This is a genomic window from Herbidospora yilanensis, from assembly GCF_001570565.1.
Taxonomy (GTDB): Bacteria; Actinomycetota; Actinomycetes; order Streptosporangiales; family Streptosporangiaceae; genus Herbidospora; species Herbidospora yilanensis.
The window spans coordinates 177,949-233,755 of the sequence record NZ_BBXE01000024.1 but is presented as its reverse complement, the minus strand read 5'-3'; the positions used below and the strand labels follow the sequence as shown (position 1 = coordinate 233,755).

The following is a 55,807-nucleotide window of genomic DNA, read 5'->3' as shown; positions in this document are numbered from 1 at the left end:
GGCCAGGGAGAAGGCCGCGGCGGCGGGAGTGGCGGTACGGCTGCTGCACGGAGACGCCACCCGCCTCGACGAGTTGGACGTGCCGGGCCCCTTCGACCTGTTCTTCGACCTGAGCTGCTACTGCGGGGTCCCGCTGCACCGCCGCGACGCCTACGCCGCCGGGCTCACCCAGCGCGCCGCTCCCGGAGCACGGTTGCTGATGTTCGGGTACGGCCCCGAGCCGATCGGCAATCCGATCCCCGAGGTCACGTCGTGGGCGGCGGGCGTCACGGCCGACGAGCTCCGCGCCAGGTTCCCCGGCTGGGAACTGGTCGACGTCACACCGGGCACCAACTCGGTGCCGACCTTCTGGTTCACGCTGCGCCGCGACGTCTAGAACGTGGAGATCGCCATGACGACCGACACCGTGACCCTGCGACCAGTCGGCCGGGTGGTGGGCGGTCGCAGCGCCGACCTGGACGCGCTGTCAGGCGCCCCCGTCCTGGATGTCAAGCCGTACCTGATCGAGTTCGCCCCCCGGCATCCGGTCACCCAACCGGCCTGGGCGAGCGAGCTCATGAGCTCCTACTACTGAGGTTGCGGCCGGCGGGCCCCCGCCGGCCGTCCCAAGACGGCAGAGGCCTGGCACAGGGTGGCGAAACGCCTCTTGAGATACTGGGAGGGCTTTCGGCAACGAAGGGGATGACCATGTCTTCCAGGACTTCTGCCGCCTCCCCACTCGGTGGCTGGGTGGGAACTGACTACGAGGTCGTCGCCGAATTCGACGACCTGATGCCGACCGGCGTGACCGTGACCGACGATGGGCGGCTGTTCGTCTCCTTCCCGAGGTGGGGCGACGACGTGCCCTTCACCGTCGCGGAGGTCGTCAAGGGGGAACCGGTCCCCTACCCCGACCGCGAGTTCAACGCGTGGAGCCCGGCGGCCACCGCGGAGACCCTGGTGTCGGTGCAGAGCGTCATCACCGACCCGGCCGGGCACGTGTGGCTGCTCGACACGGGGAGCCTGGCCTTCGAGCCGTGGCTGGAGAACGGGCCGAAGCTGGTCGAGGTCGATCCGGCCACCGACCGGGTGGTCCGGGTCATCCGGCTCGACCCGGCCGCGGCGATCCCGGCGACCTATCTCAACGACGTGCGCTTCGACTTCTCGCGGGGGCCGGGAGGGTACGCGTACGTGACCGACTGCGCGCCCGAAGGGGCGCTGATCGTGGTCGACCTCGACTCCGGGGAGAACCGGGCCCGGCTCCGGGGGCACGAGAGCACGTCGGCCGTGCCCGGGTTCCGCGCGATCGTGCAGGGAGTCGTCCGGGAGAACTACCGGGTCGGCGTCGACGGCATCGCGCTGAGCGCCGACGGCTCCCGCCTCTACTACTGCCCGCTGTCCGGCAGGCGCCTCTACAGCGTGGCGACCGACGCCCTGCTCGACCGGTCGCTCGACGACGCGCAGGTGGCGGCCACGGTCGTCGACCTGGGCGACAAGGGCGCGTCCGACGGCCTGGAATCCGACGCCGAAGGCGCCGTCTACGCCACCGCCTACGAGCACAGCGCCGTCGTCCGGCGCGACCCCGACGGCCACTGGTCGACGATCCTGCACGCCCCCGGCCTGCTCTGGCCCGACACTCTGGCGCTGGCGGCCGACGGCTTCCTGTACGTCAGCGTCAACCAGCTCCCACGAAGCCCGCTGTTCAACGACGGGACCGACACCCGGGTGCCGCCCTACCAGGTCATCCGGGTGCGGACCGGCGCCCGCCCGATCCGCCTGACGGAGGAACGATGATCGTCGCCGGAGTCGACGGATCCCCGGCCGCGCTGGCCGCCGTGGAGTACGCGGCGGCCGACGCCGCCCGCAGGGGCACGGCACTGCGGCTCGTGCACGTGCGCGAACCGTGGACGGGCGTCCGGATCAGCCAGTTGGCCGACGTCGAGAACACCTACGGCGCGGAGGTCCTCGCCACCGCCGAGCGCCGGGCCCGCGCCTGCGCGCCGGAGATCACGGTGACCACCGGCCTGGCGACGGGTGACGTGGTCGCCCGGCTGAGGGAGGAGGCGGCCAAGGCCGACGCGGTCGTGATCGGCAGCCGCGGCGCCGGCGGGTTCGCGGGCATGATCCTCGGCTCGGTCGGCCTCGGGCTGGCCGGGCACACCCGCGGCCCGGTGATCGTGGTGCGCGGGCCGTCGTCGCCGACGCACGGGCGGCTGCTGGCGGGCTACGACGGCACCGAGGAGGCCGACGTCGCGCTGGAGTTCGCCTTCGCCGAGGCGCGGCGGCGCGGTGCGGGGATCAAGGCGGTCTTCTCCTGGCAGCCGCCGCCGTTCTCGTCGGTGGGCACCATGTACGACAACCTGATCCACTGCGTGTACGAGGAGCGCACCACCTTCGTCGAGGAGCGGTTCGCCGCCTGGCGCGACCGGCACCCGGGCGTGCCGGTGGAATACGCGAGCGTCTACGGCCACCCGGTGAACGTGCTGGCCGAGGAGTCCCGCGCGGCCGACCTGGTGATCGCCGGATCGCGGGGGCTCGGCGCCTTCGGCGCGGCCGTGCTGGGCTCGGTGGGCCACGGCCTGCTCCACCACGCCCACTGCCCGGTCGCGATCGTCGGCTCGGGCGAGGGGCCGGCCTGACCCTATCTGGTGACCTTGTCGCGGCCTCTGACCAGCCGGGAGACGACGAACCAGGCGACGGCCGCGACGACCAGCACGATCACCACGTTGGACAACACGCCCGCGTAGTCTTCGACGACGGCCCAGTTCTCGCCCAGGTAGTAGCCCGCGAGCACGAACACCGTGTTCCAGATGGCGCTGCCCAGCGTCGTGAACAGCAGGAACGTCGCCATCGGCATGCGGGTGACCCCGGCCGGGATCGAGATCAGGCTCCGGAAGATCGGGATCATCCGGCCGAAGAACACGGTCTTGCGGCCGTGGCGGGCGAACCACGCCTGGGTCTTCTCGATGTCCGACAACTTGATCAGCGGCAGCTTCGCCGCCAGCCGCATCATCCGCTCCTCGCCGAGCAGCGCGCCGATGCCGTAGAGGGCGACCGCGCCCACGACCGACCCGATCGTCGTCCAGATCAGGACCGCCGTCAGCGACAGGTCGCCCCGCGCGGCGGTGAACCCGGCGAGGGGCAGGATCGCCTCGCTGGGCAGCGGCGGGAAGAGGTTCTCCAGGGCGATCGCGAGCCCGGCCCCGGGCGCCCCGAGCGTCTCCATCAGTCCGATGACCCACCCGGCGATGCCGCCGAGGTCGCTGCTCAATTGGTTCCCCCTGGAATTCGGCTCCGTCCACGCTAGGGCCGCGAAGATCAGCGCCGGATGAGCGAGGCGTTAACCCCGCGCTAACCAAGAGGCGGGGGCGACCACGCCGTGACGGGTCTGCCGCACGATCTCGGCGAGCACCTTCTCGGCCGCCACGGACGCGTCCAGCCCCGGCCCGACGTGGCCGACGAGCCGCCCGTCGACGGCCTCGATCTGGGCCACCCCTTCGCCGAGCGCGAGGTCGGCGACGCGCTGGACGCCCGGGACGTCGACCCAGCGCCCCCCGGCCCGCACCCAGCCCGGCCCCCGCTCCACCTGCGGGATCCCGAAGTCGCCCAGGGCGACGTCACCGTCGGCGGCCGCGACGACGAGTCGTTCGACCCCGCCGAGCAGCGCGGCGGCCTCGTCGGCGGTGGCCAGCCGGGCGTCGAGGCCGAGCCCGCAGCCGAGCTTCCCGTCGAGCCGGTAGACGTCGAACTCGACGGGCGCGTCGAAGCTCCGGTCACCCGCGCCCGGCTCCAGCCCCGCCGCCGGCAGGATCACGCGCGAGTGCCCGGTCGTGTTGTTGACCACGACGTCACGGTGACAGGGCATGCCCCGGGCCCGTTCGGCCGCCCGCATGGCGGCGTTGAGCCGGGCCGAGTCGTACCGGCCGTATTTGTACGCGGCCAGCGCCGCCGCGTTCATCCGCGCGACCGCCTCGGGGAACCACGGAGTGGCGGTGAACGGGATCCAGGTCTCCTGGGAGATCGTGCCGACGTAGTCGCGCAGCTCCGGCGAGAACCGGTTGCTGCACAGGCAGTTGAGCAGGCACCCGGGCTCCCCGGTCCAGCGGGTCAGCAGCGCCGCGAACGCCGCCATCACGACCGCCAGCGGCCGCACCCCCGACGCCCCCGCGATGGCCGCCACCGCCTCGGCCCCCGCCCGCGACCCGAGGAGCACCTGGTGGTGCCCCCTCTGGCCGGGAAACCGGTAGGGCAGCCCGAGCGAGCACAACGGCCGTTCCTCCAGGTGCCGCCCCCAGTACCGGATCGAGCCGTCCAGTTGCCGCCGCCCCGCCGGACTGCGCTCGTAGGCGGCCCGGTCGGCCGGATGGTGCTCGGCGGGCGGCAGCTCCCGCCCCGCCAGCAGCGCGGCCAGCTCGGCCCGCAACACGGTGATCGCCGACAGATCGGCCGCGACGTGCGAGACGTGCAGCACGACCAGGAACGGCATCCCGCCCCGGGTGACGACCCGCGCCCTGACCGGCAGATCGGCGGCCGGATCGAAGACCCGCCCCCCGGACACCATCCAGTCACGCTCGGTCCCCGTCGCCTCGACGACCTCGGCGACCAGCGTCCCCTCGGCCTGGACGACCTGCTCCCCGTCCCGCAGCAGCGTGCGCAGCGCCTCGTGGCGGCCGACCAGCTCACCCAGCGCCGCGCCCACCACGTCGAGCGCACCCGCCCGCGGCACCCGCACCACCGCCGACAGGATGTCGGACGGGCCGGGGAAGTCGGTCCTGATCCACTCCAGGACGTTCTTCTGCCCGACCGTGAGGGGCCACCGGCCGGAACGCGGGCCCGAGAACCGGATCTTGAGGTCGTTCATGGACGACCCCCGCTAGAGGTGACGGATCGGAAGATGCTGCCCTGATCGGCACTGCGCACTGTGACCGGACGGCTGGTTCAAGCCCACTCCTTCGCACCCGCCGAGAAATCCCCTCGGCATCGGTGGGAGAAGGCTAAATAGCGCTTTTGGGGGCGTCAAGACGGCATGTAACTTTCATAATGTTTCGACTGGCGGCGAATTCTTGACATGTCGCTGTAGCGAATTGTTACAGAACTCTTCACTATGGGCGCATTCCGATATTCGTCGCCCGAACGAGAAACGCCTTTTCGGACGGTCACGGTTCGCAATACGACGTTTCTGTACGCGGGCGACTCCAGCGCCACCCAGGCCTTCTAGGGCGAGAGACTCGGCCGGACCTGGACGGCGTCGAAGCTCAACGGGCGGAGACCAGGGCCGGGGGCGGGGGAAGGGCAGACCGCAGCGGCCGGGCGCGACCCGTCACTCAACGCGGGTGATCGGTCCACGCGGTCGCATCGTGACGCCTTGCCGACCCCACGGATATGCGGTGGAAACCGGCCTTTGCGCACGTCGGTGATCAGCGGGCGGGCAGGCGGAAATACAGACGGATTCGGACCGAAGCACGGGCCGCATCCCATCGGAGAGCCGGCAGGTTTTCACCAGATCCGTCGACCGGAGAATCCGCCGCCCGCAGCCGGGAGCCGCCACCATCACCCCGGAAACCGGCCACTCACCCTGCAAACCCAACGTCACCCACCGAAACCGATCGTCACCTCGGAACCCAGCCATCAACCCGCAGACCATCACCCCGGAAGCCCGCCACCACCTCCGAAGCCCGCCACCACTCCGGAAACCCACCACCACTACTCCGGAAACCACGCCACGCGGGGCGCTGCCGCCCCGCTGTCACCCAAGAGAACGCTTCGCGGTTTGCCCGTTCCACCCGATCACGCCAGGAGGCCTCACCCGCATCCCGGCGCCTGCTTCACGACACGCTCGGTGGGGGTACGGGGGACGATCTCAGGCCTCACCCGCATCCCGGCGCCTGCTTCCCCAGCGGGTAGGTCTCCACGGCCTCGTACCGCAACGGCGGCCCGGGGTGGCTCACGAACAGTTGCGTGTGGCCGGCCGTCCAGAAGGCCGACTCGAAGGTGCTCAAGGCAGTGGCCAGCGGCCCCAGGTCGGCCCCTTTGCGGCTTCTGGCGAGGGTGAAGTGCCCCTGATAGGGCCGTCCGTCAGGCTTTCCCACCCCCGCCCGCCGAGCCCCCGCCGCGATCGACGCCGCCAGCCGCGCCAACCGGCCGGGTTCCCGCACCTCCAGCCACAGGATGCCCACGCCGCCCCGTCCGGTGAACGTGACCGCCTCGCCGAGTGCGAGCGGCAGCGGCTCGTGGCGGCGTGCCGCCCGTGCCAGGCGGGCGCTCAGGTCGGGGCGGGCCCGGTCGGGCACCTCGCCGAGGAAGGCCAGGGTGATGTGCCAGTTGGCGGGCTCGACCCACGTCAGGTCGGGCCAGGCGGCCCGGAGCGGCGCCACGGCGCGGGTCACCTCTGCCAGCACGCCGGAAGGCGGGACCAGCGCGACGAACATCCTGCTCATTTCCGCAGTATCCACCGGCCGGTCCCGGCGCTCTCCCGAGGCTCTCTGAGGTCCCCGATTTCCCCTCCAAGACAGCGCGCCACGAAAGTTCTGCTTTTGGTCATTTTGAACAGCACCCCGACGACTACCGGTTCACCTCATTGGGCTATCCTCGCCACTGCCTTTATGTCGTCCTAAATGCGGACATTGCCCCCTTGGCGGTCCGTTGACGACGTATTCCGGCATTCCCTCCGTCCGAAAGGCGACTGGTGCGTTACCGTCTTGCGCCGCTTGCGGCTGCCGCTGTTCTCTCCCTGCCCTTAACCGCCGTCTCGGTCCCCGCCCAGGCCCAGGTCAAGCCGTGCGTCGGCCACGGCACCGACGCCGCGGTGCAGAGCCCGATCGAGATCGACCGGTCGAAGTCGTGCCCGGGGCACGGCCCGGCGATCACGATCCACTACCCGAACTCCGTCGACGGCACGATCCTCTTCCAGGACAAGGCTCCCCTGGGTGAGGTCAGCGAGCACGACGACGTCCGGTTCGTCATCGGCACCGGTGGCACCCAGCCGTACATCACCTACGGCGGCGAGCGCTACAACCTGAACAACGTGCACTTCCACGGCCACGCCGAGCACAAGTTCGCCGGCCAGGCGACCGCGCCGCTGGAGGCGCACTTCGTGCACACCAAGGCGACCGGCACCGGCTACGTGGTCTTCGGCGTGATGATCGACGCCAGGACCTTCCTCGGCCAGACCCAGCACGACCGCCTGATCAAGTCGCCGCCCGCCCTCGGCGCGTCGAAGCCCATCACGGGCGTGCACCTCAACGACATGCTCCCGGCGGACCGCGCGACCTATCGCTACACCGGCTCCCTCACGACGCCCGACGAGGTGGGCAACTACTTCCAGCCGGTGAACTGGGTCGTCTTCGACAAGCACTCGAAGGCCCACCGCCTGAACGTCCTCGGCTACCGCGCCCTGTGGGGCGAGGAGGGCAACTTCCGCGAGCTGCAGGAGAACCACCCGGCGGCGAACATCTACTCGTACCACTGACCCCAGCGGTCCGAACCCACGCCGGCCAGGGGTCACCCTTGGCCGGCGTGGCCTTTCCCGTCCCCGCCGGGAGGGCGGGCCGGCCTGATCGAGATCACCGCCAGGGGGACGCGCGGCGGCAGGTGGTCAAGAGAGCCTCCTGGCCAGCGGCGCCCGGGCTCTGGTGATCAGGGCCATCGCGCTCGCCAGCAGCGGCAGTCCCACCACGAGGGCGGCCAGGAACGCCCACGGAAGCGCGATCGTGGCCGGGTCGCCGGCGCCCCTCGACGTCATCGGCCGGCTCAGCGCCACCCCGGTCACCGTGCCGGCGGCCAGGCCGACCACGGCGCCCAGGCCCGCGATGAAGAGCGCCTGGCCCGCGACGGCCCACCGCAACGTCCACGGCGGGGCGCCGATGGCCTGCATGGTCGCCCGGTCGGGGCGCATGTCGGCCGCCGCCAGCCGGGTGGCCGCGAGGGTGCCGCCGACGACGAGGATCACGGCCGCGCCGAGCCAGACCCACAACCACACGGGGCCGCCCGGGTTCTGCGGGCCGGATTCGACGGCGATCGAGACGCGTGGGGTCACCTTGGTGAGGTCGCTCCACAGGGAGGAGCCGGTCGGGAGGTCGTGCGTCGCGTAGAGCTGGCGCGGGGTGGTGGTGAATCCGGCCTGCTCCACCAAGGCGCGGGGCAGCAGCGCGCCGCCCTGGAACTCGTCGGCGGGGGTGGCGACGACCGCGGGCACCTCGATCCGGCGGTCGGGGTGGGAGGCGACGCTCGCCCGCAACGTGATCTTCCCGTCGCGGACGTTGGCCGCGTCGAAGACCACCGCCTTCCCGCTCGCCAGCGCGGCGGCGGCCACCGGGTCGTCGCGGCCCTGGAGGAGGCGGAGCAGGTCGCGGTCGCCGACGGCGGCGGTGCGCGGAACGCGGACCCCGTTCCAGCGGGTGGTGTAGCGCATGGCGTAGCGGCGGCCCTCGGCGTCGTGGACGTGGTAGCCGACGGCCAGCGGCACGCCCGGCAGCAGGCGGGCCGCCTCGGCGCGCAGCTTCGCCCAGGTCGTGTCGCGCATCGTGCCGGCCCAGACGGCCAGCGAGCCCGCCGGCCGGGCCGAGGTGTAGGAGTCGTGGTAGTCGCGGCGCTGGCTCTCGGTCGAGATGCCGACCGCGACGGCCGCGGCGGTGACGGCCATGACGGCGGCCACGGCGCTGACCGTGCGCGACCGGTTGCGGACGGCGTCGCGGACCGCGACCCGCAGCGGCAGCCGCAGACGGGGCGCGAGCCGCCCGGTGAACCAGACCAGGAACGGCGTGAGGGCCACCAGGCCGAGCATGATCGGAAGGGCGGCGACGAACGGCCACACCAGGTCGTGCTGCCGCCGGGCCGCCACACTGGCGACCAGGCCGCCGAGCACCAGCGCCGCGCCGGTCACGGTCCAGGCCAGGGGCCAGCCGCGCCACGGCGTGGCGGGGGCACGCCCGGCCAGCACGGTCGCGGTGTGCTGGCGGCCGGCCTGGAGGGCCGGGACGAGCGCGGCCACCAGCCCGGTGACGAGCCCGATCGCCGCGACGTAGAGGACCTCCGTCCACGGGATCTCGGGAGGGCCGATCCGGCCGCCGAGCCGGGCGACGACCGGTGCGCCCAGCAGCCCCGCGCCGATGCCCAGCCCGGTGGCCACGAGGGTGGCGAGACCGCCGAGGATCAGGCCGTCGGCCAGCACGATCAGCCGCAGGTGCCCGGCCGAGCCGCCCTGCGCGGCGATCTGGGCCAGTTCGCGGCGGCGTCTGCGCAGGCCGACCGCGAAGGCGGGGCCGGCGAGCAGCACGGGCACCAGCACCACCATGATCACGAAGGCGGCGACCCCGATGGAGGCGGGGGTGTGCCAGAGCGCGGCCGGGCGGTCGACCCGGCCGGGGAGCAGGTCGCGGGCGACGACGAAGAGGCCGAGCCGGTTGAGCGCGGGCACGTCGTCCCAGGTGACGGGTCTCGGGGTGGTGGCGAGCCAGCCGGGGCCCGAATCGGACGGCGGACCGAGGTCGCGCGACCGGATCAGCGGCAGGTCGGGGCCCGCCACCTGCCGGATCGTCGGCTCGTGGGGGTGGTCGACGATGCCCGTCACCGTCAGCGGCGGCGCGTCGGCCGGGCGCAGCAGGTCGCCGGGCCGCAGGCCGAGGGCGGGGGTCACCACGACCTCGCCGGCGCGGGGCAGCCTGCCCTCGGCGAGGGTCAGGACGCCCTTGGTGAGGGGGTCGCCGAGGTCGGTCTCGACGGCGGTGACCGGGCCGGAGGGCAGCCGGACGGTGCCGACGCCGAAGGGGATCAGGCGGGTGCCCGGCCCGAGGACCTCGGTGATCTCGGAGACGCCGGCCGCGGGGCGCTCGTCGCCCGCGCGGGTCGACCAGGATCCCCCGGTCTGGTCCTGCCGGATCACCGTGCCCGGCGGGGTCTGGACCAGCCCGGCGTCGGCGGCGCCGATCCGGGAGGCGATCCCCTCGTCGAGATCGACGGTGGTGGTGGCGTAGAGGACGAGCAGGCCGGTGATCAGCAGCACGGGCAGGCCGACCATCACCATGATGAGCACGCTGCGCCCCCGCGCCCGCCACGCGCTCCGCCGCGAGATCCGCAGCGCCGCGACCAGGGCGCTCAGCGGGCCGCGACTCCGGGCCCGCCGCCCGTCCGGCGGCCGGGCCGCGCGGGCGTTCATCGGGCGCTCGCCATCGGCGCGTCGGTGGCGTCGGCGACCAGGCCGTCGCGGAGGAACACGACCCGGTCGGCCCAGGCGGCGTATCGGGGTTCGTGGGTGACGAGCAGCACCGACGCGCCCGCCGCGCAGCGGGCGGCCAGCAGGCGGAGGATCTCGTCGCCCGCGAGGGTGTCGAGGGCGCCGGTCGGCTCGTCGGCCAGCAGCAGGCGGCGTTCGCCCACCAGGGCGCGGGCGATGGCGACCTGCTGGCGCTGGCCGCCGGACAGTTCGTCGGGGAAACGGCCGGCGAGGGCTGCGGCGCCGATCTCGGTCAGCACGGCCATGGCCTCGTCGCGGGCCCGCCGGGACCGTACGCCGTCGAGTTCGCGGGGCAGCATCACGTTCTCGACGGCGGTCAGGGAGGTGATCAGGTTGAGGTCCTGGAAGACGAAGCCGACGCTGCGGCGGCGTAAGGCCGCCAGGTCGCGCACGGTGGCCAGGTCGCGGCCGTCGACGTGGACGGTGCCCGACGTCGGCCGGTCGAGGCCGCCCGCGATGTTGAGCAGGGTCGACTTGCCCGACCCCGACGGGCCCATGACCGCGACGAGTTCTCCTTCGCCGACCTGGAGGCTCACCCCTTTCAGGGCGTGGACGGCCGCCTCGCCGTCTCCGTGCACCCTGGTCACCCCGGCGAGCGCTACGACGGTCATCGTGCCTCCTTGAGAACGGCCTCGCAGTGGTCGAGCCACCGTTGTTCGGCCTCGGCCTGAAAGATCATGGAATCGAGCACGAGCAGCCGGGCCCGCCCCTGGGTGCTGTCGCGTTTGGCCCGGGTCAGTTGCTGGAGCGTGCGCATCGTGGCCGTGCGCTGGCGGCGGATGACCTCGGCGACGTCGACCTCTTCGGCCGCGACGGCCATGGCGAGCTTGATGACCAGCTCGTCGCGAGGCCGGTCGGACGGCACGACCGGCGTGGTGAACCATCGCTCCATCTCGGCCCGACCGGCCTCGGTGAGGGCGTAGACGACCCGGCCCTGGTCGTCGGACTCCCCCGGCTCGACCAGGCCGTCACGCTCCATGCGGGCCAGCGTCGTGTAGACCTGGCCGACGTTCAGCGGCCAGGTCGCCCCGGTCGACGCCTCGAAGTCGACGCGCAACTGGTAGCCGTGGCGAGGCCCTCTGCTGAGGAGGGCGAGCAGCCCGTGCCTGATCGACATGGTTACTCAGTATGCATACCGAGTATGCACCCGGCAAGTCGTCAGAGCAGCGAACGGCCGAACGCGGCGACGCCGTTGCGGAGGTCCCTGATCCCGGCCCGCCCGCGCGAGGGGTGCACGTTGTTGGTCAGCACCACCACGGTCAGCCCGCGTTCGACGTCGACGACGAGCGACGTCCCCGTGAACCCCGAATGCCCGTACGCGTCGGCGAGCGGCCCGACGATCGCCGGATCGCCGATCCGGAACCCCAGCGCCTGCCGGAACGACGCCCCCGCGACCTCGTGATCACGCGTCATCTCGGCGACCGATCCGGCCGACAGGACGCCGGCCCCACCTGTCCGCACGATCTCGGCGAACCGCATCAGATCAGCCGCGGTCGAGAAGAGCCCGGCATGCCCGGCCACTCCGCCGAGCGCATGGGCGGTCTCGTCGTGCACCTCACCCCGCACCACGATTCCGGCGCTCGCGGGTGATCCCCCGCCCGCCGCCGTGCGTTCAGGTCTGCACTCGGTCGCCGCGATCCTCGGCAGCAGGGACGCCCCCGGACGGTACGTCGTGTCCGCCAGCCCCAGCGGCCCCGCGATGATCCCGTCCACGAGCCGGTCGAGCGGCGCCCCGGAGGCGACCTCGCACACCCGCCCCGCGGTGATCATCCCGACGTCCGAGTACACGTAGGGGCCGGGCGGCCCCGTCACCTCCGCCGACAACACGAAGTTCCAGCGCGACCCCGCCGCGACCCCGTCGGGCCGCCGCCCCGGCGGCAGCCCGGAGGTGTGGGTCAGCAGATGCCGCAGAGTGATCGTCGGCCGGTCGCCGTAGTAGGCGGGCAGCCACGTGGCCACCGGCTCGTCCAGATCCACCGCCCCGGTCTCGGCCAGCGACACCGCCACCACCGTCGTGAACAGCTTCGTGAGCGACGCCAGGTCGAAGATGGAGTCGGCCGCCGCGGGAGGCCGTTCCAGGGCCAGGGTCCCGGCCGTGTCCGCGTACCGGACCAGCTCCCCCTCGGCCGCGACGGCCACCGGCTCGCCGTCGACCGCCACCAGGGCCACCGCCGCCGAGGCCACCTCCGGGACGGCCGAGGCCAGGAGGCGGTCAAGCATGGTGCAGGGCGGTGTCCAGGCGGTTCCCCGAGTCGGCGAGGATGGCGCGGGCCCGGTCGGCCGGGACGGCGCGTTCGATCATGACGACCGCCGTCTTGAGCTCCAGATCGGCGGCCTCCAGCACGGTGCGGGCCTCGTGGAGGCCGGTGCCGGTGATGTCGCTGACGATGCGGGCGGCGCGGTCGGCGAGCTTGGAGTTGGTCGGCGACATCTCGACCATGTGGTTCCCGTACGTCCGGCCGCTCCGGATCATCGTGATGGTCGACATCATGTTGAGCACCAGCTTCTGCGCCGTCCCGGCCTTGAGCCGGGTCGAACCGGTGATCACCTCGGGGCCGACGACGACCTCGATGGCGTGGTCGGCCGCGGCCGACAGCGGGCCGCCGGTGTTGCACGACAACCCCACGGTCAGCGCGCCGCGCCGGGCCGCCTCGGTCACCGCGCCGACCACGTAGGGCGCCCGGCCGCTGGCCGAGATGCCCACGACGGAGTCGAGCGGGCCCACGCCGGCGACCGCGAGCGCGCCCGCCTCGGCGTCGTCCTCGGCGCCCTCCACCGACCTGACCAGCGCCTCGTCGCCTCCGGCGATGATGCCGCGCACCTGGTCGGGCGAGGTGCCGAAGGTGGGCGGGCACTCCGAGGCGTCCAGCACGGCCAGGCGGCCGGAGGTGCCGGCGCCGACGTAGACCAGCCGTCCGCCGCGGGACATCCGCGCCGCGATCGCGTCGACGGCGGCGGAGATCCGCGGGATCACCAGGGCCACCGCGCCGGGCACGGTCGCGTCGGCCGCGTTCATGCGGCGGGCGATCTCCTCGGTGGGGAGCTCGTCGATGCGGCGGTGCCGGGGGTCGCTCTGTTCGGTGACCAGACCGCCCAGTGACTGTGTCATGAGAACTCCTTCCGATAGAGCCAGAAGACGCGCTCGACGCGGGCGCCGACGGCCTTGGCGTAGAAACCGATGGGCCCGACCCAGGCGATCTCCGCGACCGGCAGCCCGGCGGCGGCCATGTCGGCCAGGCAGCGCCGCAGCAGCGCCGTCCCGACGCCGAGGCCGCGGGCCGACGGGGTGGTGCCCATGGGGCCGAACCAGGCGGGACGCGCCCCCCAGGCGGCGAAGCCGACGATCTCGCCGCCGACCTCGGCGTGGTAGCAGCGCTCGGCCTCGACGGCCTCCCAGGCCCAGGCCTCGTTCCAGTTCTCCCGGACGAACTCGGCGACCCCCGCCCGGTCGTCGGAGATCGTGAAATCGCCGGGCAGGTCGCGCAGATCACCCACCAGGTCGACCGTCATGTTGCAGGCGGCCCGGTAGCGCTCGTACCCGAGGCTGTCGGCCAGGCACAACGCCGGCGTGTAGCGGACGTCGATGCCGGGCCAGGCGTAGCAGGGCGGGTTGCCGGCGAACCGCATCTCCCTGGCCCCGTGGGACCGGGCCCACTCCTCGGCCGCGAGCACCAGGGCACGCCCGGTGCCGCGCCGCCGGGCGGCCGGATCGACGGCCAGCAGGTCGACATGCCCGATATCTCCCCCCTGGGACATCGAGGCGAACACGACGCCGTCCTGCTTGGCGAAGGACGTCCAGACACGGCCGTCCGGCGGCGTGACCAGGCGGTCCACGAGCGCCTCGGCGGTGTCGGCGTCCCAGGTCAGAGCGTCTCGGAGCTTCACGCGACCGCTTCCACGGGGATCACGTCGCGCCGCTTCGGGTGGTAACAGGCGTGCGACTGCTCGCCGTCGGAGACCAGCGGGGGCGCCTCGGCCTCGCACTGGTCGGTGCGGAACGGGCAGCGGCGGGCGAACAGGCAGCCGGTGTCGGGGTGGGCCTCGTTCAGCGCCTCGGTCGGGACGACCCGCTCGGGGCCGGGCCGCTCCACGCCGTGCAGGACGGGGATGGCCGACAGCAGCGACTGCGTGTAGGGGTGGACCGGGCCCGAGATCACCCTCTCGGTCGGGCCGCTCTCCACGACCTGGCCCCGGTAGATCACGTAGAGCTCGCCGTCGCCGCCGATGTAGCGGGCGGTGGCGATGTCGTGGGTGATGAACAGGACGCTCACGTTCAGCCGTTCCCGCAGGTCCTTCAGCAGGGCCAGGACGCCGAGCCGCAGCGACACGTCGATCATGGAGACCGACTCGTCGGCGACCAGCACCTCGGGGTCGACCGTGAGCGCCCGCGCGATCACGACCCGCTGGCGCATGCCGCCGGAGAGCTGGTGCGGGTAGCGCGGCAGCACGTAGCCGGGGTCGATGCCGACGAGGGCCAGCAGCTCACGGGCCCGCTCCTCCATCCACGCCTTGCCCCGGCCGGTCTGCTTGGCGCGCAGGGCCAGCGGCGCGGCGAGGGTCTGGTGGATGGTCCGGGTCGGGTTCAGCGCAGAATAGGGGTCCTGGTGGATGAGCTGGATCCGGCGGAAGAACGGCTCGCGGTGCCGGGGCTTCAGCGACGACATCGGGGTGCCGTCGATGACGATGTCACCGGAGTCGTAGGTCTCCAGCCCGGCGACGATCCGGCCGAGGGTGGTCTTGCCGCAGCCCGACTCGCCGATGAAGGTGACCGCGCCGCCCCTCTCGATGGCGAAGTCGACCCCGCGCAGGGCGGGCACCGCGCGGGCGCCGAGCAGGTTCCCGCGCTGCTTGTACGTCTTGGTGATGCCGCTCGCGGTGATCACACATACTCCTTCGGGACGACCGGGGTGGCGGGCCGCCCGACCGCGTGGCAGGCCACGGTGCGGGCGTCACGGGTGACCGGCTCGGGGTCGACGGTGTCGCAGACGGCGATGCGCATCGGGCAGCGCTCCCGGAACACGCACCCCTGCTTGGGGATGGTGCCCAGCGTGGGCGGCCGTCCGGGCAGCGCCCGCGCCTCGTCGATGTCGCCCGACAACCGGGGGATCGCCCGGATCAGGCCCTTCGTGTACGGATGCCGGGGCGACCCCAGCACCTCGGTGGTCGGGCCGTGCTCGACGACGCGGCCGCCGTACATGACCGCGAGGCTGTCGGTGACCTCGGCCGCGACCCCCATGTCGTGGGTGATGATCAGCGTGGTCAGGCCGCGCTCGTGGTGGACGTCACGGACGATCTTCAGGATCGCCGCCTGAGTGATCATGTCGAGGGCGGTCGTGGGCTCGTCCAGGACCACCAGATGGGCGTTGAGGACCAGCGCGAACATGATCCCGACCCGCTGCCGCATGCCGCCGGACAGTTCGTGCTGGTAGGAGTCGAGCACCCGGCCGCCGTCGAGCCCCATCCGGCCGAGCAGCGCCCGCGCGTCCTTCAGCAGGGCGGGCAGGTCGTCGAAGTCGTGGGAGCGGCCCAGGTCGAGGAGCTGCTTGCCGACGGTCTTCAACGGGTTCAGGGAGTTCTGGGCCGCCTGGAAGACGTACCCGACCTGGCGGCCGCGGGCCCGCCGCAGCTCCTCGCCGGTCAGTTCGACCACGTTGCCGAGGCCGTCGATGTCGACGACGCCCTCTTTGATGCGGCCGGGCGGCTGCACCGCGTTGAGCAGCGACAACGCCAGGGTCGACTTGCCGGAGCCCGATTCGCCGACGATCCCGGTGATGGTGCCGGGCGCGAGCGACAGGGACACGCCCCCGAGCGCGGGGAGCTCCCCGGCGGGGGTCTTGTAGACGACGGTGAGGTCCTTGACGCGCACGCCGGGCGCGGAAGTCCTGGTCATGATCGGCCTACTCCTCACGCAGACGTGGGTTGAAGATCTCGTCCATCGCGTCGACGACCAGCACGATGCCGAGCGTCAGCAGCAGGATCGCCAGCAGGGGCGCCAGCAGGTAGGGCAGCGCGGCCGTGCTCGACAACGCGCCGCCGCCGAACACCGACAGGTTGAGCATCACGCCCCAGTTGTTGGCGTCGAACGGCAGCACGCCCAGGAAGAACAGGCCGACCTGCGCGTAGATCGCGCCGGTGACCGCGATCAGCATGTTCATCGCGATGTACGGCGCCATCGAGGGCAGCAGCTCGCGCACCACGATGTGGCGGGTCGGCAGGCCCAGGCCCTTGGCCGCCTCGATGAAGCCGCGTTCCCGCAGGGAGAGCGACTGCGACCGGACCGCGCGGGCGATGCCGCCCCAGCCGAGCAGGCCGAGCACGACGCCCATCTCGATCGGGCTGGTGAACTTCCACACCGTCGACAACACCAGCAGCAGCGGCAGGCCCGGGATGGTGAGCTGGAGGTCGGTGAGCCGCATGAGCACGGTGTCCCAGCGACCCCGGTGGAACCCCGCCAGCAGTCCGATGAGAGTGCCCAGGGCGACCGTGATCACGGCCGTGGCCAGGCCCGCGAGCAGCACGTAGCGGGTGCCGGTGACGACCAGAGCGAGCACGTCGGTGCCCTCGAAGTCGGTGCCGAACGGGTGGGCCCAGCTCGGCGAGGCGTAGAGCGCGTTGTCGTCGCGCGGCAGCGGGTTCGGGTAGAGCAACGGGCCGAACACGCCCATGAACACGAACAGGACGACGATGGCGACGCCGGCCATGCGGCTCGGCTTGCGCCGCAGCACCCGCCCGACGCCGCGCCAGAAGTTGCGGCGCATCGAGAGGGGCGCGGGCGCCACCGGTGACGTGACGGTCATGCCTCGGCTCCCTTGCGGACTCGGGGGTCGATGACGGCGTACAGGAGGTCGGCCGCGATGTTGGCGACGACGATGGCGACGGTGAGCACCAGGAAGGTGCCGCCCATCAGCGCGTAGTCGCGGGCGCCGATGCTGTTGACGAGCAGCAGGCCCAGACCCGGGTAGTTGAAGATCGACTCGATGAAGATCGCGCCGCCGAAGAGCAGGCCCAGCGACAGGGCCAGGATCGTGAACAGCGGCAGGATCGCGTTGCGGGCGATGTAGCGGAACAGGATGCCCCGGCTCATGCCGCGCAGTTCGGCGGCCATGATGAAGTCGTCGCCGAGCACGGTCGCCACGCTCGACTTCATCGCCAGGATCCACCCGCCGTAGCTGGCCAGCGCATAGGTGAGCACGGGCAGTGTGGCGTGCTGGATCAGCGAGGCGATGTAGGGCCCGTTGAAGCCCGGGGTGAACTCGATGTCGACCGGGCCGCCCGCGGGCAGGATCGGCCACAGCGTGGAGAAGACGGCCACGACCAGCAGGCCGATGACGTACTGCGGGATGCCGTGCAGCAGCGAGCCCGAGATCGCCAGGGCGTCGCCGAGCTTGCCCGACCGCTTGATCGCCGCGTAGACGCCCAGCGTCACGCCGAGCAGGAAGCTCAGCAGCGTGCCGCCGAGCACCGGCAGGATCGTCCACTTCGCGGCCGACCCGATCAGCGTCGCCACCCCCGTGCCGGGGGTGCTGAGCGACTGGCCGAGGTCGCCGTGGAGCAGGCCGTTCAGATAGTCGGTGTACTGGTCCCACAGGCTCCCCGTCGGCAGGAAGCCGTAGAGGGCCGCGGTGGAACGTTCCGCCTGGTCGGGTGACATGCCCTGTTCGATGAGCTTCTCGTACTGGCCCCTGACGGGGTCACCCGGGATGTTGCGGATGATCACGAAGCTGAGCGTGGTGACCACCCAGATCATGGCCAGGCCGCGGGCCAGGTGGCCGGAGAGCCGCCGGACGACGGTTTTCATCGGGTCCCCTGTTCCTTGATCAGGCCGAGCTGCATCCACACGCCGGCCGACAGGCGCAGCACGTCGCTGTCGTTGGGCGGCCAGCCGGTGAAGCGGGTGGTGTTGACGAACTGGGTGTTGACGTAGTCGTAGAGCTGGATCATCGGCAGGTTCTGGTTGGTCAGCCGGGCCAGGGTGCCGACGATCTGCTTCTGCTGCGCGGGCGTGGCGGCGTTGAGCTGGTTGGTGAGCGCGCCCGGGTCGATCCCGTCGAGGGTCTCGGGGCCGCCCATCCAGTTGCCCTCCTTGCCCGGAGGCACGCGGGTGAGGTTCCCGGCGAGGAGCTGCCAGCCGTTGGCCGAGCCGTAGATCCGCTGGTAGATGTTGTACGGCGCGGGCCCGAGGGCCATCAGCCACAACCCGATGTCATACTTCCCGGCCGCCAGCTCGTCGAGGTAGAGCGTGTAGTCGGCCGAGGTCAGCACCGAGGCCTGGATGCCGTGGTCGTTGAGCTGGCTAGTGATCGCCTTGGCCGCGGCGACCCAGTCGGAGAACGAGGCCGGCACGTGGAGCTCCACGACCCAGGGCGAACCGTCGGGCATGGCCCACTTGCCGTTCGTGTACGTCATCCCGGCGGCCTTGAGCTCCTGCGCCGCCTTGGCGGGGTCGAGCTTGTACTGGTCGAGGCCGTTGATCGAGTCGCCCAGCCACGACTTGGCCGCCTCGGCGTGGATGCCGGTGGTGGTCTGCGACGGGGTGCCGCCCTCGGGCGAGGCGACCTTGGTGACCTGCGACCGGTCGATCAGGTAGGCCAGCGCCTTGCGGACGTGCACGTTGTCGTAGGGCGCCTTCGTCTGGTTGAACGCCATCGACACGGCGACCGGCGAGAAGCCCTTGACGACCTCGTTGCCGTCGGTCTGCCGGATGCGGTTCAGCACGCCGCTCGGCACCGCCGTGAAGGGCGCGCTGTCGAGGCGTCCGGCGATCAGGTAGTTCCAGATCTGCTGGTTGCCGGTGTAGTTGAGCACCTTCACCCGGTTGGGGGCGATCTTGTCGCTGGCCCAGAAGTGCTTGTTCTTGACCAGCAGCGCCTCGCCCGGGTTCACCCGCTCCAGCACGAACGGGCCGGCCGAGACGTCCTTGGCCGGGGCGAAGGAGATGACCTTCTGCGCCAGCCCGGTGATCGAGGCCTTGGCCTTCTCGGCGGCGGGGCCGCTCCCCCTGGCCAGCTTGAGCTGGGTCCAGAAGTCGGCCGGCAGCAGCGGGCCGAACACATGGGCCGGGACGACCACGGTCGACAGGACGTTCCGCAGGAACGTGTTGCTCTTGTTGGCGCCCTGGGTGACCTTCACCGTGTGGGGGTCGACGACGATCACGTCGGCCGCCGCTCCGGCGGCCTTCGGGTCGACCGCGTAGGCGGTGCCGCCCTGGGTGTAGGCCAGGCCGATCGAGGTCTTGACGTCCTGGCTGGTCACGGGCTTGCCGTCGGACCACTTGGCGTCAGGCTGGAGGTGCACCACGACCTCGCTCTGGTCGGGCGTGGTGGTCCAGCTCTGGGCGATCCCCGGGTAGAACTGGTTGGGGTCGACCGGGTCGTTCTTGGGCCAGGCCAGCGACATGGCGTCGTAGCCGAGGAACGTGTTGCCCTGCGGGTTGAACGGGTTGATCGGCGCGGTGGCGTCGATCTGCTTGGCTCCGTCGATCGTGGTGTAGACGCCCGCGTCACCGGACCCCCCCACGCCGCTGCACGCGGTGCCCGTGGCGGTCGCGATCACCGCCACGGCTGCGATCGCCGCGAGTCGTCTCATGAACTGCTCCTGGTTGCCGGTTTATCTGGACGATACGGGCGGCTTCCGGAGAGGTCAATTTTTTTCACCCGTGGCGACAGATGTGGAGTTAATTTTTACCAATAGGCGCCTAGCTGCGAAGACGTCTATCCGAATAACGATCTAGAGCGTCCTTGGTGACCCGGAGAGCGGCGTCGGCGGCGGTGAAGGTCCGCTGGGCGACGCCCACGAAGACGCAGTCGACGATGAGGAGCTGGCTGATCCGGGAGGCGAGCGCGCCGGGCCGGAACTCGGTCTCGCGGCCGGCCGAGACGAGCACGTGGTCGGCCAGCCCGGCCAGCGACGAGCGGGGGTTGTTGGTGATCGCCACGACGACCGCGCCGGCCTGCCGGGCGGTCTTCACCGGCTCGACCACGTCGGCCGTCTCGCCGGTGCAGCTCACCGCCACCCAGACGTCGCCGGGCGCGGCCAGCGCCGCGGCCGTCAGCGCCAGGTGGACGTCGGTGAACGGGTGCCCCGGCAGGCCGATGCGCATCAGCTTCTGCGCCATGTCGGCCGCGACCAGCCCGGAGGCCCCCACGCCGAGCATGCTGACCCGCTTCGCCTCGACGACGGCGTCCACGACCTTCCCGAGCCGCTCGGGGGCGAGCTGGGCGGCGGTGTCGGCGATGGCGTCCGACTCGGCGCGGGTGACCTTCGCGATCACGTCGGCGAGCGGGTCGGAGGGGGCCAGGTCGCCCGGCACCAGCCGGTCGGCCGCCCGCTGCGACTGGGTCTGCGCCGAGGCCGCCGCGAGCGCCAGGCGCAGCTCGGAGTAGCCCGAGAAGCCCAGCGCGCGGGCGGTCCGCACGATCGTGGCCTGGCTGGCGCCGGAGGCGGCGCTGAGCTCGGTGATCGTGCTCCGGGCGACCATCGCGGGATCGTCGAGGATCAGCCGGGCGATCGACCGCACCGACGGGGTGAGCGAGGGCAGCACGGCCCGCACGCTCGCCACCAGGTTCGCGGCTGTCGGTCCGCTCATGGGGGGCTCTCCTTCTCGGGGGTGGGGGGTCGATGGGCCAGCCGGCGCGCGGCGGCCCTGGCGGAGGCACGGGAGTTGCCGTGCGTGGCGACGTAACCGGCCCCGGCCGGGGGGCCGGGCAGGCCCGTCTCCACGACGATCGCGTCGGGCCGGGCCTCCAGAGCCCGGCCCAGCACCTCCCTTATCCAGCCGTGCCGGGCGGCGTCCTGGACGACGACCACGAGCGGGCGGTCCGAGCCGAGGTCGGGGAGGGGGTCGCCGACGGTGACGGAGACCGCCTGGGTGCCGGGGAGCAGCTCGGCCAGCGCGCGGGCGACGCCGGGCGGGGTGCCGCTGTCGGCGGCCTGGTGGGGGCGGGCGGTGACCTCCACGACCAGGGGGGCCCGGTCGAGGTGGGGTTCGCCGACCACGTGGAGGGCGGCGAGGGCGGCCGTCAGGCCCAGGTCGTCGTCGGGTTCGGCCGCGGCGGCGGCCCTGGCGGCGGCCTGGCCCGCGTGCCAGCCGACGAGGTCACGGACCCGCTGGGAGGCCTCGGCCAGGCGTTCCTCCGGGAGCCGTCCCTGCCGCACCGCGGCCACGATGGCGTCGCGGAGGGCGTACACGGACGAACCGTCGGAGGAGGAGATCCCCGCGCAGACCGCGTCGGCCCCGACGGACAGGGCGCGGACCGCGATCTCCTCCGGCGGCCAGTGGGCGGCGACCGCCCGCATCTCGATCGCGTCGGTCACCGCGAGCCCCCGGAAGCCGAGCGTGTCGCGGAGCAGCCCGGTCATGACGGCGTGGCTCAGCGTGGCGGGCACCGCGTCGAGGGCGGGCACGAGCAGGTGCCCGACCATGATCGCCCGCACCCCGGCGTCGATCGCGGCCCGGAAGGGGCGCAGGTCGCGTTCGGCCAGGGTCTCGGGGGACGCGTGCACGGTCGGGAGCTCCACGTGGGAGTCGGCGATCGTGTCGCCGTGGCCGGGGAAGTGCTTGGCGCAGGCCGCCACGCCGGAGCCCTGGAGGCCGCCGACCCAGGCGGCGGTGTGCCGGGCGACCAGCCCGGGGTCGGCCCCGAACGAGCGCACCCCGATGACGGGGTTGTCGGGGTTGGCGTTCACGTCGGCGACGGGGGCGTAGTCGAGGCTGATCCCGGTCGTGCCGAGCAGCCGCCCGATCCGGCGGGCGACGAGTTCGGTGACGTGGACGTCGTCGGCGACCCCGAGGGCCCGGTTGCCCGGCCACGAGCTGCCGGTCCGCGCCTCCAGCCGGGTCACCGACCCGCCCTCCTCGTCGACCGCCACGACGACGTCGGGGCTCTCGGCCCGGATGTCGGCCACCAGGTCGGCGGTGCGCACCTGGTCGGACAGGTTGCGGGCGAACAGCACGACCCCGCCGAGGCCGTCGCCGAGCGCCCGCCGCAACCAGTCGGGCGGCGCGGTGCCGTCGAACCCCGGCTGGAGCACGCTCATCGCCATCCGCTCAAGCCGCATGCGCGTCCCCGATCACCCGGCGGTGCGCGTCGGCCGACGGGAAGACCACCCGGAGCCCCAGCGCGGCGGCCCCGGCCGCGTTGTCGCGGGCCGGAATGGTCTCGACGTCGCCGAGTTCGGCCCTGACCAGCCGGGCGAGCTCGGTCGGCTGGGTGAGCAGGGACCCGGCGAGGACCATCGGGCCGGGGCCGGGCCCGAGCGCGCGGGCCGTGGCGGTCAGCCGGCGGGCGGCGTCGGCGAGGATGGCGGCGGCCGCCTCGTCGCCGTGGCGGGCGGCCTCGTCGACGATGGGCGCGAACCGGCCGAGGGAGGCGGGGCCCTGGTCGGCGACCTGGGCGTACACGCGGGAGACGATCTCGTCGGGCGAGCGGCCGAGGCCGAGCCGGTCGACCAGGCCGGTGCGCACGCCGCGGCCGTCGAGGGACTTCAGCGCCGCCGTGACGGCCTCGCGGCCGATCCAGACGCCCGAACCCTCGTCGCCGACCAGCCAGCCGTGGCCGTCGGCGACCCTGACCACGTCCCACCCCGCGATGCGGGCCGCGACGGAGCCCGTGCCGGAGAGCAGGACCGTGCCGTCGGGCTCGGCCGTCGCCCCGGCGAAGGCCACGAGCACATCGGCCACGACGAACGGGCGCCCGGGGAGCCCGGCCGCCCGCCAGGCCTCCGCCGCGAGCTTCCCGGCCCGCCCGGCGCCCGATCCGGCCAGGCCGAACACGCCGCCGGCGACCCGCGCCGGGTCGAGCCCGCGCATGGCCTCGCGGAGCGCGGCCAGCAGGCTGGCGGCCGGATCGGCCGCCGAGACCACGTTCGCCCCCGCGGCGAGGCCGCGCCCGGCGACCCGGCCGTCCTGGCTGACGACCACGCATCGGGTGCTGGTGCCCCCGCCGTCCACTCCGATGATCAAAGCTGTCACAGCGCATCCCCCTGGAAATACCTTCCAAAAAGGTACAAGAGTCTGAAGATTTCCTACAACGACCACGCTGTTAGCCTCGTCACTCCCGGCGGCGCCGACCTCATATGCGGTTATCACTCGCAAGCCGGGTATGGGGAGCGCATGGGACACCTGCCCCGCCCACGAGGGCCGATCTCCGAGGGGATCATCTCCGCGCTGTCCGGCGGGGCCCTGCCGACCGCCGGATCCCCCGACCCGTTCGGGGAGGACCTCCACCTGTCCCTGTACGTCTGCTACGAACTCCACTACCAGGGCTTCGCCGGCGTCGACCCCGACTGGGAGTGGGACCCGGGCCTACTGGCGCTGCGCCGCGACCTCGAACGGGTCTTCCTGACGGCGCTGCGCGACGGCGTCGAGGGCGGGACCGACGTCGCGGCCGCCGTCGAGGCGGCCATGATCGACTCCCCCGGGGGCGTCTCCCACTTCCTGGAGGACAAGGGCGAACTCTGGCACCTGCGCGAGTACGTCGTCCACCGCTCGATCTACCACCACAAGGAGGCCGACCCCCACGCCTGGGCGATCCCCCGGCTGACCGGCCAGGCCAAGGCCTCACTCGTCGCGGTCGAGTTCGACGAGTTCGGCGGCGGCCGGTACGCCCGCATGCACTCCAAACTCTTCGGCGACCTGATGCGCGCCCTCGGCCTCGACGACTCCTACCTGGCCCGGCTCGACGACGTCCCGGCGCCGATGCTGGCCGTGGTGAACATGATGTCGCTGTTCGGCCTGCACCGGTCGCTGCGGGGCGCCCTGGTGGGCCACTTCGCGTCGGCCGAGATCACCACCTCGCCGAGCGCGGCCCGCATGGCGCGGGCGCTCGACCGTCTGGGGGTCGCGGAGACGGTGTTCTTCACCGAGCACGTGGAGGCGGACGCCGTCCACGAACAGATCCTGCGCCACGACGTCGTCGGCGACCTGCTCCGCCGGGAACCGGAACTGGCCGGAGACGTCGTCTTCGGCTTCCAGGCCACCGACCTGGTCGAGAGCCGCTTCGGCGCGCACGTGCGGAACGCGTGGGACGCGGGGCGAACCTCGCTGCGGGAGGCCTCCGATGGCCGATGAGACGCGGATCAGGATGGTGACCGGCGGCCCGATCCTGGTGGAGGGCCCGGTGGAGATCACCCTCGACGACGGCCGGGTGATCCGCTCCGACCGCTTCATGGTCGCCCTGTGCGCCTGCAGGCGCAGCCGGACCTACCCCATCTGCGACACCAGCCACCGGCCCAAGCACCGACCCAGGGATGCGCAGGGAGAGTCATGAACATCGATCTGACGGGCAAGACCGCGCTGGTCACCGGTTCGACGCAGGGCATCGGCCTGGCCATCGCCACCGGCCTGGCCCGCGCGGGCGCCCGGGTCGCCGTCAACGGCCGCGACCCGGAGCGGGTCGAGAAGGCCGCCGCCGAGGTGGGGGGCTTCCCGGTCGTGGCCGACGTGGTCGACGGCGCCGACGAGGTGCTCAAGGCGCTGCCCGACGTCGACATCCTGGTCAACAACTTCGGCGTCTTCGAGTCGCGTCCCGCCCTGGAGATCACCGACGGGGAGTGGCGCCGCTACTTCGAGGCCAACGTCCTGTCGGCCGTCCGGCTGACCCGCGCCTACCTGCCCGGCATGAAGCGGCGCGGCTGGGGCCGCGTCCAGTACATCGCCAGCGACTCGGCCGTGGTGACCCCCGAGGAGATGATCCACTACGGCATGTCGAAGACGGCCCTGCTGGCCGTCTCCCGCGGCTTCGCCAAGGATGCCGCCGGCACCGGCGTGACGGTCAACAGCGTGATCGCCGGGCCCACCCACACGGGCGGGGTGGAGGACTTCGTGTACAGCCTGGTCAGCCGCGACCTGCCGTGGGACACGGCCCAGCGCGAGTTCATGCGGCGGCACCGGCCCCACTCGCTGATCCAGCGGCTGATCGAACCGGAGGAGATCGCCAACATGGTGACCTACCTGTCCTCTCCGCAGGCCTCGGCGACGACGGGCGGCGCACTGCGGGTGGACGGCGGTTACGTGGACGCGATCCTGCCCTAGGAGTCAGTCTTCGCAGGTGAGCACGGGTTCGGCGTCGTAGACCGTGTGGAACTTCTCGCGCCGGACCTCCTTGCCGTCCTTCTTGAACACCCGGGTCACGTCGATCGAGAAGCCCTGCGCGCCGCCCATCGGCAGGCAGTCGGGCCCCGAGTCGGTGATGGGCGCGGCCGTGTTCACGTTGTACGGCCCGGAGCTCTCCGCCTCGATGTCCCAGCGTTTGGTGCTCCAGAACGTCACGGTCACCGACGTCGAGGTGTAGGAGGTCGTCACCAGCACCCCGTACTTCGAGTCGTTCTTCCAGCGGAAGTCCGGCTGCGGGTACGACACCGTCGACTCGCGGCCGGCCGGGTAGCGGGAGATGTAGTACTGGTGCGCCATGTGCTGGACGTCCTCGAAGCCGCCGAAGAAGACCGCGTTGAACATGGTCGTCACGAACTGGGAGATGCCGCCGCCGACGTCGTTGACGAAGCGGCCGCTGGAGATCATCGGCGCGGAGACGAAGCCGCGGGCGGTGTCGCGTTCGCCGACGGTGCCGTTGAGGCTGAACGTCTCCCCCGGCAGGACCAGGTGGTCGTCGAGGATGTCGGCGATGGTGTGGATGTTGGTCACCCGGGGGGCGCAGCAGGGGTGGTGGGTGGTGTACGTCGACACCTCCTCCTTGATGCCGAGCGCCTTGGCCTTCTCGGTCGTCAGGTCCGGCTCGCTGGTGGTGAAGGACACCTCGACGGTACGTTCGCCGCCTCCGGTCACCGCCTGCTCGACCGAGGCCTTCAGCGCCGCCGCGTCGACCCCCTGGCCGGTCTGCGACGGCACGACCACCGGCTTGCCCTTGACGATCTTGAACGTGGCGTCCTTGGGGGCCTTGGCCGCGTCGACCAGGCGTTCCTCGACTCCGGCCAGGGCCTTGCGGGCGTTGAACGCCGGCCGTAACGCGCCCTGCTCGTCGGGCAGGAAACGGAGGTTGGCCGCGACGACCGCGGCCGACAGTTCGGCCGACCGGCGGCCGTTGGTCAGCGTGATCGGCCCGGCCGCCTCCTTGGCGGTGGAGGCCGCGAAGCGGCGCATCGCCTCGGCGGTCGTGTACGGCGCGACGACGCCGAGCGGGACGGAGACGGCCTGGGCGCCGTCGAGGTAGGCCTGCCGCAACTTCCCGGCGGCGTCGGCCTGGTCGACGGCGCGTCCGTCGGCGGGGGTGACGACCCGGGGGGTGAGGCCCCGGTAGAGGACGCCGCCCTGGCGGGCCGGGCGGTCGGCCGCTTCGGCGATGGCGGCGACGGAGGCCTTCAGTCGCTCCTCGTCCACCTTGAGCCGCAGCGGGACGTCCCGCCGCCCGAACAGGGCCTGGAGCGAGTCGACCACGCCGCCCTGCGCGGCGGCGACGGTGCCCGCGAGGTCGAAGGCGAGCCCGGCGTCCTCCGGGGTGATCTCGGTCTCCTTGCCGCCGGCCGTGACCGTGATCGGCCGGTCGGCGCGGTCGGCGAGCCCGGCCGCCAGTTTCTCCTGGGCGTCGGCCGGGTCGAGGCCGCCGATGTCGATCCCGGCGACGAAGGTGTTGCGGGGTAACTCCCCGGCGAACGCCACGGCGGGCCCGGCGACGGCCGCGACCAGCGCCAGGACGACCAGGCCCACGATGATCAGAGCTGTCCGCGACCGGCGTCCCGGCTCGGGCGGGGGCAGGCTCCGGCCGACCCCGCCGGCCCCGTTGGTCACGTACGTCACAGCCGCCTCCCACCCATTTCGGGCATTTTATGGGGCCGGGCGACCTTTCCGGCCGCCTACGGAGTCAGCCGGGTCTTTATCTCCGCGATGAGCCCGGGGGCCGCCGCCTCGATCTGGGCGCGCACTTTCTCGAAGTCGGCCCGGCCGCCGTAATAAGGGTCGGCGACGTCGGGGGAATCGGCGTCGGGGTCGAATTCGCGCAGGAGCCGGACTTTCTCCCGGTCGGCCGCGTTCGGGGCCAGGGAGCGCAGGTCGCGCAGGTGCCCGCCGTCGAGGGCGATGATCAGGTCGTACCGGCCGAACCACAGGGCGCGGAACTGGCGGGCGCTGTGGGCGCTGGTGTATCCGGCGCGGCGCAGGGCCGCGACCGTGCGGTGGTCGGCGGGTTTGCCGATGTGCCAGCCGTGGGTGCCGGAGCTGTCGACCTCGACGTCGAGGGCGGCGTCTTCGAGGCGGCGGCGGAGGATGTGTTCGGCCATCGGGGAGCGGCAGATGTTGCCGGTGCACACGAACGTCACGCGAAAGACCACGACGCGCAGCTTAATACCTGAGTGTTTTGTCACTCAATGTCCGTATAGACCATTTAGTTATCGAAACTTCCCGAATCGGTTGTTTCGACACCTTGACGGTGATCATCTCATGGGCGAAGACTTCAAAAACACTCGCGTGCCCTCTCCCGCCCGGTAGAACCTCGCCCGGCAGGCACGCACACCTGGAGGAACTTCAGTGAGGATCGTTCCCCGAAGGAGGAGCCGCCAGTTGGCGGTCGGCCTCGCCATCCCCATCGCCCTCGTGCTCAGCCCGCTGCCGAGCCTCGCCGACCCGGTGCCACCGGTCAGCGCGGTTCCCGCGGACCGGCAGCCCGCCGGCGCCCAGAACGGTGTCGCGCTGATTCGCATCATCGTCCCCGACCAGGCCGGCGTCGACCGCCTGAACGACATGGGCGTCGACCTCGCCGAGTACAAGAAGCCCACCGACGAGGGCCTGGAGGTCCACGCGGTGCTCAGCCCGGAGGAGGCCCAGGCGCTCCGCGACCAGGGCTTCGACCTGCGCGGCACCATCTCCGACCAGAGCGACGTCGCCGAGAACCAGGCGCAGCGGCGCCAGGCGCTCGCGCGCATCGCCGCGGCGGAGGCCGCCGACAGCGACAAGCTGACCGTGCTGCGCTCGGAGTGGTTCACCAACACCGGCAACCAGCGGTTCCTGTCGGTCGAGGTCAAGTCGAGCGCCGTGGACGCCGAGACCGTGCTCACTGTGAGCTGGGACAACGGACCGGGCACCGAGCCTGGTTCGGGCGGCACCGCCACGATGAGCCGGTTCACCGACGCCGGCCAGTACATGTACCACCGCTTCAACTCGCCGCTGCCGATCAACACCGCTCCCTCGAAGGTGACGATCACCAGCAACCGCGGCGGCACGGTCACGGTCGACGTGAAGGAGTGGCTCGGCGCGCCGCAGAAGGCGCCCAGCCCCCACTACGTCTCGGACTTCGTCGACCACTACATGGACCCGACGGAGATCACCGAACGCATCGTCGGCCTCGCCGCCGAGTTCCCGAAGATCTCCGAGATCGTCGACCTGCCGTACAAGACCAACGGCTACCGCCGGCTGGCCCAGGCGCAGTTCGGCGGCACCGGCGCGGCCGCGTTCTACGTGAGCTCCAAGGTGTACGGCCACGAGGGCGGCAACGACATCACCTTCGCGGCGACCAACCCCGGCAGCGCGAACAGCCCGCTCTCGGTCGCGGTGAACGGCAAGGCGATCTCGGTCAGCCTCGGCACCGACGCCGCCGGCGCGGTCAACAGCACCTCCAAGCAGGTCGTGGACGCCGTCAACGCCAGCGCGCCCGCCGCGGCCCTGGTGAAGGCCAGCCTCTACCGCGCCAACACCGGCGCCGCCGTGGCGCCCACCGCCGCGACGACCCCGCTGACCGACGGCCTCAAGGCCCCGGCGAACATCTCGCGCGAGCCCTTCCAGACGAAGGCGATCCGCATCGGCCGCGACCGCGACGGCTCCAAGACCGGTGTCTTCCTGTACTGCCAGGAGCACGCCCGCGAATGGGTGACCCCGATCACCTGCCTGGAGACCGCCGAGCGGCTGCTGCGCAACTACGCGCACGACCGTACGACCAAGGACCTGGTCGACGACCTCGACATCTTCATCCTGCCGGTCACCAACCCCGACGGCGCGCACTACAGCTTCTACGACTTCAACTCGCAGCGGCGCAACATGACCAACCACTGCCCCGAGAACAACGGCGACCCGGGCCGCCGCAACTCGTGGGGCGTGGACCTCAACCGCAACTTCTCGGTCGGCTCGCTCACCGACGGCTACAGCGGCGCCTCGGCCTCCTGCACCAGCGACACCTTCGCCGGCCCGGCCGAGTTGTCGGAGCCGGAGGCCAAGAACGAGGTCTGGCTGACCCACCAGTTCCCGAACATCAAGTTCGCGATGAACACCCACTCGTACGGCGGCTACTTCATGTGGCCTCCGGGCGCCTACAAGGCGGCCGGCCGTGAGCTGCTCCCGCGTGTCGACTTCGGCACCGAGAACTACTTCTGGGACGCCTCGTCCGAGATCCTGTCGGCCGTCCAGGCCTGGCGTGGCACGGGCATCTGGCCGGGCCGCACCGGCCCCGTCCCGGACGTGCTGTACTCGGCCGCCGGCAACAGCGCCGACGAGCACTGGTACAACCGCGGCATCATCGGCTGGGACTTCGAGGTCGGCGCCGACCTCTGGAACCCCACGACCAAGCGCTTCGAGCCCGTCGGCTTCCAGCCGCCGTTCGCCGAAGGTCACCAGGAGGCCATGGAGTTCTCCAACGGCCAGATCGCCATCCTGAAGGTCGCCGGCGAGTTCGCCGACGACGGCAAGCGGCCCACCTCCAGCCTGGTCAAGGTGTCGAGCGGTCCGGGCACCGCGACCTTCACCTTCTCGGTGAACGAGGCGGCCAACGTCTACTACACCCTCGACGGCAGCAAGCCGACGATCCAGAGCACCAAGCTGGAGCAGGCCGGCATGCGCGAGGGCGCGGCGCACATCACCGTCGACAAGAACACCACCGTCAACTGGTTCTCGGTCGACATCGCCGGGAACGTGGAGCGGAACTACGACCCCGCCACCGGCACGGGCAACTACAGCTCGAAGGTCGTCAAGGTCGGCTGACCAGCATCACCAGACGGCCGCCGGGAACCTCACCCGGCGGCCGTCGCCGTTTCGGTTTCATTAGAGGTTTCCCGACAGCTGGCGTGAAAAGATCAGATCCGGTACGTTCCAGCACGGCGGGCCGCATTCCCGGCTGCCCCATGCCCTCACCAGAAGCCAAGGATCAATGCTGTCCACTACCAGGCGAGGATTCCTCGCGGGCACCGGCGGGATGTTCGCCGCCGGTCTGGCCTCCGCGAGCGTGGCCCAGACGGCGGAGGCGCGTGCCCGCGCCCCGCGCAACATCGTCCTCATCCTCGCCGACGATCTGGGCGTGAGCGAGATCGGCCCCTACGGCCAGCGCATCATCGCGACGCCGAACCTCGACCGCATGGCGGCCCAGGGTGTGCGCTTCCGCAACGCCTTCGCGGGCTCCTCGCTCTGCGCGCCCTCCCGCTGCTCCCTGCTCACCGGCCTGCACACCGGTCACGGAACGGTCCGCGAGAACCCCGAAGGGGGCCCGCAGCACGCGCTGAACCCGGGCGACCTGACGTTCGCCGAGGTCGCGCGGCTGGCCGGTTACCGCACCGCCCTCATCGGCAAGTGGGGCTTCGGGCCCGAGCAGCCCGACCAGGACTCCCACCCGAACGTGCGCGGCTACGACGAGTTCTACGGCTACATCACCCACATCCACGCCCACCAGTACTGGCCGAAGTACCTGTGGCACAACCGCGAGATGGTGGCCTTCGACGGGGCGACGTACTCCCCCGACTTCCTGCGGGACCGCGCGGTCAAGTTCATCGGGGAGTCGGCGAAGGACGGCAAGCCGTTCCTGCTCCAGTTCGCCACGATCCTGCCCCACTCGCCGAGCGAGATCCCGGGCGACGCGGGCCAGTACGCCGACAAGCCGTGGACCAAGGCCAACCGCCGCCACGCCGCCCAGGTGACCCGGCTCGACGCCCACGTGGGCGACATCATGCAGGCCCTCCGCCAGGCGGGCGTGGCCGACGACACCATCGTGATCTTCACGGCCGACAACGGCCCGCACCACGAGAAGGGCGTCGACCCGAACATCTTCAACTCCAACGGCCCCTACCGGGGCGTCAAGCGTCAGTTGTACGACGGCGGCATCCGCATCCCGATGATCGCCTACAACCCGTCGTTCAGCCCGAAGGTCGTCGAAGAGCCGGTGGCCCTGTGGGACATCCTCCCGACGGTCGCCGACGTCGCGGGCCTGCCCGCCCCGGCCCACCTCGACGGCCGCTCGTTCCTCGGCGTCCTGACCGGCGGCCGCTACACCGGCCACCCGTACCTGGTCTGGAACCGTCCACGGAAGATGCAGGCGATCCGCCGGGGCCACTGGAAGCTGATCCGCTTCGAACCGAACATCGCCGGCGCCGGCCCCGAGGGCCGCAACGAGCTCTACGACCTGCGCGGCGACCGGGGCGAACGCCACAACGTGGCCGAGCGCCACCCGAAGCTGGTCGCGGAGCTCACCGCCCTGCTCGACGAGTCGATCGGCCCCGACCCCCGCATCCCCTACGGCCTGTCGGCCCGCGAGGAGGCCGGCGGCGTGGTGGTCTCCCTGGCCAACGGCTCGACCGGCCCGTGGACCAAGGTCCGCCTCTACCTCGACCGCGACGACGCCAAGAGCGTCGGCCAGGAGCGCCTGGCCAAGGCCGAGTCGTTCGTGGCGACGTTCCCGAAGCAGGGCAAGGTCGCCCACGCCCGCTTCGTCGTGGACGGCGAGGAGATCCACTTCCGGACGAAGGTACGGAAGGCCCCCGCCTGAGATGCGGATCATCGAAGGCGCCGGCGTGTGGACGGGCGCGGACGACGACTGGACCGAGCAGCTCCGCACCCCCGATCTGTCGGTGGGCACGTACTGCATCCCGGCCGGCGGCGTCGACGACCAGAGCCCTCACACCGAAGACGAGATCTACGTCGTGACGACGGGCCGCGCCCGCATCGTGACCCCGACGGGCGACGCGGAGGTCGGTCCGGGCACGGTCATCTTCGTCCCGGCCGGCGAAGACCACCGCTTCGTCGACGTGACCGAAGACCTGACCCTCCTGGTGGTGTTCGGCCCGGCCTACGGCTCCCGCGGCTGACCTGTGCACTCCCGGCTCCCCGTGGCGCCGGCCGAGGCCTACTGCCTCACCTATGTGCGCGGCCTGACGCCCGACCGGCTGCTGACCCGGCTGGGCACCGGGCCCGGCCGCTCCGAGCTGACCTTCGACGAGCTGATCCGGGGCCGGACCTTCGGCGCCGTCGCCGTCGGCGACTGGGGAGCCGCCGGACGAGATCGCGGACCTCCTGGAGCAGACGCACTCCCCGGTCTACCCGGTCCCCGCGCCCCACCCGGGACCGGCGTTCCTGCTGGCCGGGCGCCTCACCGGGATCACGATGACGCCGTGGCTCCTGGAAGAGGCGACGTACCTGACGGCTCATTAAGTAAACTTTCCTATTGACAGCGCATATGACACCGGTGTTACATCCTCTTAATTTAAGCCGTAAAGCGCCACCGGAGGACCCCATGCGCCGACCGAGGCTGCTCCTCGCCCTGTTAACCGCGGCCGCCACGCTCATCAGCGGGCTGGTGGCCATGCCGCAGGCTCAGGCCGCCATCGGGCCTGTGACCTGGTCTGATGAGTTCAACGCTCCGGCGGGCACGTCGATCGACGGGTCCAAGTGGAAGTTCGACATCGGCGGCGGCGGCTGGGGCAACAACGAGCAGCAGTACTACACGGACTCGACTCGCAACGTTTACCACGACGGTGCGGGAAACCTCGCGATCACGGCCCGGCGGGAGAACCCGTCGAACCTCCAATGCCACTACGGGACCTGCCAGTACACCTCCGGCCGCATCCTGACCGCCGACAAGTTCAGCCAGGCGTACGGCCGGTTCGAGGCGCGGATCAAGATTCCGCGGGGGCAGGGCATCTGGCCGGCGTTCTGGATGCTGGGCGGCGGGACCTGGCCCAACGGCGGTGAGATCGACATCATGGAGAACGTCGGCAACCAGCCCAACACGGTCTACGGCACCGTCCACGGGCCCGGCTACTTCGGCGGCACGGCGGTCGGCGGGAACCGGTCGATCGGGGCGCCGCTCGCCGACGCCTTCCACACCTACCGCGTCGACTGGTCGCCCAACCTGATCATCTGGTACCTCGACGGCTCGGAGTACTTCCGCGTCACGCCGTCCAGCCTGCGCGGCAACGCCTGGGTGTTCGACCACCCGTTCTTCATGATCCTGAACGTGGCGGTCGGCGGCTACTGGCCCGGCTACCCCGACGGCAGCACCCAGTTCCCGCAGACCATGCTGATCGACTACGTCCGCGTCTCGGCCTGGCAGCCCGACGGCGGCGGCACGGGAGGCAACCTGCGCTCGGCGCTCAACGGCAAGTGCGTCGACATCCCGGCCGCCAACCCGGTCGACGCCGCCAGGCTCCAGATGTACGACTGCAACGGCACCGCCGCCCAGCAGTGGTCGATCAACTCCGACGGCACGGTCCGCGCGATGGGCAAGTGCATGGACGCCGCCGCGGCCGGCACCGCCAACGGCACGCCGATCCAGCTCTACACGTGCAACGGCACGGCCGCCCAGCGGTTCACCCTGTCGGGCGCGGGTGACCTGGTGAACATCGCCGCCAACCGATGCGTCGACATCGTCGGCCGCAACACCGCCAACGGAGCACAGCTCCAGCTGTGGGACTGCACGGGCGCCTCCAACCAGAAGTGGTCGCGCTCGTAACGTCGGCGACTGAAGAGGAGAGAGGGCATCCGCGACCCGGATGTCCTCTCCCTTCGTCTCGGGGGACAGCGGGGATCCCCCGGTTGACCTGGGTATATGTTCGGACTATGTATGACGACGGACTGGTGACCTGCACGGACACCGAGCTGATCATCAGGACGTACTACCTCTGGGGCGGCGACAAGAGGATCTCCCTGAGGGCCATCCGGGCGGTCAACGCGGTCCCGCTGCCCAACGGGAGCCGGCGGTTGTGGGGCACCGGCGACTTCGTGCACTGGTACAACCTCGACCGCCACCGTCACCGCCGCCGGATGGCCCTGTGGATCGACGTGGGCGCCCGGATCGTCCCGTCGGTCACGCCCCGGGATCCGGGGCGGTTGATCACTGAGCTGGCGTCGAGAGGGATTCGGACGAATCGGGCTGGGGTTGTGCAACGTGGTCAGAACTGGATGCGGCTGGCCTGACGCGGCGGCCCGTGGCGAGGTCGACCACGGTGCCGTGGCCGCTGGTGGCGGCGTGGGCGGCGGCGTACAGGATCAGCACGTTCATGAGCTTCAGGAACAGCAGCATGCCCACCGCGCCGGCCACCACCGTGTAGGCCGGGTTCGACGAGCTCAGGTTGAAGTAGAGCTGCCCGGCCGTCTTCAGCACCTCCAGCCCGACCGTGATGATCAGCGCGGGGCCGATCACCCGGCGCGGCGACAGGCGCAGCCTCGGCGCCAGTGTCAGCAGCGCGGCCGACAGCAGCAGGTTGACCGCGAAGCCCAGGCCGAACGCGGCGGCCTGGAGCGCGAACCGGGCCGACGGGGCGTCGGGGCCGACGGTGTGGCCGGTCACCCAGAGCAGCGCCGACTGCGCGCCGAACGACAGTGCCAGCGACGCCGCGAGCAGCAGCCCCAGCGCCGCCAGCACACCCAGGTCGATGAGCCAGCGCGTGACGAACCGGCCCGGATATTCGTTCAGGCCCCACACCGCGCGGCTGCACGACCGCATCGAGTCGACCCAGAACAGGCCGGTCAGCGGGAGGCCGAACAGGGCGATCCAGCCGGCCGTGTCGCGGGCGTCGCGCAGGGCCGCGACGTCGAGGCGGGGGAAGGTGTCGGCCAGGTAGTCGGCGACCTGGGCCAGCGCGCCGGGGGTGTCCCAGACGTGGCCCATGATCACGAAGGCGAGCAGGCCCAGCGCGAAGATCGCGAAGAAGGCGTAGTAGGTCATGCCCGCCGACAGGCGGCCGCCGTCGGCCTGGTCGAACCGCAGGACCGCGCGGACGTGGTGGTCGATCCAGGGATGACGCAGGCGAAGATCGCTCCATCGACTCACCCGCATGGCCCCTTATTACCCGAGACGTGGTGGTTCAGACGGTGCCGCCGCTGCGCCAGTAGACCCCGTCCGCCCTGGACAACAGGTCATTATCGATGAGGTAGCGGCGCAGGGCGGCGTAGTCGTCGAAGAACCCGGCGAGGACCTCGTTGACCTCCTTCTCGGAGTAGCGCACCCCGATCTCGAACGACTGGGCGACCCGGTCGAGGACCGCCAGGCGGACCGCGTGTTTCGCGGGCATCTGCACCAGGCGGCCCCCGACCAGGAACCGTTCGACGACTTCTTGGCTGATCTCGGCACTCATGCCCTGATCGTAGGACGGCTCCCGGCTGCATCAGGAACCGCGGGGCGGTGGGGTCGGAACGGGCACCGCCACCGCCGGAGCGGGCAGGGCCACGAGAGGGGAAAGGGAGAGAAGGACGCTGACGAGACCGCCCGGGGACGGGACATCTCAGCCACGACCGGAGCCGAGGCAGCCATGTGGCACCGGTGCATTTTTGCCGTATAGCCGGTATGAGGGGCGTATATAGCAGTGTCGACATTTGTGGGATATATGGCTCTTGACTCGATCCGATAATGGATAAGGCACATATAACGATCGACCGGTAAGGTGCATCTCACTCCCGGAGATCACCCCCGAAGGTGGCGATGAGGCTTCGCGTTCTCGGTCCCCTCGACATCACGATCGACGGCGCGCAGGTGCCGCTGCGGTCGGAGAAACAACGGCTGCTGCTGGCCGTGCTGATCGGCAACGCCAACGCTCCGACGGCGGGTTCCCGCCTGATCGGGGCACTCTGGGAGGAACCTCCGGCCTCGGCCCACGAGAACCTTCGCCTGTACGTCTACCACCTGCGCAAGGCCCTGGGCGACCGCGACCGGGTGGTCCGCCACCCCTCCGGCTACGCCCTCGCGGTCGGCCCCGGCGAGCTCGACGCGGCCGACTTCGAGGCCCTCACCGCCGAGGGCGCGCGGGCGATGAGCGGGGGCGACCCCGCCACCGGGCGGCGGCTGCTGGCCAGGGCCCTGGAGATGTGGCGCGGCCCGGCCTACGGCGACCTCGCCGACCACCCCGCGATCTGGCCCGCCGCAACCCGCCTGGAAGAGGCGCGGTTACGGGCGGCCGAATTGCGGATCACCGCCGACCTGGCGCTGGGCCGCCACGAGGACCTCATCGGCGAGCTCACCGGCCTGGTGGCCGAGCACCCGACCCGTGAACGGCTGCGGGCCCATCTGATGCTGGCCCTGCACCGGGCCGGGCGGCGGGCCGAGGCGCTGGAGACCTTCCGCGAGGGGCGGCGCGTCCTCATCGGCGAGCTCGGCCTCGAACCCGGCGCCGAACTGCGGGCGCTGCACGAGGAGATCCTGCGCGGCGACTCCGGCACGTCCGCGCCGCGCCCGGCCGAGCCCAAGACCGGGCCGGCCCTGTTCCCCACGCCCGCGCAGCTCCCCCACGACGTCGCCGACTTCGTCGGCAGGGCCGAGGAGCTCGCCGAACTCGACCGGCTGCTCGACCTGCGGCAGAGCCAGGGCGTGCCGGCCTTCCTCGGGCTCACCGGCATGGGCGGCGTCGGCAAGACCGGGCTCGCGGTCCACTGGGCCCACCGGGTCTCCGGCCGCTTCGCCGACGGACAGCTCTACGTCGACCTGCGCGGCTACGCCGAGGACGCCGAACCGCTGGCCCCCCGGCAGGTGGTCGACCGGTTCCTGCGGGCGCTCGGCGTGCCGGGCAGCCGGATCCCCGACGACGTCGACGAACGGGCCGGGCTGCTGCGCAGCGTGTTGTCGCGGCGGCGGGTGCTGCTCGTGCTCGACAACGCCCGCGACGCCGGGCAGGTCCGGCCGCTGCTGCCCGGCTCTCCCGGGTGCGCGGTCATGGTGACCAGCCGCGACGGGCTCGACGGGCTGGTGGCGCAGGAACGCGCCGACATCCTCCAGGTCAACACCCTCGGCGACCTCGAAGGCGTGGCCGTGCTGGCGGGCCTGGCCGGGGGCGCGGTCGACCCGGCCGACCCCGAACTGGCCCGGCTGAGCGAGTTGTGCGGCGGGCTGCCGCTGGCGCTGCGCATCGCCGGGGCCCGGCTGGCCGGGCGCACCCGCCTCACCGCGGGCGTGCTGGCCGGTCACCTGGCCGACGAACGGAACCGGCTCAGCGAGCTCAGCCACGGCGGGGTGCGGGTGCGGGCCAACTTCGGGCTCAGCTACCGCGACCTCGACCCGGCGGCGGCGACGCTGTTCCGGCGGCTGAGCCTGCTCGGGGTGCCCGACTTCGGCGAATGGGCCGGCGGGCCGCTGCTCGGCATCGGCCGCGAGGCGCTCGGGGAACTGTTCGAGCAGCTCGTCGCGGCGCAGTTGCTCGAAGTGGTGGCGCAGGAGGGCGCGGGCGGGGTGCGCTACCGCTTCCACGACCTGGTACGCCTGTTCGCGCGCGAACGCGCCATGGAGGAGGACGACGCCGCCGCCCGCGCCGACGCGATGGGCCGCTCGCTCGCCCTGTGGTTGTCGCTGGCGCAGGAGGCCCACCGGCGCGAATACGGCGGCGACTTCGCCGTGCTGCGCGGGGGCACGCCGCGCCGGGCGCCCGATCCGGCGCTGGCCGACACGCTGCTGGGCGAGCCGATCGAGTGGCTGGCCGCCGAGCGGGCCGGGCTCGTGGCGGCCGTCTCGCAGGCCGCCGACCTGGGGCTGGCCTCGCTCGCCTGGGAGCTCGCGATGACGTGCGTGACGCTCTTCGAGGCGCGCAGCCTGTTCGACGACTGGCGGTCCACCCACGAGGTCGCGCTCGCCGCCGCCCGCGCCGCGGGCGACGGGCTCGGAGAGGCCGCGATGGTGTACGGCCTGGGCAGCCTGGCCCTGTTCCGGCAGGAGTACGCCACGGCGGCCGACCTGCTGGAGGACTCCTCGGCCCGGTTCGAGGCCCTCGGCGCCGACCACGGCGTGGGGCTGGCGCTGCGCAACCTGGCGCTGCTCGACCGCATCACCGGCACCCCCGAACGTGCCCACCACCGCTACAAGGAGGCGGCCGACCTGCTCAGCGAGGCCGGCGACCGGGCCGCCCAGGCCCACTCGGGCATCGGGATGGCCCAGATCCGGCTGGAGGAGGGCGTGTTCGCCGAGGCCGAGACGCTGCTGCGCGACGCGCTGCGCACCTTCGAGGACATCGGCAACCGGCGCGGCCAGGCGCAGGCGCTGTTCCGGCTCGGCGACGCCTACCTGCGGCAGGAACGCCCCGGACCGGCACGCGACGCGTTCGCGGCGGCACTGCCGCTGGTGCGCGCCATCGGTGACCTCGTCGGCGAGGCCTACCTGCTGCGCGGCCTCGGCCAGGCGCAGCTCGCCTCCGGGCAGCCGCAGGCGGCCGAGACCTCGATGACGGCCGCCGTCGCCGCCGCGCAACGGGTCGGCGACCAGTTCGCCGAGGCCAGCGCGTCTCTCGGACTCGGCTCCCTCTACGAGTCCGGCGATGACCTCGGCGCGGCGGTGCCGCATCTCGAACGAGCGGTGACGTTGTTCGCCGAGATGGACAACACGGTCTGGCGGGCCCGCGCGATGGACGCCCTCGCCCTCACCCTCCGCAGGAGGGGCGACGAGGACGCCGCGCGGGCCCTGTGGGAGACGGCCCACTCCCTGCTCCTCAGCCTCGACTCCCCCGAGGCCGCGAAGCTGGCGGCGAGGCTCGCGCCCCGCCCCGAGTAGGCCGCTCCCATCCGCCGGCCGCCCACCGTCGGTGGCCGGCGGAAGTCACCGGGCGGAGACGTCAGGGGCACTCGCCGTTGCCCCAGTGCATGTTCTCCGGGCACAGGTCGAAGATGACCTCGCTCCACGGCACGGCCGACGCGGGCCCGGCGAGGCCCGCGAGTGCGCCGGCGGCCAGCACGAAGACGATCAGTCCGGCTTTCACACTCTTCTTCATGGTGATTCCCCCGTCAGGAATGGGACTCCGTGACACGCACGCCGACATCAGTCGCTGGGAGGCTCGTTACCCCAGTGCATGTTGGGGTCCGGCGGGACGACGCAGTCGTCGGGGTCGACAGCGTAGTCGCACGGAGGAGGCGGCAGCGGCCCCGGCGCCGCGAGGGCGGACGTGCCGGACACCCCGAGCCCGCCCACGGCCAGCGCGGCGACCACCACGGCCTTGCGGCTCTGCTTCAGGTTCATTCGGCGCCCCCGCGTGTGGTCTCGTCGATGTCGTCGGCGCAGTAGGGATTGCCCCAGTGCATGTTGTCCCCGCATGCGATGGGGTCGTGGTGGTATTTGGTCGGGTCGGTCTTGATCCCGACGATGACGACCCCGCCGACCGGCTCGACCGCGGCGGCGGGCGCGCTGAGTGCCCCGAGAGCCCCGACCGTCAGCGCGACGGCGGTCAGGCCCGCTTGTGCTCTTTCTCTCATCTGGTCCCCCGTCAGAGGTGAGACGCCAGAGTGACACGCCCGCGTATAGCGGGCGTATATCCACTTATATCGGCTGGTTATGGGCGGTGTACGACGACCTCGACGCCCACCCCGAGATCGCCGAGCGTCCGGGCGGCGTCCGCGAGCGACATCCGGACCAGCGGGAACAGCCGCTCCGGCGGCACCGGGGTGACCGACAGGACGACGAAGACCACCCGGGCGGGGCGCGCCCCGCCCGGGAACCGGCCGCGGGCGGCCCTCACCGCAGAGGTCACGACCGGGCCGAGACCGGCGGCCGTGGTCACGTACACCAGGTCGCCCCGCGCGGTCAGGAGGTCGCCGAGGTCGCCGCCGGGCAGGGCGAGCAGGTCGGGGCGGAGGTTGCCGGCGTTGGCCGCGTAGACGCGGGGCGACTCCCCCGGGTGCCAGGCGGGCAGGTCCCAGCCGGGAACGAAGAGCGGGCGGACGCGGGCCAGGGCGTCGGCCAGCCGGCCGGGGTCGAGTGCGCGCCACTCCCCGTCGACCAGGGCCCAGCGATCGTCCATGACCGCCTGCAGCCAGGCCGGCACGCGGGCGCCGCCGATGTCCTGCCGGCCAGCGTACATGCGGATGATCCCGGACCGGAGCGCGGCCACCCGCCCGCCGGCGGGCTGGAGGAGGGCACGCTGCAGCACGTAGGCCGGGTCGACCGAGGGGCGGTAGCCCGACACGCTGCCGACCTTGACGCGGAAGCGGTCGGCCCGCGCGTGGGCGGCGCGGCAGGCGGGCGGCACGACCACCGACCACGTCACGGCGTCTCCGTCGGGGCGGGTGTCGATCCGCTCGTCGAGCCGGGCGTCGAGTTCGGCCCGGGATAACGGGGGGCGGCAGCGGCTCATGGGTCGTCTCTCTTCTCGCGGGTGTCTTCGGTTGTGGAAATGTAATGCTGGAAATTACTGGAAGCAACTGGAATAGCTTGGCTTTCCGTGGGCCCGCTGTTAAGGTGCGGAAACGTGGATCTGGACGGGCTGGAAGCACAGATGGGGAAGCTGAGGAAAGCCATCCGGCAGGCGACGGCGGCCGGGCGGCACGCCGAGGCGCGGGCGCTGCGGGCCCGGCTGCGGGAGGCCGAGCGTCAGTGGGACGCCGAGGTCGAGCAGCCCGCCACCCAGCCCCCCCTGGTTCCGGTACGCGAACAGGTCCACCGGGCGCTGACCCTGCTCGGCGCCCCCACCGCCGCGAGGATGATCGTCGCGGTCGACGAGTCGTTCTTCGGCGGCCAGATGGCCAACACCCAGCTCACCAGCCTCCGGCGGGACGAGGAGAAGTCCTACCGGTCGGCGCCCGGCGCCCGGCCCTACTACCTGTGCGCGGCGCTGACCTCCGAACTGCTGTCCCCGGCCCGAGGTTTACTGGCGCTCAGCACGTGGGCGCTGCCCCAGCGGATCATCGGGCCGCTGAGCCCGCGCACCGACTTCCTGACCTCGGCCGTCCGGCTCGCCGAACACCTGATGCGGCTCGACGACGTCTCACCGGGCGCGTTCCGGCTGCTGGGGCAGCTCGCGCAGAACATCCCGGGGGCCGGCGACGGCTTCGGACCGGCCGATCCGGCCAAGGTGATCGCCGCGGCGGGGGCGGAGCTGGCCGTACACCAGGAGAGGGATCAGATGGACAGGCGGGAGGCGGCCGCGCGGGCGACCGACCGGCTCGGACCGGTCGAGCGGCTCTTCGGTTCGGGAATCAGGACGGTGAGGTCCGCATGAACCGGCTCGACGCCATCCGGGGCGGCACCCCGGGGCAGGACCACAACGCGCGCAGCATCGCGGCCCTGGCGGCGAACCCGGCGTGCGACCGGCGGGCGGTCCTCGACGCGGCGGCGATCGACAAGCCCCGGCTGATGCGGCGGCTGCGGTTCGACGACCGGTGGGGCCAGTCGCCGTTCGCGATCCAGCGCAACCAGCAGTTCACCGACCTGGTGAAGGCCAACGGCGCGGCCCACCTGCTGCGGCTGCTGCGCACCCTGCTCGACCTGCCGATCGAGGAGGCCGGTTACGTCAACCTCGAAGACGCCGGAGGGAACGAGGGCCAGGTGGCGCGCCACGGGCACACCCGCCGCGTCATCCGACAGACTGCCGAGGGCCGCGGCCGGGCGACGATCCTCGACCGGCCGCTGCTGCGGCTCGACGTCGCGGGCGCGCAGGTCTACCTGGAGCCCGACGTCATCGCCTTCCAGCTCGGCGGCGTGTTCCACATCGTGGCGATCAAGTCGTTCGCGATCGTCGACGACCAGGCCGACACCCCGAAGGTGTCGGCGGCGGCGCGCGAGGCGGCGGTCTACGTCCACGCCCTGCGCGAGCTCGTCGGCCGCGACCTGGTCTCCCACGACGTGATCCTGGTCTGCCCGCGCGACTTCACCAACGAGCCGACGGCGACCACGGTCGACGTCCGCCACCAGCTCGTCACACTCGCCCGCCAGCTCTCCCGGCTGACCCGGATCGACACGATCCTCGACCGGCTGCCCGAGAACCTCAGCCTCGACCTCGACGCGTTGTCGCCGGCCCAGATCGAGGCCGCCGTGGCCGCCGTCCCGGCGCGCTACGCCCCGCAGTGCCTGTCGGCCTGCGAGTTGTCCCACCTGTGCCGCCGTGAGGCCCACGACCTGGGCCACCTCGACGCGCTGGGCCGCGTCGTCCGCGACGACCTGGGCGGCATCGAGTCGGTGCGGGCCGCGCTGCGGGTCGCGACGCCGGGCGAGCCGGTGGCCGACGACCAGGCCGAGATCGCCGAGCGGCTCCGCCACGTCGCGCGCCTCTACGACGAGGCGGTCGCGTGAGCCTGCTCCACTCCTACGTGAAGGTGAAGGCGCGGGAGCGGGGCCGGGCGCTGCCGCGCGCCACCGTGCGCCACGTCCACCTGGCCGAGGCGCCGATGGTGTTCGTGCCGCTCCGGCTGGCCGGTGAGGCCGCCGCGCCGCTCGGCGCGATGGTCGGCACCGATCCGCGGCGGCCGACGCTGCTCGTGGTGCCGCAGCCGCGCAACCGCGACCTGCGGTTCCAGTTCCTCGCCGACCTCGGGGCGGTGCTGCTGCCCTACATCGACCGGATCTCCCGGCAGGTCGAGACGGTCGAGGCGAAGACGCCGTTCGAGCGGTGCCTCGACGCGCCGCAGATCGTCGTGCCGAGCCCCGGCGGGGTGGAGTTCGCCGCCAAGCTGGGGCGTTCGTCGCGGTTCCGGCGCACGACCGGGCCCTACGCGGTCGACCCGGCGGTGCCGATGCTGGGCCGGTGGCTGACCTTCCTGGCCGAGCAGAGCGAGTTCGCCGGGTCGTCGCTGATGGTGGCGATGACCGACCTGCTGACCGCCCACTGGGTGACCGGCCAGAGCGCCGTCGAAGACGCCGACCTGGCCGCGCTGCTCGGCTGGATCGACCCGCCCGAGGGCCTGACCGGCCCCGAGGCGGCGGCGCTGGCCGACGATCCGCTGACCCCGCCCGCCGGTCCCGACACCCATCCCGAGTTCGACCGGCAGGAGCTCCAGAAGGCGATCGAGCACTACGACGTGACCGGTTCGGCCACGCAGGTCGAGGAGGCGCTGCACGGCCAGTTGCGGCCCACGTGGGACCGCATGTGGCAGGCGATCGGTCTGCTCGCGGCCCTGAAGGAGTCGCCCGGCGCGACCACCCGCTGGGAGCGCGACCGTGTCCACGTCGCCCTCCACCGCGCCTGGATCGACGGCGGCGGCCTGCCGCAGGGCAAGCGCGACAGCGCGGTCGCGGCGGCCAAGCGGCTGGCCCGGCTGGAGGCGGCGCAGCAGTCGTTCGAGGCGACCCGCGCCTTCGACGACCCGCTCGTGATGGCCGAATACCGGGCCGACGGCGTGGCGTTCGCGGGCGAGGTCGTGGCCGTCGACCTGACCCGGCGCATCGTGCCGCCGGGCGGCAAGCGCGAGGTCCCGCGTCCCCTGGTGACGATCGAGACCTCCGATCCGGTACGCCTGGCGAAGGGCAAGAAGGTGCGCTCGCCCTCCCGGCCGCGCCAGTCGGCGACGATCACCTCGTTGGCCGACCGCATGGTGACCGTGCAGATCGACGACGGCATGGGCCGGGGCTCGCAGCCCGCCGAGGGCAGCGTGCCCGGGGTCGGGACCGTGATCTGCTACACCGAGCTCGACCCCGGCGAGTCGCGCCGCGCGCCGCTGCCGCCGCGCGAGGAGACGCCGTGGACCCACGGCGGCCCGCCGCCCGACTACGTGCCGACCGACGACGACGCCGCGGAGCCCTGGTCATGACCCCCGCAGAAGCCGCCAGGGCGGCCACCGAGACGATCCTGGCCGACTACACCAGCGCGGCCTCGCCGGGCCTGGTCGTCGACTCGCCCCCGGGCGCCGGGAAGACCACGCTGGTCGTCGAGACCACGGCCGCCATCGCCGCCAAGGGCGAGCGGCTGATGATCGTGGCGCAGACCAACGAGCAGGTCGACGACCTCGTCGACCGGCTGGCGCGGCGCTCCCCCGAGCTGACGATCGGGCGGCTGCACGCCGAGGGCTTCGACCCGCCCGAGCGGGTCCGCCGCCACGCCGCCGTCACCACCGGCAGCAAGATCGCCCAGGTCGACGCCTGCCAGGTCGTCACCGCCACCGCCGACAAGTGGGCCTACGTGGCCGACCGGAGCTGGAAGTGGGCGATCGTCGACGAGGCCTACCAGATGCGCTCCGACAAGCTCCTCGGGGTGGCCCGGTTGTTCGCCGACGGCCACGCGTTGTTCGTGGGCGACCCGGGCCAGCTCGACCCGTTCAGCGTGGTCGACAGCGAGCGGTGGACCGGCCTGAAGTGGGACCCGCTGCAGAGCGCCGTCGCGGTGACCCAGCGGCTCAACGGATTGCGCACCCACCGGCTGCCGGTGTCGTGGCGGCTGCCCGCCAGCGCCGCGCCGATGGTGTCCGAGGCGTTCTACCCGGCGGGCGGCTTCACCGCCGGCACCGAGGAGGGCGCCCGGCGGCTGGAGCTGACCGTGCCGGGGATGCGCTCGCCGTTCGACCGCACGGTCGAGATGGCCGCCGCCACCGGGTGGGCCCTCTACGAGCTGCCGAACCGGCACACCGTCCGCACCGACCCGGAGGCGGCGCAGGCCTGCGCCGAGATCGCCCGGCGGCTGGTCCAGCGCGGCGCGGTCGCCCACGACGAGCACGGCTCCCACCCGGTGACGCCCGACCGGATCGCGATCGGCTGCGCCCACAACGACCAGGTGGCCGCGGTGAAGCTGGCCGAACCGCCCGAGGGCGTCACCGTCGACACGGCCAACCGGCTCCAGGGCCGCGAATACGACGTCACGATCGTGCTCCACCCGCTGTCGGGACGGCGCGACGCGACCGCCTTCCACCTGGAGTCGGGGCGGCTCTGCGTGCTGACCTCGCGGCACCGGCACGCCTGCGTCGTGGTGGCCCGCGCGGGCATCGCCGACCTGCTCGACCACCACCCGATGAGCCCGAGGGTGCAGCTCAACGTGCCGATCAAGTTCCCCGACGGGTGGGCCGCGAACCACGCGGTCCTGGCCCACCTGGAGAACTACAGGGCCTGAGCCAGCACGTCGCCGATCAGCGTCGCCGTCATCGGGATCTTGTAGGCCGTCTCGGGGAACGCCGGGGACCAGTCGAGGCGGGCCGCCCGTGCGAACAGCCCCTCCGACGGCGCGCCGCCCGTGAGCGCCGCCTCGACGCCGGGCAGCCGGAGCGGCACCGCCGCCACTCCCCCGACGGCCACCCCGGCCCGGACGATCACGCCGTCGCGCACCGTCAGGTGGGCGACCGCCTCGGCCAGCGGCCACTCGGCCGAGGCGCGGCCGGTCGCACGCCCGTACCCGGCGCGTTCGCCGTCGACCGGCGGCGGCAGGGTGACCGCGGTGAGCAGGTCGGACGCGTCGAGCAGGTGGTCGCGGGCGCCGTCGCCGTAGAGGCCGGCCACGGGTCTCGCGGGCCGCTCTTCGATCTCGGCGACGGCGTCGTAGGTGAGCAGCGCCATCGCCACCGACGACGGGTGCGGCGCGACGCACGGGCCGAGGTCGAGCACGACGGCGCGCTCGCCGGGGTTGCCGCGCGCCGGGCAACCCTCGCCGCCGGTCTTCAGGCACTCGTAGTGCTCGTTGCGGTAGTAGCGGCAGCGGGTGCGCTGGAGCAGCACCCCGCCGAGCGTGGCGGCCCGCCTGATCTGCGGCGTCGCCAGCGCGCCGGCCGTCAGCGCGAGGGCGGGGTAGGCGGCCCGGAGGCGGGGGTCGGTCGCCAGGGTGTCGACGGTGACCATCGCGCCGATCCGGAACCCGCCCTTTTCGGTGGTCTCGATCGACCGGAGGCCCCGGTCGCGCAGATCGACGATCGGGCCGGTCGAGCGGCCCGACGCGCGGCGTTCCATCAGATCGGTCCCGCCGGCCCGGTATTCGGTCATCGGGGCATCCCTTCGAGCAGGCGGTCGGGGCGGACGGGCAGGTCGAGCGGGCGGAAGCCGGTCGCGTTGAAAATCGCGTTGCCCACCGAGGCGGCGACCGAGATGGTGCACACCTCGCCGAGCCCGATGCCGCCGCCCGGGACGTGGTCCCAGCCGTCCTCGTGGAAGTGGATGGTCATCTCGGGGGTGTCCTTGACGCCCGGCAGGCGGTAGTCCTCCAGGTTCGCCGACAGGACCACCCCCGTGCGCGGGTCGGTGAGCCGCTCCTCGTAGAGGGCGTAGCCGATGCCCTGCACGATGCCGCCCTCACACTGGTTGCGGGCGGCCGCCCGGTTGTAGATCGCGCCGGCGGCGATGCCGCCCCACACCCGGGTGACCCGCGTGTGGCCGAGCAGGGTGTCGACCTCCACTTCGGTGATGTGCACGGCCCCCGCCAGCCCTCGGCCGATCCGCAGGTGGTCCATCGACACCGGGACCGCCGAACCGCGCCGGTCCTTGGGCCGTTCGCCGAGGACGGTCACGCCCTCGGCCTCGCCGACGGGCTTGCCGCCGAGGTGCGCGGCGAGTTTCCGGGCCGCGTCGCGGGCGGCCGGGCCGACCGAGGCGGTCGACCGGCTGCCACCGGCGACCGGGCCGTGGGGCGCGTGGGAGTGGCCGACCTCGACGACGATGTCGGCGTCCGGGAAGACCTCCCTGACGGTGTTGCGGATGACGGTCCGGACGCCGGTGCCGATGTCCTGGGTGGCGGTCCGGGCGACGATCCGGCCGTCGCGCACCGTGAGCTCGACCTTGGTGTCGAGGTCGGCGGTGTAGATCCAGTTGGCCGCGGCGGCCCCGACACCGCGGCGGTGACGGCCCGTCTGGGGCGTCGTGGGGCGGTCGCGCCAGAGCGGGAGTTCGCCGGCGATCTCGTAGAGGGCGCGGCGGCGGCGGTTGCCGTCCCAGGTGCGGCGGAGCCGGAGCGGGTCGGCGCCGAGCCGGTGGGCGATCTCGTCGACGCCCTGCTCGACCGCCCACGCGAACGGCGGGCCGCCCGGTCCCCGGAAGGGGCTGGCCGGGGGCGCGTTGCCGACGACGTCGCGGTCGCGGAAGTGGCGGGGGCCCCGGCCGTACATGAGCAGGCCCAGGGTCGCGACCATGGAGCCGGTCGAGACACCGCCGTGGCCGGAGACGTCGAGCTCGATCGCGGCCAGCCCGCCGGCCGGGGTGCCGAGCATCCGCAGCTCCGAGCGGGTGCCGGGGCGGTAGCCGGTGTCGGTGAGCTCCTCGGCGCGGGACATCGCGACCCTGACCGGGCGGCCGAGCTTCCGGGAGAGTTCCACGGCGGCGACGGCGTCGGCGCCGAGGCCGAGCTTGGCGCCGAATCCGCCGCCGACGTGATGGGCGACGACCTCGACCTTCGGCGGATTCCAGCGTTTGGCGGCGGCGGCCTTCAGGTGCGGGAGCGCCTGGGTGGAGGTGTAGAGCGTCAGCCCGTCGGCCCGCCAGTCGGCCACCGAGGCGTGCGGTTCGAGCGCGGTGTGCGACTGACCGGCGGTGGTGAACGTGGCGGCGAAGTAGCCGGGCGCGTTCCGCTCCTCGGCGGCGTCGAGCCGGCGCCGGGCGGTGCGGCCCCGCCAGGCCGAGGCGTACCCGGACCGGACGTTGCCCCGCCACCGGCCCGGGAATCCGGCGCCTTCGGCGCTGGAGGGCGCCTTCTTCTGGGCGGCGGCGTCGGGGAAGATCACCGGGGCGCCGGCCCGCCGGGCCTCGCCGGGGTCGACGACGGAGGGCAGCGGCTCGTAGGCGACCGTGACCCGCCCGGCGAGCTCTCCGGCCTGGGCGGGCGTCTCGGCGGCCACCGCCGCGATCGGCTGGCCGGCGTAGCGGACGACGTCGCCGTCGAGGAGGCGTACCGAACCCTCGGGCAGTTCGACCGTGACCCGGGCGTGCGGAAGCCGGGAGCGCACGATCACGCCGTGGAGCATGCCCGGGAGGGTCACGTCGACCGTGTATTCGGCCGTGCCGGTGACCTTGGCCGGGGCCTCGACCCGGGCGGGCACCGGCTCGCGGTCGTCGAACACACCCGAGCAGGCCTGCCGGACGGCGGTGAGGATGTTCTCGTAGGCCCCGCACCGGCACAGGTGCCCGGTCAGCGCGTCGGCGACCTCCTCACGGGAGGGCGTGCCCTCGCGGTCTTTACGCCAGCGGTCGTGGAAGGCCACGGCCTCGGTCACGAAGCCCGGCGTGCAGAACCCGCACTGGAGCGCGTCGCACTCGACGAACGCCCGCTGGACGGGGTGGTCACCACCGACCCCCTCGACGGTGGTGACCTCAGCCCCGTCCAGATGGGCGGCCGGCAGCAGGCAGGACGCCTTCGGCTCGCCGTCGACGAGGATCGTGCAGGCCCCGCAGACCCCGGCGCCGCAGGCGACCTTGGTGCCGGTGGCCCCGAACACCGTCCGGATCACGTCGGCGGCGGTGTCGTCGGGACCGGGGTCGTGCTCGCGTGGACCGCCGTTGAACGTCAGGCGCATCGGAGGCTTCCCTTCGGCCGTTATGCGGAGTGAATGTTCACTCCGCTTGGGATCGTACGTCAAGCAGCGCCCACGTGGCCGCCCGCGCCGCCGCCAGATCCTCATCGGTCAGCCGCAGCCCCGCGCGCCGCGCCTTCACCAGACCGACCAGGGCGCCGTAGACGAGCGCGACCAGCATCCGAGGGTCACCGGCCCGGATCTCTCCCGCCCGCTGCCCCTGGACGACGAAGTCGACCGCCGTCTGGTCGATGGAGGTCGAGGCGGTCCGGCTGTCGACGTCGAGGTAGCTCTCGTGCTGCTGGAGTTCGAGGAACGCGAACGCCTCCGGGTGGTCGGCCGCGAACCCGACGAACGTGCGGAACATGGCCGCGAACGTGCTCTCGTAGGACGCGCCGGCCGACCGCTCCGCCGCGAGCCGCTCGGCCAGCCGCTGCTTCCAGAGCCGGTAGACGGCGTTCCCCAGCGCCTCCTTGCTGGGGAAATATCGATAGAGGGTGCCCACCGACACCCCCGCCCGATCGGCCACCACGGCCACCGGGGTGTCGCCATAGGTACGCTCGTTGAACACCGCGAGCGCTGCGTCGAGCAGCGCGGCACGCGTACCTCCCGCTCGTGTCATTCCGGCAGTCTACGGTGGGCCTGGTGGGGATGACCTGGGACGAACCGGCCACCGTCGCCGAGGCGACGGAGATCCAGTCGCGGCTCCGCCCGCTCGCCGACCTGGCCTCGGAAGGGCCCGCGGAGATCGGCTTCACGGCCGGTCTCGACGTGGGCTACGCGGCCGACGACACGGTGACCGGAGCCGTCGTCGTGCTCGACTCCTCGCTCAACGTCGTCGACCAGGCGGTGGCGCGGGAGAGGGCCCGGTTCCCTTACGTGCCGGGGCTGTTCGCGTTCCGCGAGATCCCGCCCCTGCTGACGGCGCTCTCCCGCCTGTCGGTCACCCCCGGCCTGCTGGTCTGCGACGGCTACGGGGTGGCGCACCCCCGCCGGTTCGGGCTGGCCTGCCATCTGGGCGTGCTGACGGGACTGCCGGCGATCGGGGTGGCCAAGACGGCGTTCGTGGGCACGCACGAGCCCCCCGCCGCCGAGCGCGGCTCGTGGACGCCGATCGTCCTCGACGGCGAGACGGTCGGCCGCGCCCTGCGCACCCGGACCGGGGTGAAGCCGGTGTACGTGTCACAGGGACACCGCATGAGCCTCGCCAACGCGTGCGCCCAGGTGCTGCGGCTGACCCCGGAGTTCCGGCTGCCCGAGCCGATCAGGCTGGCCGACCGGCTCTCTCGTACCTGACCGACAGGTCGGGCTTCCACCCGCCCTCCTCCAGGGCCAGCTCCCAGCCGCCGTCGATGACGTCGGCCCCGACGGTGGCGGTGAAACGCTGCGCGAACCCCGGCTGGTCGCGCCACATCCGCCAGACGCCGTCGTCCAGGCTGCACTGGTAGACGCGGTGCACGCCCCGCCCGTCGGAGTAGAGCTGGGTGAACCGCCCGGCGTCGTCGTCGAGGCCGTAGACGCAGACGGCGGGGAACAACTCGGGCATGCCCTGGTCGCCGGGGAAGACGTCAGTGTGCTGGACGACGAACCGGTCGTCGAGCCAGGTGAACGTCGACCGGACCCGGCCGAGCACCCGGCCGTCGGCGAGCGCGGTCGTGACGGCCCATTCGCCGATGAGAGGCGTCAATCGCTGCATGCCGCATGCCTAGCAGAAAACGGCGGTCATTCGGGCGCCGGAACGGCCTTCTCCGCGGCGCGGCTGACCTCCTCCCAGGCCGCCCAGGTCTCCGTCTTCTTCCGGGAGAGGTCGAAGGCGATGTCGTAGACGGCGCTGCCCAGCAGCAGGCGCAGCGGCGGGTTCTCGTCGGCCACGAGTCTCATGACGGCTTCGGCCGCGAGCTCCGGCAGGCTGTCGACGGATCCTTCGGCGAAGCGCTTCTCCAGTTCGGCCCGCAGCGGCGCGTAGACGTCCATCGGCTCGGTCGTGACGAGCCCGGTGGTGTAGAGGCCGGTCCAGTATCCGCCGGGCTCGACGATGGTGACCTTGACGCCGAAGCCCTCGGCCTCCGCCGCCAGCGCCTCGCTCATCCCTTCGAGGGCGAACTTGCTGGCGCTGTACATCCCCGTGAGGGGGAAGCCGCCGAGCGCGCCGATGCTGGAGATTTGCAGGATGTGGCCGCTCCCCTGGTCGCGCAGGTGCGGCAGCACGGCCTGGCCGACCCAGAGGGGCCCGAAGAAGTTCGTCTCCATCTGGGCGCGGGCCTCGGCCTCGCCGAACTCCTCCAGCATGCCCATGGCGAGGTAGCCGGCGTTGTTGACGACGACGTCGAGACGGCCCATACGCCGCACCGCCTCGTCGACGGTGGCCCGGACGGCCGCCCGGTCGGTGACGTCGAGGGGCAGCGCGAGGAAGCGGTCGCCGTGCTCGGCGGCCAGTTCCTCCAGCGGCGCGAGGGTGCGGGCCACCCCGACGACGCGGTCGCCCGCGGCGAGCGCGGCCTGGGCGAAGGCCCGGCCGAGGCCCCGGCTCGCCCCGGTGACGAACCACACGCGATCAACGGTCATCACGGTCCCCTGTCATTTGCGAGACGATCCGTCTCGGCTTGCCAAGACAGTAACGCGAGACGATCCGTCTCGTCTACACTTCTCCCATGACGACGCAGCGAAAGGCGCCCGACGCGGCCCGGCGCAACGAGGCCGCCCGCCGGGCGATCCTCACCGCCGCACTCGATCTGGCCGGAGAGGTCGGCTACGCCCGGCTGAACATCGAGGCCATCGCCGCCAGGGCCGGGGCGGGCAAGCAGACGATCTACCGGTGGTGGCCCTCGAAGGGGGCGGTGCTGTTCGACGCGCTGCTGATGCTCGCCGAGGGCCAGGGCGACCGGCCCGCCGACCTGCCCGACACCGGCGACCTCGAAGCCGACCTGAAGACGGTGCTCCGCGCCACCGTCGCCGAACTCAACGAGCCCCGCTACAGCGAGCCCATGCGCGCCCTCGCGATCGAGATCCTCCTCGACCCGGCCCTGGCCGCCGACTTCGCCGAGCGCCTCGACGAACCAATGAGGGAGCTGAAGCGCCGCCGGCTGCGCCGCGCCCAGGAGGCCGGGCAGCTCGGCTCCGGCGTCGACCTCGACGTGGCCGTCGACCTGCTCTGGGGGCCGCTGAAGAACCGGTGGCTCCACCGCGAGGGGCCGCTCACGGCCGAGTTCGCCGACGCCGTGGTCGAGACCGCCCTCAACGGGCTCCGGAGGGGTCGCTGAGTAGCCCCCTACTCTCCCCCGGACCGTTCCGCGCGGCCATGGTGGACTTCCGGCATTCCCCCGAAGGCCACCAGGAGCCCGACATGGACGCAAGGGCCGTCTTGACCGCCGCCGCCTCGGATCCCCGGCCCGAGGCCGCCGTCCCGCAGCCCGTCTGGACGATCGTCCCCGGCACGCTCGCCGACTTCCTCGCCACGGCCGGGACGCTCACCCTCGACCAGCGGCGGCTCATCGTCCGCCAGGCGCTGCTGGTGCTGGAGCAGAACTTCGCGCACCTGCCGCTCAAGGTGGCCATGCACGGCGTCAACCCCGTCCAGCGGCTGCGGCTGCTCCAGGCGCGGCTCAGCCGCCAGGAGACGCCCGACCCCGAGTGGGCCTTCCACTTCCAGCTCCAGTCGATCTTCCACTCGGTCCGCGACCTGCACACCGGCTACCGGCTCCCGAAGCCGTTCGCGGACGCGGCGGCGTTCCTGCCGTTCCTCGTCGAGCAGGCCGGCGACCGCTACGTCGTCACGCAGGTCAACGCCGGCCTGCTGCCGGTGGGCGGCGAGCTCAAGGTCGGCGTCACGGTCACCCACTGGAACGGGGTGCCCATCGGCCGGGCCGCCGACGTCAACGGCGAACGTTACGCGGGCGGCAACCTGGCCGCCCGGCACGCGCGCGGGCTCGAATCGCTGACCCAGCGGGCGCTCGCCGGGCACCTGCCGCCCGACGAGGAGTGGGTCGTCGTCTCGTACGTCGACCTCGACGGCAAGCCCCAAGAACTGCGGATGCCGTGGCTGGTGCTGCGCCGGACCGTCCCGGCCGCCCCGGTCGGCGGCGACGCGCCGCGCGGCGTCGACATCGAGGGCGAGCAGCTCGCCTCGATCAGGAGCTTCCTGTTCGAGGGCGCGGGCCCGTCGAACTACACCGCGACCGGCATCTTCCTCTGGCGGGCCGTCGAGACGACGTCCGGGACGTTCGGGCACGTCCGCATCACCGGCTTCAGCCTGGGCGAGTTCACCTCGCAGGCGAGATTCACCGCCGCGCTGCAGGCGCACGTCGAGGCGTTCGCGCAGATCATCACGTCGCTGCCGGAAGACGGGCTGATCATCGACATCCGGAGCAACCCCGGCGGCCACATCCTGGCCGGGGAGATCCTGCTCCAGTTCCTCACCCACCGCCGCGTCCAGCCCGAACCCGCCCAGATGGTCAGTTCGCCGCTGAACCTGCTGCTGGCAGCGCACACTCCCGGCTACGCCCGCTGGCGGAGGTCACTGGAGTTGTCGGTCGAGACGGGCGCGGTCTACTCCGACGCCTTCCCGCTCAGCTCCGAGGAGCTCGTCAACACGTTCGGGCAGTTCTACCACGGCCCGGTCGTGCTGATCACCGACGCGCGCTGCTACTCGACGTCGGACATCTTCGCCGCCGGGTTCGCCGACCACGCCATCGGCACGATCATCGGCGTCGACGACAACACCGGCGCGGGCGGCGCCAACGTGGTCGGCCAGGCCGACCTGCTCCACGACCTGCGCGACGTGCCCGGCAGCCCCTACGAGCCGCTTCCCGCCGGCGCCGCGATCAGCGTCGCGATCAGGCGCACCCTGCGGGTGGGCGAATCGGCCGGGACCCCGCTGGAGGACCTCGGCGTCGTGCCGTCGGTACGCCACCGGCTCACCGTCGCCGACCTGCTGGAGGGCAACCCCGACCTGATGGAGACGGCCGGGCGCGAGCTGGCGCGGCTGCCGAGGCGGCGGCTGAAGGTGAGCGTCGTCCCGGGCGACGACGCGCTCGTCACCCACTTCGACACCCTCGGCCTCGACCGGGTCGACGTGTACGTCGACGGACGCCCCCGTGGCTCAGTCGACGTCACCCCCGGGGCCGGCGGCCTCACCCTGCCGGGCGCCGGCGATCGGGTCAGGGCCGAGGGATTCCTCGGCGGGGAACTCGTGGCGGTCGCCACGGTCTTCCCCGAGGCGGGTTAGCGGCGGGCCGCGGCCGACCGGCGGACCTTCTTGTCGAGCCAGGTCGGCCCGCTGGACCTGATCGTGACCGGGGCGTCGAGTTCCTGGGCGACGAGCCCCGCCCACGAGTCGGGCGCCTGGGACAGGACCGGGCGGGCGGTGAGCAGGCGTTCGGACACCTGCGCGCGCAGCTCCAGGCCACCGCCGGGCACCAGGGTCAGGCCGTCGGCGTACTCGCGGCAGACCTTGAGCTCGGGGTGCTCCTCGGCCACGTCGAGGTGGGTGAGCGCGATCTCGTCGACGCCGCCGCAGACGCGGGCTGCGTAGCGGAGCGCGACGAGGTCGAGGTGGCCGGTGCGGAACGGGCCCTGCCACTCGCCGGTCATGTTGTGGCGTTCGGGCAGATGGAGGGTGGGGTCTTCGGTCACGAACGGGCCGTTGCCGTGCCGGGTCATGTACGTCCGGACCACGCCCAGCCGCTTCGCGTCGTCCAGGCCGGCCTCCCCGAGCAGCTCGAAGGCGTTGGTGAACGTGGTCGTGGACCAGGTCGTGTAGGGGTGGAAGCCGTACCACTCGTCGAGGAGCACGCCCTGCGCGCCCTCGAAGACGAGCGGCCCGCCCGAGGGCAGCCGGCCGGTGTGCACGGTCGCGGCGAACTGGCGGTAGGCCTCGGCCACGTCGTCGACCGAGGGCATCCTGATCGGCCGGCCGATCTCGGCGGAGGCCCAGTCGCGCAGCCGCCGCAGCAGCGGGCGCAGCGCCCGGGGGTTGCCGCAGTCGGCGACCCGGATCGCCGATCCGGGGTTGTCGATCGCGTAGGACGCCGTCTCGCCGACGCCCATGCCGCACGACCCGTGGCGGCGCTCGCCCCGGGAACGTTCCCGGAACTGGTTGACGCGCTTGTGGAACGGCGTGGTGACCAGCGCCTCCGGGTCGACGGTCAGCAGGTCGAACGGCCGGTGCACGCCGAGCCAGCGCAGGTGGTTGGCCTCGCTGGCCAGCCGCATCGGGTCGACCATCATGTATCGCGACAGGAAGGTCGGCACACCCCAGAAGGTGCCCGCGCCGAACTGGGCGAAGGTGTGGTGGCGGCCGTCGGGGGTGACGACGTTGTGGCCGGCCTGGCCGCCGCCGTTGTAGCGGACGACGGCCCTGATGTCGGCGTGCCGGGAGCACAGGTAGTCGACGACGGTGCCCTTGCCCGCGTCGCCGTATCCGAGGTCGGCGACGATCACGTGGTCTTCCATGGTGGCCTCCACTCTCGCTAGTGGGCCTTCTGGGACATGACGCGGTCGACCACGGTGAGCGCGATCGTGTCGCAGATCGACGAGACGTCGTCGAGCTCGATCACGCGGTCGCCGAGTAGCGTGCGCCACAGGCCGCTGACCTGCTGGTCGCCCGCGTGGGAGGTGCCGCCCGGGATGATCACGTTGATGTCCCAGGTGCGGGAGGCCTCCTTGACGACGGTCTCGGTGCGGACGTCCTTGACCATGGACTCGCCGAACAGCGCGGCCACCTCGTGGCCGGACACCGAGGGGTAGGGCATCTCGTCGCCGATGACGAAGGCGACGCCCTTCACGCCGCGCTTCTCGTGGCAGTCGAGCGCGGTGTGCCGGGCCAGGAAGTAGAGCGCCAGTTCGTAGCTCTCCCGCATGCCGCCGCCCCCGCCGCCCTCCAGGAGGATGCGGCGCAGGTCCTCGTCCATGCGGTTGTCGGACTCGAACTGGCCGATCTGGAGGGGCGCGCGGTCGCACGTCGCGTCGCCGACGGCGCCGAAGAGGATCTGGGCGTCGGGGACCAGCGCGGTGACCGTGGAGAGCAGGCTCGGCAGGCGGACCTGTAACTCGCGCGGGACCCGCTGCATCGAGCCGGTGACGTCGAAGAAGACGGCGACGGCGACGCTCTCGGGGTGTTCCTGGGAGTCGCGCGCCTCCCTGACCTTCACGTTGTAGGGGTCGAGCGCCTGGTGCACCCGCCAGGTGTGGCGGGGGCGGTCGCGCATCGCCTCGGAGTGTCCGAAGGCGGCCAGGCCGCGCTGCTCGCGGTAGGTCTGCGCGGCCTGGAATTCATCGTCGGACCAGTGGCCCCATCCCATGTGCGGTGACTCCTC

The 55,807-nt window shown here is 72.3% G+C and carries 53 protein-coding genes (1 of these 53 cut by a window edge); 21 read left to right on the top strand and 32 right to left on the bottom strand.

All coding sequences use genetic code 11. The annotated features are described in order from the left end of the window. From AW273_RS19460 to AW273_RS19445, 4 genes are all read left to right on the top strand, one after another. On the top strand, positions 1-376 hold the 3' portion of the coding sequence (locus tag AW273_RS19460; RefSeq protein WP_062349764.1) for a class I SAM-dependent methyltransferase. 269 nt of this gene lie to the left of the window's left edge; the window shows 376 of its 645 coding nt (coding positions 270-645); its start codon lies off the left edge, out of view; its stop codon occupies positions 374-376. A gap of 15 nt (positions 377-391) precedes the next feature. Further along, positions 392-574: an SAM-dependent methyltransferase gene (locus AW273_RS19455; protein WP_062349761.1), complete on the top strand. Its 183-nt coding sequence runs from the start codon at positions 392-394 to the stop codon at positions 572-574. A 155-nt stretch (positions 575-729) separates the two neighbouring features. Then, complete coding sequence (locus AW273_RS19450; RefSeq protein WP_198168237.1) at positions 730-1,773, top strand: SMP-30/gluconolactonase/LRE family protein; 1,044 nt, start codon at positions 730-732, stop codon at positions 1,771-1,773. Further along, positions 1,770-2,618 (top strand): universal stress protein, encoded by an 849-nt coding sequence (locus AW273_RS19445; RefSeq protein ID WP_062349759.1) that lies wholly within the window; start codon positions 1,770-1,772, stop codon positions 2,616-2,618. The genes AW273_RS19450 and AW273_RS19445 overlap by 4 nt, the downstream gene beginning before the upstream one ends. Before the next feature lie 2 nt (positions 2,619-2,620). Here AW273_RS19445 and AW273_RS19440 read toward each other — a convergent pair whose 3' ends face one another. The 3 genes from AW273_RS19440 to thpR form a co-directional block, all read right to left on the bottom strand. After that, positions 2,621-3,205, bottom strand: a complete 585-nt coding sequence (locus tag AW273_RS19440; protein ID WP_083949871.1) for a DedA family protein — start codon at positions 3,203-3,205, stop codon at positions 2,621-2,623. Positions 3,206-3,319: 114 nt separating this feature from the next. Further along, positions 3,320-4,840, bottom strand: a complete 1,521-nt coding sequence (locus tag AW273_RS19435; RefSeq protein WP_062349755.1) for a condensation domain-containing protein — start codon at positions 4,838-4,840, stop codon at positions 3,320-3,322. Between the two features lie 1,006 nt (positions 4,841-5,846). Beyond that, a complete protein-coding gene (thpR, locus tag AW273_RS19430; protein WP_062349753.1) occupies positions 5,847-6,416 on the bottom strand; it encodes an RNA 2',3'-cyclic phosphodiesterase in 570 nt (189 codons plus the stop codon). Positions 6,417-6,664: 248 nt separating this feature from the next. Between thpR and AW273_RS19425 the strand changes: the two genes are divergently transcribed. Beyond that, entirely contained in the window at positions 6,665-7,447 is a 783-nt protein-coding gene (locus AW273_RS19425) for a carbonic anhydrase family protein (protein WP_198168236.1), read from the top strand. Positions 7,448-7,573: 126 nt separating this feature from the next. Here AW273_RS19425 and AW273_RS19420 read toward each other — a convergent pair whose 3' ends face one another. From AW273_RS19420 to AW273_RS19355, 14 genes are all read right to left on the bottom strand, one after another. After that, complete coding sequence (locus tag AW273_RS19420; protein WP_062349749.1) at positions 7,574-10,132, bottom strand: ABC transporter permease; 2,559 nt, start codon at positions 10,130-10,132, stop codon at positions 7,574-7,576. Then, complete coding sequence (locus tag AW273_RS19415; protein WP_062349748.1) at positions 10,129-10,821, bottom strand: ABC transporter ATP-binding protein; 693 nt, start codon at positions 10,819-10,821, stop codon at positions 10,129-10,131. The genes AW273_RS19420 and AW273_RS19415 overlap by 4 nt, the downstream gene beginning before the upstream one ends. Then, positions 10,818-11,327, bottom strand: coding sequence for a PadR family transcriptional regulator (locus tag AW273_RS19410; RefSeq protein ID WP_062349746.1), 510 nt, complete (start codon positions 11,325-11,327; stop codon positions 10,818-10,820). Before AW273_RS19410 ends, AW273_RS19415 begins: the two co-directional genes overlap by 4 nt. A gap of 41 nt (positions 11,328-11,368) precedes the next feature. After that, positions 11,369-12,430 carry a serine hydrolase domain-containing protein gene (locus AW273_RS19405; RefSeq protein ID WP_062349744.1) on the bottom strand — a complete coding sequence of 354 codons (1,062 nt, stop codon included), beginning with the start codon at positions 12,428-12,430 and terminating at the stop codon, positions 11,369-11,371. Further along, positions 12,423-13,319: an N-acetylmuramic acid 6-phosphate etherase gene (gene murQ / locus AW273_RS19400; protein ID WP_062349743.1), complete on the bottom strand. Its 897-nt coding sequence runs from the start codon at positions 13,317-13,319 to the stop codon at positions 12,423-12,425. Before murQ ends, AW273_RS19405 begins: the two co-directional genes overlap by 8 nt. Further along, a complete protein-coding gene (locus tag AW273_RS19395) occupies positions 13,316-14,095 on the bottom strand; it encodes a GNAT family N-acetyltransferase (RefSeq protein WP_232327504.1) in 780 nt (259 codons plus the stop codon). The genes murQ and AW273_RS19395 overlap by 4 nt, the downstream gene beginning before the upstream one ends. Further along, entirely contained in the window at positions 14,092-15,093 is a 1,002-nt protein-coding gene (locus AW273_RS19390; protein ID WP_062349742.1) for an ABC transporter ATP-binding protein, read from the bottom strand. Before AW273_RS19390 ends, AW273_RS19395 begins: the two co-directional genes overlap by 4 nt. Then, positions 15,090-16,100: an ABC transporter ATP-binding protein gene (locus tag AW273_RS19385; protein ID WP_062349741.1), complete on the bottom strand. Its 1,011-nt coding sequence runs from the start codon at positions 16,098-16,100 to the stop codon at positions 15,090-15,092. Before AW273_RS19385 ends, AW273_RS19390 begins: the two co-directional genes overlap by 4 nt. Before the next feature lie 7 nt (positions 16,101-16,107). Next, positions 16,108-17,007, bottom strand: coding sequence for an ABC transporter permease (locus tag AW273_RS19380; RefSeq protein ID WP_062349740.1), 900 nt, complete (start codon positions 17,005-17,007; stop codon positions 16,108-16,110). After that, positions 17,004-18,008, bottom strand: a complete 1,005-nt coding sequence (locus AW273_RS19375) for an ABC transporter permease (protein WP_062349739.1) — start codon at positions 18,006-18,008, stop codon at positions 17,004-17,006. Before AW273_RS19375 ends, AW273_RS19380 begins: the two co-directional genes overlap by 4 nt. Next, positions 18,005-19,795 carry an ABC transporter substrate-binding protein gene (locus AW273_RS19370; protein WP_062349738.1) on the bottom strand — a complete coding sequence of 597 codons (1,791 nt, stop codon included), beginning with the start codon at positions 19,793-19,795 and terminating at the stop codon, positions 18,005-18,007. Before AW273_RS19370 ends, AW273_RS19375 begins: the two co-directional genes overlap by 4 nt. Positions 19,796-19,904: 109 nt before the next feature. Then, positions 19,905-20,795, bottom strand: coding sequence for a MurR/RpiR family transcriptional regulator (locus AW273_RS19365; RefSeq protein ID WP_062349737.1), 891 nt, complete (start codon positions 20,793-20,795; stop codon positions 19,905-19,907). Beyond that, positions 20,792-22,267, bottom strand: coding sequence for a glycoside hydrolase family 3 N-terminal domain-containing protein (locus AW273_RS19360; protein ID WP_062349736.1), 1,476 nt, complete (start codon positions 22,265-22,267; stop codon positions 20,792-20,794). The genes AW273_RS19365 and AW273_RS19360 overlap by 4 nt, the downstream gene beginning before the upstream one ends. Beyond that, complete coding sequence (locus AW273_RS19355) at positions 22,257-23,180, bottom strand: N-acetylglucosamine kinase (RefSeq protein WP_232327503.1); 924 nt, start codon at positions 23,178-23,180, stop codon at positions 22,257-22,259. Before AW273_RS19355 ends, AW273_RS19360 begins: the two co-directional genes overlap by 11 nt. A 141-nt stretch (positions 23,181-23,321) precedes the next feature. On the opposite strand from AW273_RS19355, the gene AW273_RS19350 reads away from it, so the two are divergent. From AW273_RS19350 to AW273_RS19340, 3 genes are read left to right on the top strand one after another with little or no spacing between them, the layout of a single operon-like run. Beyond that, positions 23,322-24,278, top strand: a complete 957-nt coding sequence (locus tag AW273_RS19350; protein WP_062349734.1) for an iron-containing redox enzyme family protein — start codon at positions 23,322-23,324, stop codon at positions 24,276-24,278. After that, on the top strand, positions 24,268-24,477 hold the full coding sequence (locus AW273_RS19345) for a CDGSH iron-sulfur domain-containing protein (RefSeq protein ID WP_062349733.1): 210 nt from the start codon (positions 24,268-24,270) through the stop codon (positions 24,475-24,477). Before AW273_RS19350 ends, AW273_RS19345 begins: the two co-directional genes overlap by 11 nt. Further along, positions 24,474-25,241, top strand: a complete 768-nt coding sequence (locus tag AW273_RS19340; RefSeq protein ID WP_062349732.1) for an SDR family NAD(P)-dependent oxidoreductase — start codon at positions 24,474-24,476, stop codon at positions 25,239-25,241. The genes AW273_RS19345 and AW273_RS19340 overlap by 4 nt, the downstream gene beginning before the upstream one ends. Positions 25,242-25,244: 3 nt before the next feature. Here the strand turns inward: AW273_RS19340 and AW273_RS19335 are convergent, their stop codons facing one another. Continuing rightward, complete coding sequence (locus tag AW273_RS19335) at positions 25,245-26,960, bottom strand: VanW family protein (protein ID WP_062349731.1); 1,716 nt, start codon at positions 26,958-26,960, stop codon at positions 25,245-25,247. A 56-nt stretch (positions 26,961-27,016) separates the two neighbouring features. Next, positions 27,017-27,490, bottom strand: a complete 474-nt coding sequence (locus tag AW273_RS19330) for a low molecular weight protein-tyrosine-phosphatase (RefSeq protein WP_062349730.1) — start codon at positions 27,488-27,490, stop codon at positions 27,017-27,019. Positions 27,491-27,686: 196 nt separating this feature from the next. Between AW273_RS19330 and AW273_RS19325 the strand changes: the two genes are divergently transcribed. The 5 genes from AW273_RS19325 to AW273_RS37310 all read left to right on the top strand — a co-directional run bounded on the left by AW273_RS19325 (position 27,687) and on the right by AW273_RS37310 (position 34,322). Then, a complete protein-coding gene (locus AW273_RS19325; protein ID WP_157555943.1) occupies positions 27,687-30,125 on the top strand; it encodes a M14 family zinc carboxypeptidase in 2,439 nt (812 codons plus the stop codon). A gap of 166 nt (positions 30,126-30,291) precedes the next feature. Continuing rightward, positions 30,292-31,896 carry an arylsulfatase gene (locus AW273_RS19320; RefSeq protein ID WP_083949869.1) on the top strand — a complete coding sequence of 535 codons (1,605 nt, stop codon included), beginning with the start codon at positions 30,292-30,294 and terminating at the stop codon, positions 31,894-31,896. Between the two features lies 1 nt (position 31,897). Beyond that, the gene (locus AW273_RS19315; RefSeq protein WP_062349727.1) at positions 31,898-32,215 is read left to right on the top strand and encodes a cupin domain-containing protein; all 318 of its coding nucleotides are present in this window, start codon (positions 31,898-31,900) and stop codon (positions 32,213-32,215) included. A gap of 425 nt (positions 32,216-32,640) precedes the next feature. Continuing rightward, positions 32,641-33,858, top strand: coding sequence for a glycoside hydrolase family 16 protein (locus AW273_RS19310; protein ID WP_062349726.1), 1,218 nt, complete (start codon positions 32,641-32,643; stop codon positions 33,856-33,858). Positions 33,859-33,965: 107 nt separating this feature from the next. Continuing rightward, the gene (locus tag AW273_RS37310) at positions 33,966-34,322 is read left to right on the top strand and encodes a hypothetical protein (protein WP_157555941.1); all 357 of its coding nucleotides are present in this window, start codon (positions 33,966-33,968) and stop codon (positions 34,320-34,322) included. On the opposite strand, the gene AW273_RS19305 is transcribed toward AW273_RS37310, so the two are convergent. Continuing rightward, entirely contained in the window at positions 34,240-35,178 is a 939-nt protein-coding gene (locus AW273_RS19305) for a YihY/virulence factor BrkB family protein (protein WP_232327502.1), read from the bottom strand. The two genes, AW273_RS37310 and AW273_RS19305, sit on opposite strands and share 83 nt — an antisense overlap. 34 nt (positions 35,179-35,212) lie before the next feature. Beyond that, positions 35,213-35,482, bottom strand: coding sequence for a DUF2087 domain-containing protein (locus AW273_RS19300; protein ID WP_062349725.1), 270 nt, complete (start codon positions 35,480-35,482; stop codon positions 35,213-35,215). A 344-nt stretch (positions 35,483-35,826) separates the two neighbouring features. Between AW273_RS19300 and AW273_RS19295 the strand changes: the two genes are divergently transcribed. Continuing rightward, entirely contained in the window at positions 35,827-38,871 is a 3,045-nt protein-coding gene (locus AW273_RS19295; RefSeq protein ID WP_062349724.1) for an AfsR/SARP family transcriptional regulator, read from the top strand. Between the two features lie 61 nt (positions 38,872-38,932). Here the strand turns inward: AW273_RS19295 and AW273_RS37305 are convergent, their stop codons facing one another. From AW273_RS37305 to AW273_RS19280, 4 genes are all read right to left on the bottom strand, one after another. After that, positions 38,933-39,088 carry a hypothetical protein gene (locus AW273_RS37305; RefSeq protein WP_157555939.1) on the bottom strand — a complete coding sequence of 52 codons (156 nt, stop codon included), beginning with the start codon at positions 39,086-39,088 and terminating at the stop codon, positions 38,933-38,935. Between the two features lie 47 nt (positions 39,089-39,135). After that, on the bottom strand, positions 39,136-39,333 hold the full coding sequence (locus tag AW273_RS19290; RefSeq protein WP_062349723.1) for a hypothetical protein: 198 nt from the start codon (positions 39,331-39,333) through the stop codon (positions 39,136-39,138). Next, the gene (locus AW273_RS19285) at positions 39,330-39,566 is read right to left on the bottom strand and encodes a hypothetical protein (protein WP_062349722.1); all 237 of its coding nucleotides are present in this window, start codon (positions 39,564-39,566) and stop codon (positions 39,330-39,332) included. Before AW273_RS19285 ends, AW273_RS19290 begins: the two co-directional genes overlap by 4 nt. Positions 39,567-39,643: 77 nt before the next feature. Then, a complete protein-coding gene (locus tag AW273_RS19280; protein ID WP_062349721.1) occupies positions 39,644-40,444 on the bottom strand; it encodes a hypothetical protein in 801 nt (266 codons plus the stop codon). 114 nt (positions 40,445-40,558) lie between these two features. Here AW273_RS19280 and AW273_RS19275 point away from each other — a divergent pair, with 114 nt between their 5' ends. The 4 genes from AW273_RS19275 to AW273_RS19260 are packed head-to-tail and all read left to right on the top strand — an operon-like array spanning position 40,559 to position 45,121. Further along, entirely contained in the window at positions 40,559-41,308 is a 750-nt protein-coding gene (locus AW273_RS19275) for a serine/threonine-protein kinase (RefSeq protein ID WP_232327501.1), read from the top strand. Further along, a complete protein-coding gene (locus AW273_RS19270) occupies positions 41,305-42,378 on the top strand; it encodes a hypothetical protein (RefSeq protein WP_062349719.1) in 1,074 nt (357 codons plus the stop codon). Before AW273_RS19275 ends, AW273_RS19270 begins: the two co-directional genes overlap by 4 nt. Further along, positions 42,375-43,832 (top strand): hypothetical protein, encoded by a 1,458-nt coding sequence (locus AW273_RS19265; RefSeq protein ID WP_062349718.1) that lies wholly within the window; start codon positions 42,375-42,377, stop codon positions 43,830-43,832. The genes AW273_RS19270 and AW273_RS19265 overlap by 4 nt, the downstream gene beginning before the upstream one ends. Continuing rightward, a complete protein-coding gene (locus tag AW273_RS19260) occupies positions 43,829-45,121 on the top strand; it encodes an AAA domain-containing protein (protein WP_062349717.1) in 1,293 nt (430 codons plus the stop codon). Before AW273_RS19265 ends, AW273_RS19260 begins: the two co-directional genes overlap by 4 nt. Here AW273_RS19260 and AW273_RS19255 read toward each other — a convergent pair. From AW273_RS19255 to AW273_RS19245, 3 genes are read right to left on the bottom strand one after another with little or no spacing between them, the layout of a single operon-like run. Further along, positions 45,109-45,981 carry an FAD binding domain-containing protein gene (locus AW273_RS19255; RefSeq protein ID WP_062349716.1) on the bottom strand — a complete coding sequence of 291 codons (873 nt, stop codon included), beginning with the start codon at positions 45,979-45,981 and terminating at the stop codon, positions 45,109-45,111. The genes AW273_RS19260 and AW273_RS19255 overlap by 13 nt on opposite strands. After that, on the bottom strand, positions 45,978-48,497 hold the full coding sequence (locus AW273_RS19250; protein ID WP_062349715.1) for a molybdopterin-dependent oxidoreductase: 2,520 nt from the start codon (positions 48,495-48,497) through the stop codon (positions 45,978-45,980). Before AW273_RS19250 ends, AW273_RS19255 begins: the two co-directional genes overlap by 4 nt. Before the next feature lie 37 nt (positions 48,498-48,534). Further along, positions 48,535-49,116: a TetR/AcrR family transcriptional regulator gene (locus AW273_RS19245; protein WP_062349714.1), complete on the bottom strand. Its 582-nt coding sequence runs from the start codon at positions 49,114-49,116 to the stop codon at positions 48,535-48,537. A 29-nt stretch (positions 49,117-49,145) separates the two neighbouring features. On the opposite strand from AW273_RS19245, the gene AW273_RS19240 reads away from it, so the two are divergent. After that, positions 49,146-49,790, top strand: coding sequence for an endonuclease V (locus AW273_RS19240; RefSeq protein ID WP_062349799.1), 645 nt, complete (start codon positions 49,146-49,148; stop codon positions 49,788-49,790). Here AW273_RS19240 and AW273_RS19235 read toward each other — a convergent pair. Further along, on the bottom strand, positions 49,759-50,190 hold the full coding sequence (locus tag AW273_RS19235; RefSeq protein ID WP_157555937.1) for a hypothetical protein: 432 nt from the start codon (positions 50,188-50,190) through the stop codon (positions 49,759-49,761). The genes AW273_RS19240 and AW273_RS19235 overlap by 32 nt on opposite strands. Before the next feature lie 26 nt (positions 50,191-50,216). Then, positions 50,217-51,059, bottom strand: a complete 843-nt coding sequence (locus AW273_RS19230) for an SDR family NAD(P)-dependent oxidoreductase (protein ID WP_062349712.1) — start codon at positions 51,057-51,059, stop codon at positions 50,217-50,219. 86 nt (positions 51,060-51,145) lie between these two features. Between AW273_RS19230 and AW273_RS19225 the strand changes: the two genes are divergently transcribed. Beyond that, a complete protein-coding gene (locus AW273_RS19225) occupies positions 51,146-51,754 on the top strand; it encodes a TetR/AcrR family transcriptional regulator (protein WP_062349711.1) in 609 nt (202 codons plus the stop codon). Between the two features lie 83 nt (positions 51,755-51,837). After that, positions 51,838-53,718: a S41 family peptidase gene (locus tag AW273_RS19220; RefSeq protein ID WP_062349710.1), complete on the top strand. Its 1,881-nt coding sequence runs from the start codon at positions 51,838-51,840 to the stop codon at positions 53,716-53,718. On the opposite strand, the gene AW273_RS19215 is transcribed toward AW273_RS19220, so the two are convergent. Continuing rightward, complete coding sequence (locus AW273_RS19215) at positions 53,715-54,944, bottom strand: adenylosuccinate synthetase (RefSeq protein ID WP_062349709.1); 1,230 nt, start codon at positions 54,942-54,944, stop codon at positions 53,715-53,717. The two genes, AW273_RS19220 and AW273_RS19215, sit on opposite strands and share 4 nt — an antisense overlap. A gap of 17 nt (positions 54,945-54,961) precedes the next feature. Beyond that, the gene (locus AW273_RS19210) at positions 54,962-55,792 is read right to left on the bottom strand and encodes a hypothetical protein (RefSeq protein ID WP_062349708.1); all 831 of its coding nucleotides are present in this window, start codon (positions 55,790-55,792) and stop codon (positions 54,962-54,964) included. Positions 55,793-55,807 lie beyond the last annotated feature (15 nt).

Bases quoted from the DNA above. Each gene is read 5' to 3' on its own strand.
- AW273_RS19245 (WP_062349714.1), bottom strand. From the start codon at position 49,116: ATGACACGAGCGGGAGGTACGCGTGCCGCGCTGCTCGACGCAGCGCTC.
- AW273_RS19315 (WP_062349727.1), top strand. From the start codon at position 31,898: ATGCGGATCATCGAAGGCGCCGGCGTGTGGACGGGCGCGGACGACGAC.
- AW273_RS37310 (WP_157555941.1), top strand. From the start codon at position 33,966: ATGTATGACGACGGACTGGTGACCTGCACGGACACCGAGCTGATCATC.
- AW273_RS19455 (WP_062349761.1), top strand. From the start codon at position 392: ATGACGACCGACACCGTGACCCTGCGACCAGTCGGCCGGGTGGTGGGC.
- AW273_RS19410 (WP_062349746.1), bottom strand. From the start codon at position 11,327: ATGTCGATCAGGCACGGGCTGCTCGCCCTCCTCAGCAGAGGGCCTCGC.
- AW273_RS19215 (WP_062349709.1), bottom strand. From the start codon at position 54,944: ATGGAAGACCACGTGATCGTCGCCGACCTCGGATACGGCGACGCGGGC.
- AW273_RS19290 (WP_062349723.1), bottom strand. From the start codon at position 39,333: ATGAACCTGAAGCAGAGCCGCAAGGCCGTGGTGGTCGCCGCGCTGGCC.
- AW273_RS19295 (WP_062349724.1), top strand. From the start codon at position 35,827: ATGAGGCTTCGCGTTCTCGGTCCCCTCGACATCACGATCGACGGCGCG.
- AW273_RS37305 (WP_157555939.1), bottom strand. From the start codon at position 39,088: ATGAAGAAGAGTGTGAAAGCCGGACTGATCGTCTTCGTGCTGGCCGCC.
- AW273_RS19350 (WP_062349734.1), top strand. From the start codon at position 23,322: ATGGGACACCTGCCCCGCCCACGAGGGCCGATCTCCGAGGGGATCATC.
- AW273_RS19320 (WP_083949869.1), top strand. From the start codon at position 30,292: ATGCTGTCCACTACCAGGCGAGGATTCCTCGCGGGCACCGGCGGGATG.
- AW273_RS19365 (WP_062349737.1), bottom strand. From the start codon at position 20,795: ATGAGCGGACCGACAGCCGCGAACCTGGTGGCGAGCGTGCGGGCCGTG.
- AW273_RS19280 (WP_062349721.1), bottom strand. From the start codon at position 40,444: ATGAGCCGCTGCCGCCCCCCGTTATCCCGGGCCGAACTCGACGCCCGG.
- AW273_RS19405 (WP_062349744.1), bottom strand. From the start codon at position 12,430: ATGCTTGACCGCCTCCTGGCCTCGGCCGTCCCGGAGGTGGCCTCGGCG.
- AW273_RS19435 (WP_062349755.1), bottom strand. From the start codon at position 4,840: ATGAACGACCTCAAGATCCGGTTCTCGGGCCCGCGTTCCGGCCGGTGG.
- AW273_RS19310 (WP_062349726.1), top strand. From the start codon at position 32,641: ATGCGCCGACCGAGGCTGCTCCTCGCCCTGTTAACCGCGGCCGCCACG.
- AW273_RS19360 (WP_062349736.1), bottom strand. From the start codon at position 22,267: ATGCGGCTTGAGCGGATGGCGATGAGCGTGCTCCAGCCGGGGTTCGAC.
- AW273_RS19210 (WP_062349708.1), bottom strand. From the start codon at position 55,792: ATGGGATGGGGCCACTGGTCCGACGATGAATTCCAGGCCGCGCAGACC.
- AW273_RS19225 (WP_062349711.1), top strand. From the start codon at position 51,146: ATGACGACGCAGCGAAAGGCGCCCGACGCGGCCCGGCGCAACGAGGCC.
- AW273_RS19235 (WP_157555937.1), bottom strand. From the start codon at position 50,190: ATGCAGCGATTGACGCCTCTCATCGGCGAATGGGCCGTCACGACCGCG.
- AW273_RS19440 (WP_083949871.1), bottom strand. From the start codon at position 3,205: ATGGAGACGCTCGGGGCGCCCGGGGCCGGGCTCGCGATCGCCCTGGAG.
- AW273_RS19385 (WP_062349741.1), bottom strand. From the start codon at position 16,100: ATGACCAGGACTTCCGCGCCCGGCGTGCGCGTCAAGGACCTCACCGTC.
- AW273_RS19300 (WP_062349725.1), bottom strand. From the start codon at position 35,482: ATGAGTGCCGAGATCAGCCAAGAAGTCGTCGAACGGTTCCTGGTCGGG.
- AW273_RS19345 (WP_062349733.1), top strand. From the start codon at position 24,268: ATGGCCGATGAGACGCGGATCAGGATGGTGACCGGCGGCCCGATCCTG.
- AW273_RS19220 (WP_062349710.1), top strand. From the start codon at position 51,838: ATGGACGCAAGGGCCGTCTTGACCGCCGCCGCCTCGGATCCCCGGCCC.
- AW273_RS19380 (WP_062349740.1), bottom strand. From the start codon at position 17,007: ATGACCGTCACGTCACCGGTGGCGCCCGCGCCCCTCTCGATGCGCCGC.
- AW273_RS19240 (WP_062349799.1), top strand. From the start codon at position 49,146: ATGACCTGGGACGAACCGGCCACCGTCGCCGAGGCGACGGAGATCCAG.
- AW273_RS19445 (WP_062349759.1), top strand. From the start codon at position 1,770: ATGATCGTCGCCGGAGTCGACGGATCCCCGGCCGCGCTGGCCGCCGTG.
- AW273_RS19255 (WP_062349716.1), bottom strand. From the start codon at position 45,981: ATGACCGAATACCGGGCCGGCGGGACCGATCTGATGGAACGCCGCGCG.
- murQ (WP_062349743.1), bottom strand. From the start codon at position 13,319: ATGACACAGTCACTGGGCGGTCTGGTCACCGAACAGAGCGACCCCCGG.
- AW273_RS19420 (WP_062349749.1), bottom strand. From the start codon at position 10,132: ATGAACGCCCGCGCGGCCCGGCCGCCGGACGGGCGGCGGGCCCGGAGT.
- AW273_RS19285 (WP_062349722.1), bottom strand. From the start codon at position 39,566: ATGAGAGAAAGAGCACAAGCGGGCCTGACCGCCGTCGCGCTGACGGTC.
- AW273_RS19415 (WP_062349748.1), bottom strand. From the start codon at position 10,821: ATGACCGTCGTAGCGCTCGCCGGGGTGACCAGGGTGCACGGAGACGGC.
- AW273_RS19370 (WP_062349738.1), bottom strand. From the start codon at position 19,795: ATGAGACGACTCGCGGCGATCGCAGCCGTGGCGGTGATCGCGACCGCC.
- AW273_RS19340 (WP_062349732.1), top strand. From the start codon at position 24,474: ATGAACATCGATCTGACGGGCAAGACCGCGCTGGTCACCGGTTCGACG.
- AW273_RS19270 (WP_062349719.1), top strand. From the start codon at position 41,305: ATGAACCGGCTCGACGCCATCCGGGGCGGCACCCCGGGGCAGGACCAC.
- AW273_RS19260 (WP_062349717.1), top strand. From the start codon at position 43,829: ATGACCCCCGCAGAAGCCGCCAGGGCGGCCACCGAGACGATCCTGGCC.
- thpR (WP_062349753.1), bottom strand. From the start codon at position 6,416: ATGAGCAGGATGTTCGTCGCGCTGGTCCCGCCTTCCGGCGTGCTGGCA.
- AW273_RS19250 (WP_062349715.1), bottom strand. From the start codon at position 48,497: ATGCGCCTGACGTTCAACGGCGGTCCACGCGAGCACGACCCCGGTCCC.
- AW273_RS19375 (WP_062349739.1), bottom strand. From the start codon at position 18,008: ATGAAAACCGTCGTCCGGCGGCTCTCCGGCCACCTGGCCCGCGGCCTG.
- AW273_RS19230 (WP_062349712.1), bottom strand. From the start codon at position 51,059: ATGACCGTTGATCGCGTGTGGTTCGTCACCGGGGCGAGCCGGGGCCTC.